47 protein-coding genes (2 of these 47 cut by a window edge) are annotated in these 57671 nt (G+C 47.9%); 12 read left to right on the plus strand and 35 right to left on the minus strand.

The genetic code is table 11. The features are described 5' to 3' along the window. The 3 genes in view from FIU95_RS11400 to FIU95_RS11410 are tightly spaced (at most 17 nt apart) and all read left to right on the plus strand, a layout consistent with a single transcriptional unit that may run on beyond the window. On the plus strand, window positions 1-415 hold the end of the coding sequence (locus FIU95_RS11400; protein ID WP_152453887.1) for a hypothetical protein. 1166 nt of this gene lie to the left of the window's left edge; the window shows 415 of its 1581 coding nt (coding positions 1167-1581); its start codon lies off the left edge, out of view; its stop codon occupies window positions 413-415. 10 nt (window positions 416-425) lie between these two features. Further along, window positions 426-788 (plus strand): hypothetical protein, encoded by a 363-nt coding sequence (locus tag FIU95_RS11405; protein ID WP_152453888.1) that lies wholly within the window; start codon window positions 426-428, stop codon window positions 786-788. A gap of 17 nt (window positions 789-805) precedes the next feature. Beyond that, window positions 806-2194: a hypothetical protein gene (locus tag FIU95_RS11410; RefSeq protein ID WP_253868581.1), complete on the plus strand. Its 1389-nt coding sequence runs from the start codon at window positions 806-808 to the stop codon at window positions 2192-2194. 27 nt (window positions 2195-2221) lie between these two features. On the opposite strand, the gene FIU95_RS11415 is transcribed toward FIU95_RS11410, so the two are convergent. Beyond that, complete coding sequence (locus tag FIU95_RS11415; protein ID WP_152453889.1) at window positions 2222-2614, minus strand: hypothetical protein; 393 nt, start codon at window positions 2612-2614, stop codon at window positions 2222-2224. Between the two features lie 429 nt (window positions 2615-3043). Between FIU95_RS11415 and FIU95_RS11420 the strand changes: the two genes are divergently transcribed. Next, window positions 3044-4774, plus strand: a complete 1731-nt coding sequence (locus tag FIU95_RS11420) for a hypothetical protein (protein ID WP_152453890.1) — start codon at window positions 3044-3046, stop codon at window positions 4772-4774. Between the two features lie 166 nt (window positions 4775-4940). Here the strand turns inward: FIU95_RS11420 and FIU95_RS11425 are convergent, their stop codons facing one another. Further along, window positions 4941-5474 (minus strand): hypothetical protein, encoded by a 534-nt coding sequence (locus tag FIU95_RS11425; RefSeq protein WP_152453892.1) that lies wholly within the window; start codon window positions 5472-5474, stop codon window positions 4941-4943. Between the two features lie 568 nt (window positions 5475-6042). On the opposite strand from FIU95_RS11425, the gene FIU95_RS11430 reads away from it, so the two are divergent. Beyond that, a complete protein-coding gene (locus FIU95_RS11430) occupies window positions 6043-7380 on the plus strand; it encodes a patatin-like phospholipase family protein (RefSeq protein ID WP_152453893.1) in 1338 nt (445 codons plus the stop codon). Between the two features lie 51 nt (window positions 7381-7431). Here the strand turns inward: FIU95_RS11430 and FIU95_RS11435 are convergent, their stop codons facing one another. From FIU95_RS11435 to FIU95_RS11455, 5 genes are all read right to left on the minus strand, one after another. Continuing rightward, window positions 7432-9111 carry an NAD-dependent malic enzyme gene (locus FIU95_RS11435; RefSeq protein ID WP_152453895.1) on the minus strand — a complete coding sequence of 560 codons (1680 nt, stop codon included), beginning with the start codon at window positions 9109-9111 and terminating at the stop codon, window positions 7432-7434. 767 nt (window positions 9112-9878) lie between these two features. Next, window positions 9879-10328, minus strand: coding sequence for a GyrI-like domain-containing protein (locus FIU95_RS11440; RefSeq protein WP_152453896.1), 450 nt, complete (start codon window positions 10326-10328; stop codon window positions 9879-9881). Between the two features lie 176 nt (window positions 10329-10504). Further along, window positions 10505-10723, minus strand: coding sequence for an STAS/SEC14 domain-containing protein (locus tag FIU95_RS21740; protein WP_152453898.1), 219 nt, complete (start codon window positions 10721-10723; stop codon window positions 10505-10507). Next, window positions 10698-11645, minus strand: a complete 948-nt coding sequence (locus tag FIU95_RS11450) for an IS30 family transposase (RefSeq protein WP_152450975.1) — start codon at window positions 11643-11645, stop codon at window positions 10698-10700. Before FIU95_RS11450 ends, FIU95_RS21740 begins: the two co-directional genes overlap by 26 nt. Window positions 11646-12486: 841 nt before the next feature. Continuing rightward, the gene (locus tag FIU95_RS11455) at window positions 12487-13620 is read right to left on the minus strand and encodes a serine hydrolase (protein WP_172975384.1); all 1134 of its coding nucleotides are present in this window, start codon (window positions 13618-13620) and stop codon (window positions 12487-12489) included. A gap of 417 nt (window positions 13621-14037) precedes the next feature. Here FIU95_RS11455 and FIU95_RS11460 point away from each other — a divergent pair, with 417 nt between their 5' ends. Further along, window positions 14038-14580, plus strand: a complete 543-nt coding sequence (locus tag FIU95_RS11460; RefSeq protein WP_152453902.1) for an alpha/beta fold hydrolase — start codon at window positions 14038-14040, stop codon at window positions 14578-14580. Here the strand turns inward: FIU95_RS11460 and FIU95_RS11465 are convergent. From FIU95_RS11465 to FIU95_RS11480, 3 genes are all read right to left on the minus strand, one after another. Next, a complete protein-coding gene (locus tag FIU95_RS11465; protein ID WP_152453903.1) occupies window positions 14577-14900 on the minus strand; it encodes a hypothetical protein in 324 nt (107 codons plus the stop codon). The genes FIU95_RS11460 and FIU95_RS11465 overlap by 4 nt on opposite strands. A gap of 30 nt (window positions 14901-14930) precedes the next feature. Further along, window positions 14931-16634, minus strand: a complete 1704-nt coding sequence (locus tag FIU95_RS11470) for an arylsulfatase (RefSeq protein ID WP_253868583.1) — start codon at window positions 16632-16634, stop codon at window positions 14931-14933. Between the two features lie 225 nt (window positions 16635-16859). Next, a complete protein-coding gene (locus FIU95_RS11480; RefSeq protein WP_253868585.1) occupies window positions 16860-17834 on the minus strand; it encodes an HAD family phosphatase in 975 nt (324 codons plus the stop codon). A 188-nt stretch (window positions 17835-18022) separates the two neighbouring features. Here FIU95_RS11480 and FIU95_RS11485 point away from each other — a divergent pair, with 188 nt between their 5' ends. After that, complete coding sequence (locus FIU95_RS11485; protein WP_152453907.1) at window positions 18023-20326, plus strand: tetratricopeptide repeat protein; 2304 nt, start codon at window positions 18023-18025, stop codon at window positions 20324-20326. Between the two features lie 29 nt (window positions 20327-20355). Here the strand turns inward: FIU95_RS11485 and FIU95_RS11490 are convergent, their stop codons facing one another. The 17 genes from FIU95_RS11490 to FIU95_RS11570 all read right to left on the minus strand — a co-directional run bounded on the left by FIU95_RS11490 (window position 20356) and on the right by FIU95_RS11570 (window position 38230). Continuing rightward, window positions 20356-21711 carry a hypothetical protein gene (locus tag FIU95_RS11490; protein ID WP_152453909.1) on the minus strand — a complete coding sequence of 452 codons (1356 nt, stop codon included), beginning with the start codon at window positions 21709-21711 and terminating at the stop codon, window positions 20356-20358. Window positions 21712-21725: 14 nt separating this feature from the next. Next, the gene (locus FIU95_RS11495; protein ID WP_152453910.1) at window positions 21726-22469 is read right to left on the minus strand and encodes an outer membrane lipoprotein-sorting protein; all 744 of its coding nucleotides are present in this window, start codon (window positions 22467-22469) and stop codon (window positions 21726-21728) included. 37 nt (window positions 22470-22506) lie between these two features. After that, the gene (locus tag FIU95_RS11500) at window positions 22507-23736 is read right to left on the minus strand and encodes an FtsX-like permease family protein (RefSeq protein WP_152453912.1); all 1230 of its coding nucleotides are present in this window, start codon (window positions 23734-23736) and stop codon (window positions 22507-22509) included. A 2-nt stretch (window positions 23737-23738) separates the two neighbouring features. Further along, complete coding sequence (locus FIU95_RS11505; RefSeq protein WP_152453914.1) at window positions 23739-24443, minus strand: hypothetical protein; 705 nt, start codon at window positions 24441-24443, stop codon at window positions 23739-23741. Next, the gene (locus FIU95_RS11510; protein WP_253868587.1) at window positions 24440-25174 is read right to left on the minus strand and encodes an ABC transporter ATP-binding protein; all 735 of its coding nucleotides are present in this window, start codon (window positions 25172-25174) and stop codon (window positions 24440-24442) included. The genes FIU95_RS11505 and FIU95_RS11510 overlap by 4 nt, the downstream gene beginning before the upstream one ends. Further along, entirely contained in the window at window positions 25174-25908 is a 735-nt protein-coding gene (locus tag FIU95_RS11515) for a hypothetical protein (protein WP_152453916.1), read from the minus strand. The genes FIU95_RS11510 and FIU95_RS11515 overlap by 1 nt, the downstream gene beginning before the upstream one ends. Window positions 25909-25929: 21 nt before the next feature. Beyond that, window positions 25930-26184, minus strand: a complete 255-nt coding sequence (locus FIU95_RS11520) for an acyl carrier protein (RefSeq protein WP_152453918.1) — start codon at window positions 26182-26184, stop codon at window positions 25930-25932. A gap of 2 nt (window positions 26185-26186) precedes the next feature. Beyond that, complete coding sequence (locus FIU95_RS11525; protein WP_152453919.1) at window positions 26187-27323, minus strand: hypothetical protein; 1137 nt, start codon at window positions 27321-27323, stop codon at window positions 26187-26189. Further along, window positions 27320-28234, minus strand: coding sequence for an alpha/beta hydrolase (locus FIU95_RS11530; RefSeq protein WP_152453920.1), 915 nt, complete (start codon window positions 28232-28234; stop codon window positions 27320-27322). Before FIU95_RS11530 ends, FIU95_RS11525 begins: the two co-directional genes overlap by 4 nt. Further along, window positions 28231-30198, minus strand: a complete 1968-nt coding sequence (locus FIU95_RS11535; protein WP_152453921.1) for an NAD(P)/FAD-dependent oxidoreductase — start codon at window positions 30196-30198, stop codon at window positions 28231-28233. Before FIU95_RS11535 ends, FIU95_RS11530 begins: the two co-directional genes overlap by 4 nt. Continuing rightward, window positions 30198-32051, minus strand: coding sequence for an acyl-CoA dehydrogenase (locus FIU95_RS11540; protein ID WP_152453922.1), 1854 nt, complete (start codon window positions 32049-32051; stop codon window positions 30198-30200). The genes FIU95_RS11535 and FIU95_RS11540 overlap by 1 nt, the downstream gene beginning before the upstream one ends. Next, a complete protein-coding gene (locus FIU95_RS11545; RefSeq protein WP_152453923.1) occupies window positions 32044-33063 on the minus strand; it encodes a hypothetical protein in 1020 nt (339 codons plus the stop codon). The genes FIU95_RS11540 and FIU95_RS11545 overlap by 8 nt, the downstream gene beginning before the upstream one ends. Before the next feature lies 1 nt (window position 33064). Beyond that, window positions 33065-33592: a hypothetical protein gene (locus FIU95_RS11550; RefSeq protein ID WP_152453924.1), complete on the minus strand. Its 528-nt coding sequence runs from the start codon at window positions 33590-33592 to the stop codon at window positions 33065-33067. Beyond that, the gene (locus FIU95_RS11555; RefSeq protein ID WP_152453925.1) at window positions 33589-34302 is read right to left on the minus strand and encodes a hypothetical protein; all 714 of its coding nucleotides are present in this window, start codon (window positions 34300-34302) and stop codon (window positions 33589-33591) included. Before FIU95_RS11555 ends, FIU95_RS11550 begins: the two co-directional genes overlap by 4 nt. A 119-nt stretch (window positions 34303-34421) precedes the next feature. Beyond that, window positions 34422-35462, minus strand: coding sequence for a hypothetical protein (locus FIU95_RS11560; protein WP_152453926.1), 1041 nt, complete (start codon window positions 35460-35462; stop codon window positions 34422-34424). A 3-nt stretch (window positions 35463-35465) separates the two neighbouring features. Next, on the minus strand, window positions 35466-36614 hold the full coding sequence (locus FIU95_RS11565) for a PLP-dependent decarboxylase (protein ID WP_152453927.1): 1149 nt from the start codon (window positions 36612-36614) through the stop codon (window positions 35466-35468). A 146-nt stretch (window positions 36615-36760) separates the two neighbouring features. Further along, entirely contained in the window at window positions 36761-38230 is a 1470-nt protein-coding gene (locus FIU95_RS11570) for a class I adenylate-forming enzyme family protein (RefSeq protein ID WP_152453928.1), read from the minus strand. Window positions 38231-39352: 1122 nt separating this feature from the next. Between FIU95_RS11570 and FIU95_RS11575 the strand changes: the two genes are divergently transcribed. Further along, complete coding sequence (locus tag FIU95_RS11575) at window positions 39353-40804, plus strand: DUF1254 domain-containing protein (protein ID WP_253868589.1); 1452 nt, start codon at window positions 39353-39355, stop codon at window positions 40802-40804. Here the strand turns inward: FIU95_RS11575 and FIU95_RS11580 are convergent. Further along, window positions 40798-41829, minus strand: a complete 1032-nt coding sequence (locus tag FIU95_RS11580; RefSeq protein ID WP_172975385.1) for an AraC family transcriptional regulator — start codon at window positions 41827-41829, stop codon at window positions 40798-40800. The genes FIU95_RS11575 and FIU95_RS11580 overlap by 7 nt on opposite strands. Window positions 41830-41925: 96 nt before the next feature. Here FIU95_RS11580 and FIU95_RS11585 point away from each other — a divergent pair, with 96 nt between their 5' ends. Next, on the plus strand, window positions 41926-43479 hold the full coding sequence (locus FIU95_RS11585; protein WP_256366389.1) for an NAD(P)/FAD-dependent oxidoreductase: 1554 nt from the start codon (window positions 41926-41928) through the stop codon (window positions 43477-43479). Window positions 43480-43615: 136 nt separating this feature from the next. On the opposite strand, the gene FIU95_RS11590 is transcribed toward FIU95_RS11585, so the two are convergent. From FIU95_RS11590 to FIU95_RS11610, 5 genes are all read right to left on the minus strand, one after another. Further along, entirely contained in the window at window positions 43616-44842 is a 1227-nt protein-coding gene (locus FIU95_RS11590; protein WP_152453931.1) for a phytanoyl-CoA dioxygenase family protein, read from the minus strand. 42 nt (window positions 44843-44884) lie between these two features. After that, complete coding sequence (locus tag FIU95_RS11595; RefSeq protein WP_152453932.1) at window positions 44885-46105, minus strand: phytanoyl-CoA dioxygenase family protein; 1221 nt, start codon at window positions 46103-46105, stop codon at window positions 44885-44887. A gap of 92 nt (window positions 46106-46197) precedes the next feature. Further along, window positions 46198-48201, minus strand: coding sequence for an alkyl/aryl-sulfatase (locus FIU95_RS11600; protein WP_152453933.1), 2004 nt, complete (start codon window positions 48199-48201; stop codon window positions 46198-46200). 290 nt (window positions 48202-48491) lie between these two features. Further along, entirely contained in the window at window positions 48492-49646 is a 1155-nt protein-coding gene (locus FIU95_RS11605; RefSeq protein ID WP_152453934.1) for an acyl-CoA dehydrogenase family protein, read from the minus strand. A 305-nt stretch (window positions 49647-49951) separates the two neighbouring features. Then, window positions 49952-50461, minus strand: coding sequence for an Lrp/AsnC ligand binding domain-containing protein (locus FIU95_RS11610; protein ID WP_152453935.1), 510 nt, complete (start codon window positions 50459-50461; stop codon window positions 49952-49954). Between the two features lie 141 nt (window positions 50462-50602). Between FIU95_RS11610 and putA the strand changes: the two genes are divergently transcribed. After that, window positions 50603-53749 carry a bifunctional proline dehydrogenase/L-glutamate gamma-semialdehyde dehydrogenase PutA gene (gene putA / locus FIU95_RS11615; RefSeq protein ID WP_152453936.1) on the plus strand — a complete coding sequence of 1049 codons (3147 nt, stop codon included), beginning with the start codon at window positions 50603-50605 and terminating at the stop codon, window positions 53747-53749. A gap of 396 nt (window positions 53750-54145) precedes the next feature. Further along, window positions 54146-54499: a hypothetical protein gene (locus tag FIU95_RS11620; RefSeq protein ID WP_152453937.1), complete on the plus strand. Its 354-nt coding sequence runs from the start codon at window positions 54146-54148 to the stop codon at window positions 54497-54499. A gap of 72 nt (window positions 54500-54571) precedes the next feature. Here FIU95_RS11620 and ltrA (FIU95_RS11625) read toward each other — a convergent pair whose 3' ends face one another. Then, a complete protein-coding gene (gene ltrA, locus FIU95_RS11625) occupies window positions 54572-55843 on the minus strand; it encodes a group II intron reverse transcriptase/maturase (RefSeq protein WP_152452240.1) in 1272 nt (423 codons plus the stop codon). A gap of 858 nt (window positions 55844-56701) precedes the next feature. On the opposite strand from ltrA (FIU95_RS11625), the gene FIU95_RS21325 reads away from it, so the two are divergent. Then, window positions 56702-57103: a hypothetical protein gene (locus FIU95_RS21325; RefSeq protein WP_216646237.1), complete on the plus strand. Its 402-nt coding sequence runs from the start codon at window positions 56702-56704 to the stop codon at window positions 57101-57103. A 90-nt stretch (window positions 57104-57193) separates the two neighbouring features. Here the strand turns inward: FIU95_RS21325 and ltrA (FIU95_RS11635) are convergent, their stop codons facing one another. Continuing rightward, on the minus strand, window positions 57194-57671 hold the final stretch of the coding sequence (gene ltrA, locus FIU95_RS11635) for a group II intron reverse transcriptase/maturase (protein WP_152452240.1). 794 nt of this gene lie beyond the right edge of the window; only the last 478 of its 1272 coding nucleotides appear in the window; its start codon lies beyond the right edge, outside the window; the stop codon is at window positions 57194-57196.

Genomic DNA, 57671 nt, shown 5'->3' on the forward strand with positions numbered 1-57671 from the left:
CAGAGGCTTTGTAGAAGAGGTCAGTTCACCTGCTCAGGAAGGCGGCATGCTGCTCAGCCATCTAGTATTGAGGGACCCATCTAGTAAGGCCTTAGCAAATGCCGTGGTGCGCTTTGCCCACCTACCCCATGCCGGCGTCTGTCAGGGAGCTTTTTGCAGGCTCAGTGGCACCTACCGGCAACACTCAAGCCTGTTTGATGGCAAAGCCGCCGTTGAAGTCGACACTCTGGCCCTGGCCGAGATCGCTGAATCCAGTTTTGAGGTCAGTTTCTTGAGGCTCGCCAGCCGCTGGTTCCACCCCTGGCGCAGTAATTCCAACCTCTACTGGTCTCTCGGTGCCCACAAAGCCGAAGAGGACACCGAAGCCACCCTGGGTGCCGGTGAATTGCTCTTTACGCCCCTTATTCGTCAGTAGGAGTGCGACTATGCCACCAGATGATGGATGCATGACAGAGCTGGACAGAGTCCACGACCAGATTGCAGAACTAGAGGTATTGCTGGCAATGGCACAGCTGGCAAAAGCGGAATGGCACGCCGCCAAAGAAGCCGTGCGCGCAGAGTGCCTGGAAACGGCGATACCCAATCTGCCCAACTTGCATCAAAAAGATGAATTCGACTTTCCCATAGAGCCTATGGACCACGCGGTAGCAGAATGTATAGAAACCCATCCAGATGTCCTTGAGGCCTGGAACCTGTTCGAACAGATAGCCCTGGAGCTCGAAATCGAACTGGAAGTGGCCCACGCACTACTCGATGAATACAAAGCCTGCTCTCACGCGCTTATTTAAGGGGCATCGGCTGGCAAATGACTAGCATGCGGTTTATCGCCAACCTGCGCCGACAAACTCTAGAGGCCTTTGCCGATCACAGGGTTAACGCCGCAGGCTACCTCCTATCTGCCCACCGAATTACCACCCCCAATCTACAAATGGCGACAGAGGTTCGCCGCAGAGAGCTACCTCTCTTTGCCGATAACGGAACCAAGCAACTGATCGACGCCGTTATTTCTCAATTCTCCCAAGAAGCCCGCCAAGTCACTCAGAGGGTAAAAGCCCTGCGCCGTCAGCTAGGACAGCTACCCCGCGGCCGTCAAGTCCCAAAAGATTTACGCAACCTGGCGGATACACTGGCAGAGAGAGTGCTAGCCATTTGTAGTGGGCACTCCAATACCATCGATACGGAAACATTGCTGCAACGCCAGCTGTTAATGCACCCCACTCACCTGATCGCTCAGGAAGATTTCGCCACAACTTGCCTGGTGGCTCTAGATCTGGAGCGTGAAATTACCGGCTGGCGGCCGGAGCGTATCGCCGCGCGCAATCGCCAGAGCCTGAGGCTATGGGAGAAGGTTGCTGAACACCCTCTCTGCCAGGAGTTAAATGTTTATGCGGTGCTAAGCGCCATGGACTACAACACCGCCCGAGATGCTGGCCGACTAGCGGCAGAGGCCGGGGCGGATTCTGCAGCCATTGGCTTGGCCGGCATTTGTGGAGATTTGAATGCAACCGATTTCTATGTACTCGGTCGAGCCTCATTCAAACTGGCCCGACCGGTTCCCCGACGCTATATGCGCTTGGCGCAAGTATTAAAAGGCATCGCAGATGGCTACCGGGATGGCAATCGACCTTTGGCGAGGTTCCACTGCCTGGGTCTCGGCGCTCCATCACTGCTGCCCATTGCCGCAGCTGCCCTGCCGGCAGATACCCAGATTACTGCCGATGCCACCAGCCCAATTCATGCCGCTGCCAAAGATCGCGTGCTCTACGATCCAGAGAATTTTGGTGACCGAGCAAGCACCAGAGAAATCGTTGAGCGAATAGTAAAAGGGGGTAACTGGCCCTTCCTCAGCCCATTTACCCAATCTTTCAAGCAACGTTTTGGACACGACCCCGAAGCCGCCCGAGACTGGTGGAAAGCCAATGGACAACCATCTATTAGCAGGGAAATCTTACAAAAGCCCAGCAATCTCACCGCGGCACTGCCGCTATTCTGCGAAGCAGATCCTCTCATTCGCCCTATCGCTCGGGATACCTGGATCGCACACAATCACTGGGTTCTGGGTGAATTAACCGAAGGTCGCAGCGGTCCGCAGAGACGAGAACTGGCCCACAGCATTATCAATCACTGGCTGGAAGGGCCTTCAACAACGACCAGCCGGGGCTTGAAAGCCGCCAAAAGAATCCTGTTAATGTAAAACGATCAATAAATGAACCAAGTGGAGTTACTCAGCCCACTTTATGGTGAGTGCAGTAACTACCCCCCAGATCCAATTAAAAAATACTACAAAAATTGGGGTCAACGCCCCCAGCTCAAACCCTGCCATACCTTTACCGGCCATCACAGGAAAAACAACAAAAAGCTGGAACGCCGTGGGGAGTAGGCTCAGGATGCTTCCTTTTAACAACAGCTTTGATGGTAAGAAAGGCAGAATAAAAAACAGACCCCAAATGCCACCCCATACCACTCTGGGATATAGCCATTCAGCAGATAAAGTAGGGGTGATAGAGACCCCCAGAGATGGGGTTATTCCAAAATCCCCAAACAGCCAGACCACAAGGCTATTTGCCACGGCACCCAAACAGCCAGCCGCAAAGAAAATTAGTAATTTTTTCATTTTTTGCTCCGTAATTTTTGGAAGCTAACACCTCTAAACCTTAAACGCTGATTTTAAAGTAGCAACCGTTCAACGCCCCTTTATTCGTGCCCTTCTGTACAGCCCTCAAAAGACTACAAAACCCACCAACCTGTAATAGGCCATCTACTCCCTAAGTAAATAGCGAACTTATTTTTAATACCATACCGTACCAATTAACAAACAATAAAATTCATTATTAAGACGTAAAAAATAAACAATCAGACTTAAAAGAAACCTGAGCAACAATATATTTTAAAAGTGAGAACCAAGGGAGCCAACTGATCGAATCGGCAACCTTCAGCGAGAGAAAATACCTATCGTTTAATCCAATCAATTCCTGTAATACACAAGTGGTACATTTATGGTGTTTAACACCAGAAATAAAAATTAATATAGGAATAAGTACTGATGAAAGTACCAGTAGTAGGAATGCTGTACCCGATTTTTTTAGGATTGGCGATACATTCAGCCAGTGTCAACGCGCAGTCTTTTGATGAGGGCGCCTATCAAGATAGGCAACTGCAATATATTGAAGAGGGCGTCTCTTCCACTAATGATACCGCTGTCGTCTTACAGGCATACACCGGCGATGAGCTCAATTGGGAGGCGCTGAATAAGAATTTGGATGTCCTGCGTAATGGCGGCAAGAAGAATTCAGACTTCACCCTTACCAGGCTCATCCGTATCCTGTTTTTCCGCCCAGAAATTAAAGATGAACTCTTTGCTGCCCTGGACGGATACCACTTCTGGTTTAAGGAAGGCGGCACTGGGGATCACGTCTTCGCCTCTGAAAACCATATGATCATGTACACTTCTGCCCAATATCTTCTACAGGAAAAGTACGGCGCTTTTGAAGACGACAGAACCTACAAGCGCTTAAAGCGCTACCTGGAAGTAAAAAACCAGTATGGTTTCTATGAGTTTTACTCCCCGGTCTATTACCCCTACACCCTATCTGCGCTACTTAACCTTGTCGATTTTTCTGAAGATGCAGAAATTCGCGAGCTGGCCACGGGCGCTGCGCAACGCTTGCTGCAGGACATACTGCTGGTCACCAACGACCAGGGCATCCTTTTCTCAGCCGCAGGCCGCAGTAATGATGGCTACCGCAGGAACGGTTCCGGTGGCAACATCAACCGCATCATCTACCTGCTAACGGGTATCGGTAAGGAATCAGTGAGAACACCGAGTCCCGCAGGTGTAATGCTGGCCACCTCTGGCTTGGAAATTACCGATGACATCTTCAAGTATTTCGGTAAAGACCTGAATATGAATTACTCGGTAGGCCACTCTCTCGGCGATGCCAAAAACGATATTTATGCAGACTTCCCCCGCGAAGAGCGCGTGCCCTTTTACTGGAGCCAAGGCGCCTACTTTCATCCCGATGTGGCTGCGGATACCGCCTGGTTCGCCAGTAAATACCAGCTAGAAGGCTATGAAGGCCTAAAAGCCTTCGATCAGTTCCTTGGGCTCTCGGAAGCTGCTGCCCCCGCCGCCGCCAAAGCAGGGGCTGTGTTTAGCCGCAGCTCAGTGCTCTCGAGTGCTAATTTTTCCCTGTACAAGGATGGCGGTGTGATGATGCACTCCATCCAAGACTACTGGCCCGGTCGCCAGGGCTATCAACAAACCCCCTGGATCGCCACCACCGGCACCCTATCTGTCTGGGCCAAAGTTGGTGATGCTGGTGGCAACAGCACCATGCAAAACGATCACTTTCCCAAGATCAAGCAAGTCAACAATGTTGCGGTAATCCAATACAACCCCTACCCGGAAATTGAACTGTTCCACTCCGGCAGCTCCAACATAGCCCTGCAATGGCCGGAAGGGTTTGAAGAGGAGAAACGCAGTGGCAACTGGAAATTCGGCAAGGAAGACGACGGCTATGTCGCCGTGCGCTATCCCTGCGGCAACGGCGATTCCAACACCGTCACCTGCGACTGGAACGAGCAAACCTGGGTAGTGATTATGGGTAGCGAGGAGCGCTATGGCAGCTTTGAAGCCTTTAGTCAAAAGGTGCTCAATGAGGTCAGCTACGATGCCGACTGGGAATGGCACGGCTCCTTCTGGAAAGGCACACTGAAATACGTGTACGACTCAGATGTGAAGTTTGATGGAACCGATATCAGCTTGACCTGGTAAGGGCGCCTTTCTTTAATTTAGGAGAGGGTTCATACCCTCTCCATATTCTAAACAGCCCCACTCTCTTGCCCTTAAAAGACATGAATACCGGTTACAGGCGTACAGAGATGCAATCACAGCGTATAACGAGCAAAGGTTTTCTTGGTGTCCACCCGTTAGATAAAATTTATTCAGCCCCATCCAGCCGATACCAATACTCGGCAAGATAACCCCGCGCATCCTCGTGCAAAATCTGTCGAACCACCTCAGGCTCCGTATTTTTACAGCGCCACTCAAACACTGTTGCCCGCCCGGTAACCGCAGCGGGAATAGCATCCGCTCTGGGGTTACTCTCACAATAAGTCGTCATCGCCTCACTGGGCTCTCGTGAAATATCCGCCTTCTCCGTACAGGGCAAGTTGGCCCCCACAAAACAGGCGTAAACCGCCCCATCCATACACCGCCAGAAGGTACCCCCGGCAACCCAGTCCTCTGGAGCATCCTCGGCGATACCCGCCGCCTTGCGAATACCCGATAAAACCATCTGCGGTTTTGCCGGGCCGATATAGGGCTCTTGCGGTCGGTCCGCATTTTTTACCGCACGGCAGTAGCGCACAGGATCATTAAATGCGCCCAGATATTGCCCCTTACCCTGCTCGGCGTTCACCAAACTCGTGCTGAAAAAAATTGAGAGGGCAAGACTATTAACAATATATGTCATTTTCTGGAACATTCTTCTGCCTACTTACAGATAAGGAGTCAAAATACAGAATCACAAATATATACGCGATTACAGACAATAAAGAGCCAAATAAAATAGGTTGCTTAAAGGACATGCGAAAAAAGGAGAACACAAAGCAGTCAATAATGCACTTACTACTGGGTCAGAAGGAAAGAATACGCTGCGCTCAAGACGCGCTGTGAATACATCCCTGTAAGCTCGTAATCGGCATCCATGCCTCATACGGTCCCGAGCGCAGTGTATCCTTTCCTTCCCCCTTTTTAGTATCTCGGTGAACTTGCCCACAAAGTAGCTAACTGATTACTCACTACAAAAACACTTGATTGCCCACAAAAGTGTTAAACGCACCCTTGACGTCAACCGACAGCTAAATCACCATCTCCTCAATCAATTAGGCCAGCTCAACTACAACGAGAAACTCATTCGCTTAATGCATTAAGTTTTACTCTAGTAGATAGCATTAAATGCAAACAGCATTCTATGGTAAATTTCATTCTGACAGATACCCTGCCTCAACCACATAACCGCACATAGTTTTTTCGAACACATGGAATTAATTAACACAGAAGGGAAAACCCAAATAGGGGAAGCAAACTGGGTCTCAGATGCCCTGCAAAAGGCAAACACTCTCTGGCATAAAGCCTGCCCTCAAGTTGAGGGAAAGGTATTTAGCGATGTACAGGATTCCAATGGGTTCCAGTATGTGGATCTGGTGATGGAGGGTGGCGGCATGCTGGGGATTGCCCTGGTAGGCTATACCTACATCCTGGAGTTAGCCGGCATTCGCTTTCGCAAGATTGCGGGCACATCGGCCGGTGCTATCAACGCCTTGTTTTTAGCCGCCGCTGGTACCCCGGGCTTGCGCAAGAGTGAGAAACTTCTCGAGATTATGGCCAAGGCGGACTTTGCCAGTTTCGAAGATGGGGAACTTTTTGCTCGTAGGACCGTTCAGCGCCTACTTAATGGCCGAGGATTCTTTAGTAATCTGGCCCTACACCCTTTCGACTCCCTGCGCACCCTGCGGCAGCTGCTGCGTGACAAGGGCCTGAATCCCGGAGATACCTTCACCTACTGGCTGCAAGACGAGTTGCGTCAGCTGGGTATCACTGATACCGCGCAGTTATACCAACGCATCAACCAGTTCCCCACGTTGTTTTACCAAGGCAATCCCGATCCCGAGGTTGGCATTGCAGAGGTGGCCCTGGTTGCCGCAGATATTACTACGGAGACCCGCGCGGTATTCCCAGCCAAAGCTCCGCTCTATTTCAGTGACCCAAATACGGTGAACCCGGCCGAATATGTGCGCGCATCCATGTCGGTGCCCGGCTTCTTCAAACCTTATACAGTAAAAAATATTCCCCAGTTGGAGCAGTGCCAATCTATTGAGGAGAACTGGCGCAACATAAAGGGTATCGGCAATCCCAGACGCTTCTTCAAGCACGGCTTTCCCCAGGAGGTGGAGTTTGTCGATGGCGGTCTGGTATCCAATTTTCCTTTCGATATTTTTCATGACCCCTATGGCACACCCAAACTGCCCACTTTGGGGGTCAAACTGGAGGTAGATCATTACCAACCCAAATCCAATACCATGGGGCGCTTTGCCATGGGCTTGGTCAATACTTGCCGCAATATGCTCGATAACCATGTACGCGCAAGCCTGAATGCTGAGTACCATGCCTTAGTCAAGGAAATCGCCATTGATCCAATGGCGAATGGCCGCCTCCCTCACTGGTTGGATTTCTCTATGCCAGGGGAGCATTGCGAACATCTATTTGTATCCGGAGCCAAATCTGCCATCGAGTTTTTAAGTAAAGGTTTTCTTTGGGAAGATTATCTGGTGCTGCGCCAGCCTGAGGCAATCTACGGCAACGAGCAGATTGCCTAAAAGAAGCCGGGCCGCAGAAGCGGCCCGGTTTGCGAAGGTTTGGAAATGATATTAGAAAGAGCGGCGGCGGTAACTGCGGTAGTTCGCATGCCAGAAATTGCGCTTTAGGGATTTCTCCAGCTGCTCATGGCTCACTTTGGGGGCAACCCCATCAAGCTGCGCCTGGGCAGCCACAGCCCTGGCAATATCTATACTCACCTCTCGAATATTATCCAAGTGCGGCAGAAGTGCACCCTTGCCTTCCTTCACTACAGGCGCTTGCTCTGCCAGAGCGTTGGAGGCGGCCATCAGCATACCATCCGTCACACGGGTGGCGTTGGCAGCAATCACTCCAAGGCCAATACCGGGGAAGATATAAACATTGTTGCACTGAGCCACCGGGTGAGTGCGCCCATCGATTTCCACCGCAGCAAAGGGACTGCCGGTGGCCACCAGTGCCTCCCCCTTGGTCCAGGTGTAGATCTCTGTAGGTGTCGCTTCCGCACGGGAAGTGGGATTTGATAGCGGCATGACCAGCGGGCGTTCGTGGCCCTTTTGCAAGGCCTCAATCACCTGTTGATTAAATAACCCACCCTGACCGGAAACCCCGATAAGGATGCTGGGTTTTATCTGGCCAATCAGGCTTTCCAAGTCTGATTCGGCAACGCCCTCGAAGATATTCGGGGGCTGTGCCAGGGCCGCCTGGAAATCGTGCAGGCCCTTCATATCCGAGGTTACCAAGCCATAGCGATCGAACATAAAAATACGTGAGCGAGCATCCGCATCGCTGAGCCCCGCCTGCGCCATGGCAGACACCACTTGCTCGGCAATACCACAACCGGCGGAACCCGCACCGACAATCACAACCCGCTGGGCTGTGAGAGGCTCCTGCCAGGTTTTACACGCGGCGAGAATAGTCCCCAACGTAACGGAGGCCGTGCCCTGAATATCGTCATTGAAACAGCAGAGCTGATCCCGGTAGCGCTGCAATAGAGGCATGGCATTGGTCTGGGCAAAATCCTCAAACTGCACCAACACCTTGGGCCAGCGACGCTTCACCGCTTCAATAAACTGCTCTAAAAACTCATCGTACTCCTGCTGGGAAACACGCTCATGTCGCCAGCCCATGTACATAGGATCACTGAGGAGAGTACGGTTGTTGGTGCCCACATCCAGGGTTACGGGAAGCGTATAAGCCGGGCTGATACCACCACAGGCGGTGTACAGAGACAGTTTGCCGATGGGAATTCCCATGCCACCTATGCCCTGGTCGCCTAGGCCGAGAATGCGCTCGCCATCGGTAACCACAATAACCTTGACGTTTTCTTTGGTGGCACTGCGCAACATATCATCCATGTACTCGCGGTCTGGATAGGGGATAAACAGTCCGCGGTGGGTGCGATAAATATTGGAAAATTCCTCACAGGCTGCGCCGACTGTGGGGGTATAGATGATCGGCAGCATTTCATCGATATGGTGCTCGATCAGGTAAAAGAACAGGGTTTCGTTATCATCTTGGATGCCCCGCAAAAAGATGTGCTTATCCAGGTCAGTCTTACAGTGCTGGTACTGGTAATAAGCTCGCCGGGCCTGCTCCTCAATGGTCTCAACATTGTTAGGCAAGAGACCCGCCAAGTTGAACTCCAGCCGCTCTTCCAAGGTGAATGCACTGCCTTTGTTCAATAGTGGCATTTCCAGCAAGGAAGGGCCGGCATGTGGAATATACAGGGGGCGCTTTTCGTTGTTGCTCATAAACCTGCTTTTAATCCGCGATGATGGACAAGATATATTGCGCAAATAGCTTTCAGTCTGACTAAAACAAGCAAAGAGAGTCAGAAATTTGCACAGACCTACCGGTCTCCTGCCAGTCTAAGGGGTTTAAAGACTACTTAGTGTCCCGAATTATAACAAGGCCTACCCTCTTCCCTTGAGAGCCTGAAAAATACCTTTCAATCATGCTAGTTGGATTTTCACAGTGGTTCTTAATGGAGAATTTTTAGGCAACTCTGCTTTCCCTCTCTTAGAGGGTTAGGAGAACAGATGGTGAAACAGAGTAGATAATAGCCAACTGAACCAACCTCTAAGCCCCGTAATTCCAGGGTGGTTTTATCAATTACTGTGGGAAAGCTAAAGAAATGTGAGCGGGAGTAAAAGCCAGCCCTACGTATTCTCGACGGGAATATCGCACCGTATTGGCGACAGGCGGGGCGTCATCATCCAGGGAATAATAAGCAAGTCAGTGGAATCCGTATTTATCGCCTTGTCTATTATGACGCCGGAAATTGTCCATTGTGACCATGCTGTCTATTAGGACATTTACCCACCCAGGAATCTGGAAGCGCCGCCCGATGTTGAATGTTTTTTAAGCGTTTTTGGTGGTCAGTGCTTTTAGCCGCTTATTATTGGGCATTTATCGTCTTTTAGCCGCCTCTCTGCCAACTGGACAATTGACCTTATGAAAAGCCAGAGAAGAGGCTAATGGCCCTTTAGCCAAAAGGCCATTAAAGGCCCCTTAAGAGTTATTTGATAGAGATGGCGACTCTTATCTCATTCGCGCCCACATAGTGTTCAAAGTCTGTGGTGTAAGCACGTTCGTGAGGGCATTCCGGTGAGGAGAAGTAATTCCATACTTCACCCCATAAATTGATAACCGCCTGTGGCATTTCCCCCTGAGCTGAAAACACCAGGTACTTACCAGACTCCACATGTATCGACTTAAAGTCCTCAGACATATCTGTTGAAAGCAGATCAGAGCAAGCATAGACATCGAACATCCCGCTATGGTCTGACTCGTAGTTGGTGTATACCCCATAAACCTGAGGGGTTCCCCTAAACTTGGGCGCCGCCTCAGCACTAAACTTCTCCCATAAAGGGGCTATTTGTGCTGTAGAAGCATCCGCCTCATTCTCATTCTTAGTCCTTGTGCAAAGCCCCACCAAATCAAAGCCTGAAATCTGTTCAACGACCATAGCAGCCCCGTTATTTCCTCATTATTGATTGACTTAAAATCTATCTACTATTAAGCAGTGTTTGATAGCAACTGACCATTGCTCAACCTGAAACCAAGAATAGTCCGTTCCTGCTCATGAGATCGTTGCTTTGAGCCTCAAAATGAGAAAAAATTCCTTAGGAACCCCGTTTTGCTCTAATCCATATTTTCTGGAGCATAATGCTTAAGAAACTGTATGGCTTCCTCACGTTGGTCTAAAGAAAGGCACCGGATATCCATATTTCTAAATATCTTATCTTCAACCCTTACAATTTTCTGCAACCATCGTTTATCCGTTAAAATAGCAGCTGCAGAAATATTGGAGATACCTACGTCAGCTAGGTACTTCCTAGATTGCCAACATAAGTGACACACGTTTACCCGCCAAAAATTCCAGCGGGCTCAAGTAATTTAGTACTTTCCTAGGTCGAGTATTGATTCGAAACACTGCGTCATCAATACGGCTTTTTGGTATCTTGCCAATTTCCACTCCTTTTGGGAAGAAGCGCCTCAAAAGGCCATTAGTGTTTTCGTTCAGCCCGCGTTCCCAAGAGTGGTAAGGTTTCGCAAAATATATTCTGCATCCTAGCTTCTGCGCAATCGATTGATGACCTGCAAATTCTCCTCCATTATCGAAGGTGATGGTTTTACAGATGGCCTGATATGGCTTCAACATCTGCTTGATCGCCCGGCTCACTGTTTTCTTGCTCTTATTTGGGACTCTGCGAGTGAGCAATAATTTGGAAACTCGTTCAACCAGTGTCACCAGATAGCCATCTTGACCATAAACTGTATCGCCTTCCCAGTGACCGATCTCAGTGTTTTCATCGACAATCGCAGGTCTTTGATCAATATCTATGCGCTCTGGAATAAGCTTTACGCCTGCCTCGGAACCTGCCCGTTTCTGATAAGGTTTGGCTTTCCTTGGCAGACGTGACCTCCAGTTAAGTCGACTGACCCAGCGGTAAATTGTTGAACAACTAACCGTTTTCGCACACCTCTCAAGCTGCATTCGCCCAGCGATTTGTTCAGGACTTGCATTTTTCAGCTGGTGGTCGATTTGTACCTGCATGGCAAAGTCGAGCTTGGTATGTTTAATAGCTCCGTGCCGTCGTTGCAGTGCCTGACGGTGGGCACTCTCGGCACAGTAAGGGCTGTAACGACCAAGCTCACGAGAGATGGTCTTATTGGATCTATTGAGGCGTAGTCCAATGGCTCGGGCTGAATAGTTCTGCCCATTAAGGACCTCAATCTGGTATCGTTCTTTCAAGGTCAGCTGGTTGGTACGGGTTCCCATGAGGTTCCTGGCTTGTTTGTGTGGAAGCTTACTAGCCTACAACCAGCTGGCCTCCTTCGCTATCGCCAAGTGTGTCGGTTATTGTGAGAATCTAGGCTTGAATTTCTCTATTATTGCCGAGAACTCAAACCCCCTTAAAGGATTCTATTACTTCATGTATAGTGATATTTTCGTATTGCTTGCCCAGCTACTTAGCCATCTCTAAAGCTTTCGACACATCGCTTTCCGTGATACTGCCGGAGACTCTAAAAGCAAGGGCATTGACTATATCTACATCCAAAATTTTTAACATCACAACCTCCCAGAAAAATACGGCCAGAATTAAAAAACTAATTTAAAAACTGTCGCACATGCATTCTTAGCTAGCACAGGCTACAAGATCCAGACACAAATTCAACATACTGTCCGGCTTAGGGGTAAACCTAGCCCATCTCAATGTCTTCTCTGTAAATATTCTGAGCACGTCAAATATCAGCTTTAAAGTACGATTACACGCTACACTTCAAGCACCTTGGCTATAATCACTCCAGACATAAATCTAATCAACCTAACCCAAAGGAAAGACCGCCAAACATCCGGTAAATTATTATTAGGCAAGCCTTACAAAACGATGAGAACTCAGCATCATTTAAAAACTGTGGCACTACTTAATTATTATTTTCATCCTAGCTTTCCCTCAACCACTTCCCTAGCCAACTTGGACAACAATATCCTGTATTATGAAATCAACAACAACCCGCTATATGCGGGGAGGGGGGGCTGATTTCATGATCCAAGCCTGATCGGATAGAAAGCTACAGCTACCAGATCAAGCCTGAACCACAACAGATTATTTCATCGACTAGTCTCGATGGAAAATTTCCAACGTTTTTAAAGAAAGAACAATTAAATCTGCACTAGACTCCAAATCGACGTTCTTAATAACAGTCACGGCACGCTGGTGATCCGGGCACAGCATAAGAACGCTAGTACTACCTATACTAAGACCTGTATGATAAAACAAATTGGGGTGCTTCCTGAGGATGCGCCTTATATCCTCAAATTCTTCCGTATCATATCCAGCCAAAAAATCCTGTGAACCAAGAAACCAACCAATGCCGATATTTGTTTCCGTTCCATCTGAAAGCTTAGACTGAGTAAATAACGCTTGGATGGATTCATCCTGCAGATAACCAGGCTTCAGATGAGAAAGCGCAAATTTCACTACATCTTTTGGCGTAGATAATATTCCACCTCCAGCATACTTATAGCTACTATTCACCTCTGGAGAATTTATAAGCTCACCTGTAAAAAATGAATAGGCGCCCTGCCTTCTTGGGATAATTGGCGCCGCATCATCAAAGGTAGTTCTCTTCAGCCCTAGAGGCTCAAAAACTTCAGAACTAACTATCTCCCTAAAGGTTTTCCCTTTTGCTGACTCCATTGCCGCACTTAGAAGAGTCCAACCGTAAGTAGAATAGCTCTGATCCGATCCAGGAATAAAAAGCAAAGGATCATCCTTAAAAATATTCAACGCTTCTAAAGTATTGTTGTATTGCACATTCGAGAGAAATTCATGCGGAATAATGTAGTCGCGAATTCCAGAGGTATGGTTGGTTAACTGACGCAAGCTTATCGGTAGATGGGTTTCAGGCCATTCTGGCACCAACAACCTAACATCTGTATCCAGATTAATAACTCCCTGCTCCACCAAGCGCATCAGTGCAGCAGCAGTCATGACCTTGGAGATGCTACCAATACGGAGTTTTGTTTTTTTGCTCATAGGGACTTTAGACTCAAGATCTGAGTAACCAAATCCTCTAGCCCATTGAATACCGTCAATATCTCCAACAGCCACACTGATGCCAGGAACCGTATCTGAAGAAACAGCCTGCTTAAACAAAACCTCCGCCTCCTGGGGAACTGTAGTTGCACTTAATGACTTCAAAGGCAACCATAGAGCCGAAAACCCTATTAATAGTATAGTTTTATACATACCAGCAAATTCCATTTATAAAATTTATATATCAACCCACCTGAAAAGGTGCTGCAACACTATACATGCTTAATAAGCTATTAAGCTAATTCGACAGCTAACAACTCGCAACAAGGTACGATAGAACCAGAAAAATGAGTCAAGAACCGTACAACCTACAAATACTAAAAGTGTAGATATATAGAGTCAAATTATGCCAATTAAATATGGCAAAATAAAAAAACTAATATCAAGTGTAGGCATTAGCAATAGGGGACAAATTTAAAAATTTTATTCTTACCAGGCTTTGATGGCACTAAAATATCATTTAAAAACCTAATCAAGGCACTACCAAAGCCATTAAAAATTCAGATAACTTCACATTCAAAGCTACCCAGTAAGACTTATTATGAACAAGCAGAGTTATTTAACAGGTTGATGAAAGATGAAAATCTACTTTTAGTAGCGGAGTCTTATTCAGGCAAACTTGCTTATGAACTATACAAACTGGCTAAAAATCGAGTTAAAGGTATCATTTTTATTGCCAGCTTCATCTCTTCACCATCATTTATATCCAGATTCGCAAAGTTATTCCCTATAAAATTAATCAAGTCCAACCGCATCAATTACTGGATAATCAATCATTATGGCTTCAACGGTCATGCCGCCAAAGAGAAAATTCAAAGAATTCTCCATTCAATAAAAACAACAGATAGAGAAAAGTTTAAATATCGATTTGAAAATATTGCAGAAATAAATAGCCCTATTGATAAGCTCAACCTGGCCGTAATCTATATTAGTCCGAACAAGGATCGTCTTGTAGGCAAGAAGGCATTAAAACAATTAGCTTCTAAATTCGAGAGGCTAGAAGTTATCCAGCTGCCGGGCGGGCATTTTATTGCACAAGCGAAGCCAATTGAATGCGCAAAAATCATTGCGATAACTGCTAGCCAGTTATCGAGAAAAACCAAACTTTCCTAATCAACTTGATAACTCGCATTACTCCAAGCATTATTAATTTCCTCTGCTTGTTGCTTTGCATTAAAACGCTCCCAGACAATGCCATTGACATCTTTATCCTGAGTAAAAGCGGTTGCGCTTGGGTCTTCCCAACCCAAATGCCTGAGAGTTCCGGGCTTGCACTTTGAGTCCTTACGAATAGACAGATTTAAACTGTCAGTTCTCCACAGAGCATATTCGCCAGAGACATGGGCGCAGGGCTTGCAGTTCAGGCGAGCGCTATAATCCTGAACCGTTTCTTCGATATTATCTGTTGATAGCGCAATATGTAGCCTTTTCATAGCTCTTCCCCTATTTAATATACCAATAAATCAGTTACTGCCCGATGCACCAGCTTCAAGCTGCTTCTGTACTTTTTCCAGATTGAAAGAACCTGGCACTTGGCTAGGAGGATACTCTTTCATGGTTTTTAGGAACTTTGTGGCAAGCTGCTGCATAGGAACCAGTACAAATGCACGATCAATAAACCAGTCATTATAGGTATTGGAATTATGCTGAGCTTTCTCGAAGGGGTCTTGGCGCAAGTTGAATAGAAGGGGAACTCGTAATTCCGTAAAAGGTTCACGCCAAACTTCAAAGCCCTTACCACGATTTTCCAGGAAAATAGCTTTCCAGGGCTCATAGCGCATAGCTACTATCTGACCATCATCATTGACATAAATAAATTCCTTCCTCGGCGATAGCTTGGCCTTACCAGAAAAGTAATCCATCATATTGTAGCCATCCACATAATTGCGGTATTGGCGACCGTTCAGTTCCACACCCTGCTTAAGCTGATTTTTGATATTGGGATTTCCAGCGGCAGCAGCCAGTGTTGGCAGCCAGTCCTCGTGTGAAACAATACCAGTTAATGTGGTTCCCGCGGGAAATTTACCGGGCCAGCGCACAAAGGCGGGCACTCGATAGGCCCCCTCCCAATTAGAGTTCTTCTCACTGCGAAAAGGGGTTGTAGCGGCATCAGGCCAAGTATTGAAGTGTGGACCGTTGTCTGTGGAATAAAACACAATGGTATTATCAGAAATTTTCAGGCGGTCCAGCAGGCTCAGTAACTTACCCACTAAAATATCATGCTCCACCATGCCATCCATATACTCATTGCTGTTAGGGCCCGCCAGGTTTTTGTGTTCTTCACGCACATGAGTACGAAAATGCATGCGAGTGGCATTCCACCAAACAAAAAAAGGTTTTCCCGCTTGATGAGCACGCTCTATAAAATCGATAGCAGCAGCAAGCGTTTCATCATCAATAGTCTCCATACGCTTTTTGGTTAGTGGGCCGGTATCCTCGATAGGGCCACCGGCATAAGATTTGATCACGCCACGTGGGCCAAATTTTTTCCGAAATTCAGGGTCTTTGGGGTAATCACGATTCTCTGGCTCCTCCTCTGCATTCAGGTGGTAGAGATTGCCAAAGAATTCATCAAAGCCATGGTTGGTTGGTAAATGCTCATCCCTGTCGCCCTGATGATTTTTACCAAACTGTCCGGTAACGTAACCGAGACTTTTCATCACCGTAGCGATTGTCGCATCGTTCTTCTGCCAGCCTTCCTTTGCCCCAGGAAGCCCAACTTTGGTCATTCCCGTCCGCACTGGGACATTACCTGCAAGGAAAGCTGCGCGGCCCGCCGTACAAGATTGTTGACCGTAATAGTCAGTGAATGACAGCCCCTCAACGGCCAACCGATCAATATTTGGCGTGGCATAGCCCATCATGCCTCGGTTGTTAAAACTGATATTCCATATACCGATATCATCCCCCCAAATCACCAGGATATTGGGCTTTGTAGAGGTGGGGGTCTGAACCGGCTGCTGTGTCTGGACTTGGAGTTGCCCCTGTTCTTGCTCCTGATATTGATCTGGCTGTGGCTGTGGCTGTGGCTGTGGCTGTGGCTGTGGCTGTGGCTGTGGCTGTGGCTGTGGCTGTGGCTGTGGCTGTGCAATAACCTGCCAATGAAGAAAGCATAACGCAACGGCACAAATGACTAAGCGGCTTAGAACCTGCATAAATGAGTGCATGATGGGTCTCATAAATCACTTAACGATCGATTAAAATGCAGATAACGATAAATAAAATATTTCTGACATTCAGAATATTAACCACTGGAATTAACGCCAAAATATCAAGCTAAGATTCCTCTCGAGAGGAATACAACAAGACTAGAGCATACTTATCAAAGTCGTCGATAATTGCTCACTACCAAACTCAAAAGTAAAAAAGAACGAGAAATCGGTCAGGAAGAATCAGCCATCATTGAGCGCGGGCTCTTTTTGAGTCTCCTTTCCCGGGCTAGGAGACTTTACCTTCGGAAAAATGATACTCCAGTCCTTCGCCATATCGACCACGGTCCAGCCATGAGTTTTGGCAGCTAAGAGAGCTTTATCCAGGTATCCGACACTGGAGTTACGATCATAAGCCCACTCCCTCTTACCATCAGTATGATGTATCAGCATACCAAAACGTGGCCCTTTGCCGGTGGTAGACCATTCCAGCATCTGCAGGTCTCCATCTGAGTTACCAGCCACAAAAATTGGGCGATGACCAATAACCTGTTTGATACCAATAGGTTTACCTTTTCTATCGTTCAAAAATTCAACTTTATCCGTTGTAAGAACGCGAGGATGACCATCAGTATTCTCATAACGTAACTTTAAACGACTACCTATCACCTGCTCTGGTGGAATACCATATAAATCATAAGAAAACACTCTGATAAAATCGGCACTACCACCAGAGGAAATAAAAGTTTTAAACCCCTTATCCCGCAGGTAATCCAAAAGCTCTCGCATTGGCTGATAAACCATATCGCGATACCGCTTATCAGTGAGTGGGTTCTTCGCAGTAGAAAGCCAGGAAGTGACAATCTTATTAAACTCTGAACCTTCTACTCCGACATGAGTGACACCCACCATTTTCTCTATTCCAACCTTCCCCTGAGCTAATAGGCTGGAAATATCTTCGTTAAGAATTGCGGCATAAGGCTGTTCCTTCTGCCATTCCGGGTGTTCTGGTGCTAGTCGTTTTATCTCATCTATAGCGAAGAGTAATTGAAAGTAGGCAGGTTTTTCCGCCCATAGAGTCCCATCGTTATCGAATACCGCGATACGTTGTTCAGGAGGGACAAAGTCTGGACTGCCACCCTGCGTAACTTTATTTACAAATTCCACAATGGCAGATTTTGTCGCAGTGTTATTCCATGACGGAAGCTCTGCACTCATAGCCTTAGCGGTAAGGCAGATATTTATCAGAGAAACTAGAAGTAAGGGGATTAAATACCGTATAAAACTAACCGTTGGCATATGTGTTTCTCAATAATGAAAATTGTAACTTTTGTCGCAGAATGAACTAATTTGGACTCAGTAGGCACAGACCAAAACTTTAAGAAATCCAAGGCAACTTAAAAGTCATGATAAATATAGCTGGCAGGAATTCCAGCCTGATAGCTCTCGTCAGTCTGCTGCTTTTAGCAGGTTGTTCTAGAGACAAGGATGCCACGCCGGTAGCAGATGAGCCTGATGACAGTAAAGTTTCTTCAGCGGTAAGCCTGCAGCAAAATCATCTGAGTATTGAAGTGCCGACGTATAGCGGATCTACTTCTTGTAGCGGCTGTCACCAGAAAGAAAGCACCGCGTGGGAGGGTTCTCACCACGCACATGCTATGCGGTCAGCGAGTGAGGAGAGCGTGCTTGGTAACTTCAACAATTCCACTTTCACCTACAGGGGTATAACTACAACCTTTTATAAAAGGGAGGGAACCTATTATGTTGAGACCGAAGGTATGGAGGGTAATCTGGAAGAGTTTCCGATTGCTTTTACCTTTGGTGTGGCCCCACTACAGCAATACCTGATTCAATTTCCGGGAGGGAGGCTGCAGGCTCTCAGTATCGCTTGGGACAGTCGCCCTAAAGCAGATGGTGGGCAACGCTGGTTTCATTTATATCCCGATGAGATTATCGACCATTCAGACTCCCTACATTGGAGTGGCAATAACCAAAACTGGAACTTTATGTGTGCTGATTGCCACTCCACCAATCTACAAAAAAATTATGATCTCAATACAGATACATTTCAAACCAGTTGGTCCGAAATGAATGTTGCTTGTGAGTCCTGTCATGGACCAGCCTCAAAGCATCTTGAGTGGGCTTATGGTCAACAGCCAAACCTCGAAAATTTTGGTTTTTCCATTGAGTTACAGAAGGTTAATATAAACAACTGGAAAATGAATCTTGACAGTGGAATCGCTTCTATCAAAGCAGCAAAAACTTCCACTGAAATGCAAATCTGTGCACAGTGTCATTCCAGGCGTGCGACTTTTTTACCTGGCGCAGTTCCAGGGAGTCAATTTTTGGACCACTACAATCCTGCCCTGTTACAGCCGCCTCTCTATCATGTCGATGGTCAGATTAACGAAGAAGTCTACGTTTATGGCTCATTCCTACAAAGTAAAATGTATGCTGCAGGTGTCACCTGTAGCAATTGCCACGAGCCACATGGTTTACAGTTGCGAAGTAATGGTGATGGGATTTGCGCTCAGTGCCATCTTCCAGGAAAATTTGCACAAACAGAGCACCATCTACACCCAGTAAACAGCCCCGGTGCCAGATGTGTCAGCTGTCATATGCCAGCAAAGAATTATATGCTGATAGACAGCCGTCGCGACCACAGTTTTCGAATCCCACGACCTGACCTCTCCGACCAAATAAAGACACCCAATGCCTGTACCAATTGCCACAAGGGTAAAAGCAATCAATGGGCTGCAGAGATACTGCGTGACCGGTTTGGTCCCCCAGAGAGAACTCACTTTGGCGAAGCCTTATATGCAGGTTTTTCAGGACAGGTTGATGCAGAAGGGAAGTTGAGCGAACTGATCATTGATTCTCAGCAGCCAACAATCGCCAGGGCTACGGCGATAACTCTGCTCCCCCAATATCTCTCTCGCCATTCTGTCCAACTATTGCAGTCTATAGCCCAGGGAGATCAGCCTCTTCTCAGTTTGGCCTTGGCCCAGTCACTGGATAGAATACCTGAACCATTGCGCCCTCCCCTTGGGATACCTCTACTCTACGAGCCAGAACGTGTTACCCGCTCACTGGCCGCCAATGCCCTGGCCGCATTCTCCATGGAAAATTATTCCGAGCCTGTTCGTCAGCAATTCTCTCTGGCACTTCGGGAATATGTTGCCTCGGAGCATTTTAACAGTGACCGCCCCGAATCTCTGGCTAACCTGGCAGGACTACACCGACAGAGAGGCAACATTCACCAGGCAGAGGCTTTCTATCGTCGAGCAATAAAAAAAGCACCCGACTACACACCGGCCTATATCAATCTTGCAGACCTCTATCGAGCAGAGGGAAGAGAAAAAGAGAGTGAAAACACATTGCGTAAGGCTTTGGGCAGGGCTCAGGGAAATGCAGCAATACATCATTCCCTGGGACTATCTTTAATACGACAAGGCCTTCACTCAGAGGCCATTAGCTATCTCAAGAAAGCTGCTGAAGCTAAAGAAACCGATAGCCGCTATATCTATGTCTATGCGATTGCACTACATTCCGCAGACAACCCGACTCAAGCTTTGGCAATACTTGAAAAGGGATTCGAGCAGTTTCCTACTTCAGTAGACATACTTCAGGCTTTAATCTCAATTAATCGAGAATCCGGTGATCTGGAGAAAGCGAAAAAATATGAGGCTTTCCTTGCGGGAAATAACTAACCGCGCTTTAGAACAATCCATTTCCCCAGCTAAAAATCGTAGTAGAAACTCAAACGAAGTAGATGCTCACTAGGGATCAAACCAAATTCACAGCTATCACAGCCACTGAATACTTGAGCCTGAAGCCTAGTGCTAAAGTGCTCGGTCCAGTTTTGGATAAACTCCAAGTTGTGGTACTGACTCTGATCGTCGATATTATATTGAATGCTCTGTCGATACTGGAACTTACGTTCAACCCGGGTATTGCCCCACATAAAGAACAAGTATTCCCGTCGCAGCTGCCCCACCTTTAATAAGCCGTAACTGTCAATTAGAAAATTAAAAGCAGCAAATGCCTCAGAGGATTGTAATCCCTGTTTAGCCAGATCTACTTGATCTATTACCTGATCCCACTCTTCGGCCTCATAGCCGTGTTCGTTGTAAAGATATTCCGCCGTAATATCCCAACCACCATCTAGGCTCACCTGGGCCCCTAAAACGGCTTTCAGGTAACCACGATTCTGTAACTCTACATAGGAGATATCACTGGCCAACGGCAGTTCTCGCTGTTGCTCCCAGGCCCCCTCAAATCGCAGGGTAATATTATCTCGTGCCAGCGCGCTAAAACCCAGGGCTGCATTGAGATCTCCCCCCTCCAGTTGGTGTAATACTAAGCTGGTATCTAAATCTCCCTCCCGATTGAGAACCAATGCATACTGGTAATCATTTTCAGCAAAAGGATGGTCCAGACTTCGGTCCAGGTTATCTTCTACCTCGGCAAAATAAATACCCGCGTTCCAGTCACCGTAACGGAAATCTAGGTGCGCCATATCCCAGCCCTGTTGTTGGGTCAGGTCGTCCGTATCCAGATTTGGGCGATCATAAACAGGCTTGAGTAAATTGGCAGGCGACCAATTGTAACCATTGCTCCATTGGGGTTTTATACGGCCAACATTGATACCGAAACGTCGACTAGGAGTATACGAGGATAAATACCCTTCCAATAAATACGCATTAAACTCATCTGCAGAGTCACCAGTCTCATCCACCTGGTAATCCTGCACAAGAGCTAGGCGGGTATAAGCCGAAAGATAGGACCCCGTCGAAAACCCGCTACTTAAGTCCAATGCCAATATGGATTCCCTTTCGCTAAACACTAGGCTTCCAGGGTTGAAATATTGGTCTTTTCGCACACTATTCTGCTGTTGGTAGGCAATAGCAGAGGCATCAAAATTCCAGGAAATGGTATTTTCTGGGCTATTGCTGACAATCTCTTCCGACTGAGAAGCTTCAGAAGAATCATTAGAAAATGGATCTTCATACTCCTGTGCGATAGCCAGGGGAGCCACTGAGGCGAGACCTAAAAAAATAACCAATTTATGCCGAGCCAGACTAAGAGTCGCCATGATATCTCTATCTATTAATTCAATTTACCCAGGGATGCCTTTTGGAAAATGGCCTGGTCTAGCTCTTCAAGACGGTAATCATCAAATTTCATCCAGGTATAGTTATCCTGCATTAAGGCATCAACCAGAAGAAGCTTATGTAACTTAAGCGCTCCGTCATAGTTCTTGAATTCTTTGTAGAAAGCAGTTTTTAGAAGGCGGTCTGACCTGGAGTAAAATTCGCTCTTGAAGGGCTGGTTACCTTCCGATTTTGCCATCCACACTTTTACTTTGGCATAAGCTACACCGGAAGCGGTAGAGATTAACTCCAACAACCAGTAGTCCTGCCCCTCAAGTGTCTCCTCTCCGATAATTTCCGCACGGTAATCCCTGGAGAAATTAGTACCTACAACGTCCCCATTGCTGGTTTCTCCAATCAGACGCTGGGAGGGTGCTATGCGGATAACTCGGCGGGTGCCGGGAATATAAAGCCACATATTGGCATCTTCTTTCAGCATAGCCCGGCCTTTCTCACGGGCGGGAGACTCAAAGCGAATCAAAGACTTATCATTGAATACTTTGACATTGAGAGTATTGGTTCGAGGTTCTTTATCTTTTTTATAGCTGATATTAGTGATATCAAAGACGAAGCCCTGATCCCTGTAGCCCCTCACTTCATCCAATCGATTGACCAAGGATTCCGCCGTTACTTCGGCTCTTGCAGATACGCTGAGAGTCAACAACAGCCCAACGATAAAACTAAAGCGGCCTTTTTTCATCACTACACCCAATGCCTATAAACTATTTGCATCGCTATCAAGTAAATCGCAGCGCATTAACCACCGGTATTCTGGAAGCCTTTACCGCTGGATAAACACTGGAAATCAGAGAGATTAAAAACCCCAGAAAAAAGGTCTTTATCAGAATCTCAGTAACCACAAATATCCTTATGGGGTAATCCTGAGTACTACCCGGTGGACGAGGCATCATCCACTCGGCATAGGTGATACCTTTTGCTGCTAGAATCCCGAAAAGCAGACCTAAAAGGCTGCCAATAATACCTAAAAATACCGACTCCAAAAGAATCAATCCAACCACCTGAGTCGGCGTGCCGCCCATGGCCCGAATTGTCCCAATCTCTCGGGTACGCTCCATCACTGCCATCAGCATGGTATTGGAAATGCTTAATGCTACAATCACCAGGACAATAACGGTGATAAAACCGAACACACCATTAAATAGACCCACAACTTGGTGATAATAAGAAGCTAGATCCCACCAGCTTCTCAACTCCAGTCCCAGATCCTGCTCCCGAAACACCTTGCGCAAGGTACCAACAGCCGCATCAGTCATTTCTGTTTCTTCAAGCAAGACCACCAATCGGGTTAAATCCGAGGTGTAAAGCAATTCCTGAGCAAGAGGCAAATTAATCCTAAGTAAGCGATCATCCAGCTCCTTCACACCGGTGGTCACAACTCCGGCTATCTGAATATCTACGGCATTTATCGCTCCGTCCTGAGTGCTCGCTAGCAGGGTTAGATAATCCCCTACCTGAGCGTCCAGGGAGTTGAACAACCCCTCACCCAGATGTGCAGCAGCTACATCCTCAGGAAACAGGTCTTCGCCTTCAACGATATGGATTGCGGAGGAAAGCAGTACTTCTTTTTCCGCATCGACACCAATGCCCGTTATCGCAATAGATTGCTTTCCATCACTAAGGAGGCCATTGAAATTCAATCGCGGGGCAACAACCAATGCCTGGGTCTGCTCTTCGATCACCTGGGTAATCTGCTCAAGCTTGTCGGAGGGAATCAGGTACTTCTCTGGTTCAGCTTTGCCATACTGGTTGTAGCCCTCTGCATAGATCTGAATATGACCCAGTTGCGAGCGGATCATACTTTCTCGCATGCCGTCATACATCGATTGCACGAAACCGCCGAACACAATCAGGCTGGTACAGCCGAAAATAACCGCAGCCAGGGTAATCAAGCTGCGTCGACCATTTCTTAAAATATTTAACAGCGCTACCTTCCAACCCAAGATCATAACTACAGTTTCTCCAGGGCTTGGCGAGACTTCTGCGCCCAATCCGTTTCAGAACCTGTCAGTTTTCCCCAGAGTTCTTTGGCTTGATCTGTCTGTTCATTGCGCTCATAAGCCTGTGCAAGATAGAACTCGACGAATGCTTGAAACTCTTCACCGTATTTACCACCAATTTGCTGTTGTACCAGCTCCAGATCTTCCACCGCATAACGCGCGCGCTTTAGGAAGGCCGGCATATTCGCGCAACTGATGCCCCGCTGCAGTCTTGCACCTAAGTTAAAGGGCGCTTGTTTTACAGCTCTATCCATCATGCGATTTCCCCGCCTTGAAAATAAGGAAAGCTTTGCCAGTTGATCGATATAGAAACTGGACCGAAAGGAAATCGTCGAACCCAGGGCGGCACTCAATTCCGGATCATTATCTAAAGAGCGCTTTAATTGGGCCATTTTTTCTTCCAGGGATTCAACTTGCTCAACCCGCGTATCGCTGGAGGAGGTCAGTAACGCCAGTTCAGCCAAATAGGCAACTTTCATTTGCTCGGGCGTGGAGTCTTCATTTAACGCCTCAACCAAACGAGCCCTTTCGATATTGGAAGATGGGAGCTCGGAAGGAGGCGTAAACTCATTAGCAAGTGCCTCCGAAAGGCTGCCAAGCAGTATAAGAATCGCAGTAAATATTCTCAGAGCAACCTGTGGGGCAAGAAATTTCATACCTCAGTCTCCAATCTTGCACTATTGACCTTTTCATACCGATTAGCCAGTAACTGATCAGTGAAACTATCGCTTACCAACTCGCCATCTAAAATAGTAATAACTCGAGACGCCAAGCTGGTGACATAATCATCGTGAGTGGAAATAACGAAAGTAATTCCCTGCTCTTTATTTAACTTCTGTATCAACGCCATAATCGTTTCAGAGGTTTTCGAATCAAGATTTGCGGTGGGCTCATCGGCCAATACGATATCAGGTCTTGTAACAATCGCCCTGGCTATAGCTACCCGCTGCATCTGACCACCGGATAATTGTGTTGGCCTCTGGCCAATCTGTTTTTCAAGGCCAACATCTTTCAGTGCCTGTAGAGCCCTTGGCTTTGCATCTTTCATGCCTCTGAGAGTCAATGGATACATTACATTTTCCAGGGCTGTTAAAACCGGTATCAGGTTAAAGGACTGAAACACAATGCCGATGTGCCGGTTACGGAATTTTGAGCGCTTGTGCTCACCCAAATTACCGATATTGACGCCTCCAACCTGAACAGTGCCGGAATCACACTGATCGAGAGCCGACAAAATATTAAGTAGTGTACTCTTGCCACTACCACTCGGCCCCTTCACAGCAAGAAACTCGCCTTTCTGAAGGGAGAGAGTGATATCTTTAAGAGCATCTACCCAGATATCACCCATTGCATAACGTTTAGATACGTTGACTAGTTCAACCAGCATCAAGCTTCGCCTAAAGTAACAACCATTTGACTCAACTGCTTACAGGCATCCTGCATGGTATTCGGACATTCAGCCAGGCTTTCTGCCTTCTGGAAATAGTCCAAGGCGATATTGAGTTCTTCACGATTATCCTGACCTTTCACTCTATAGGCATTCGCCAAGGCAAGATACACGAGCTGCCTGACCTCAGTGGGAAAAGCATCGGTATCTTTTTCAATTAAAGGTATAAACCAGTCCTCATCTTCAAAAACACGATCAAAGTGGCCGCTAACTTCACCGACAAAAGAAAAAGTCAGCAACCGAACCAGGCGAACATTAAAGTCAGAACTGGCTTGTAGCGCCGCTTCATCCACCTGACTCATCGCCTGACGTAGGCGATAAAGTTTGTAGAGCCCCATGGCCGGGTCAAACATAGCACCGGCCAACTTACCCTCATTGGAGAAGTAAGTCGCTTTGATCAGCATATTATTGGGATCCTGTTGGTAGGCTGCACCCAATAACTCATCCGCTCTATTTATCTCATTGTGATAGCTATACATCTGCCCTAACTGCAGCATCAATTCAGAATCAGATTGATCCTGACTCAGCTCAGCAGTCAAAAACTCCAATTGCTCGACTTCTTCTTTGCTATATTCGATCTTTTTAAAATCAATGGGAGCAGCCCCTGAAAACCAGGCAACAATGTTACCAATCAGAAGACTGCTTATTAATATTGTTAGCATTTTCTTAAACATGGACTACTCCCTAAAATAGGCTTACATCTCAGCTGAATTTTCGAGCAACTGTGTATCCATTTCCCTTAGGGTGGTGTGCTCATCAAAAACCAGATTCTCTGGACTCATTACCCCAGGATAAAGTTGCTCACAAATCAATATCACTTCTACGATATTGAGAGAATCCACACCCAACTCAGCAATAGGGGTATCCGCATCAACGGAATCAACATTCAGCATAAGAGCGATCTGCTCACAGAGTTCCTGTACTTTGCTCTCTACGACTGCTGTAGACATACCTAATCTCCAGTAACATTACCAACTTTCAAAGGATAGAATCGCAACAAATAATCCAGAGTCACAGCATATATACATACATGCTGTTCTCCCTCAGAATATTTCTGTTGCCGTTTAATAATCTTGGCGCTAATCATAGGGGGTATAAAAAACCAGATCCGGGCAATCCACTGGTTTCCATAAAAAAACACCCTCTGAAAAGACTCATAAATATTAACTATGGGATTGTCATCCATAGTAAAAACCGGATCTGCCGTTTCTTCTTCTCTCCCATTTTCGGCATCGATAACCCTAATTTCTTTACCTGCCTCAGCAGCTAAAATACTCAACTGAAATAGGACATACGGATGATAAAACCGCTCGGCCAAGTAGGCATTCCTATTCAGTACTTTATCCGAGGCCTCCCAGCTCGATTCAAGCTGATCTCCAATCTTTCGGATATAACCTTTTAGATCGATACCTTCTACTTTTCTGGATTTATGGGCTGCATTAAAAATGTCAGCCCTATGCCGATCAAAACCAAAGTTTTTGGGTAGGCTTTCCCGAAGGATTTCGCATACAGACTCTTGACAAGTTTCAACCTTCTCAAATACCTGAGCAAAGAATACATGATCGAAAGGGGAGAATAGGCTTGTAGCGACTTTGGGTAGCAAATTGAATAGGGTTTCACCTTCACTTAGAGGTTTTACCAAAGAAGATGTCAAGCCAGGTTGTTCAGGCAGTGTATCGTCCAGCCAAATTAATGCTTCTGCAGTAACAGAGACCTCATCGCCAGGAAAAATCATCCTGACATCTTCCAACAGACACTTTCTATCAGAGGGAAAACCGAAATATTCCAGCTCAATCAAATAGTGAGGATCGACTCTATCGGCTCCAACTGCCAAAAAGGAGGGCAATTTTGCACCAATAAACCATTGCTCATTAAAGAGGAATTGATACAGAGGTAAATTAAATGATTCCCCCAGGCGAATATGAAAACAATTGCGATCACTTCTCTGGATAATTCCTTTGTACTCATTCTTTGAAGTGCTTTGTAAATTTTTATACTCAGCCGGGTAAAAATCCAATAAAGAAAGCTCAGCACCAACTGCAAGAGACACTGGCTTTATACCGGGAATATCATAAGCCATTTGTTTCACAGGGCCACCTCCAGTTGGCGCTCTACCACCTTGCCCAGCCAGCTGGAAAGAGGTTTTGCCGAGGCAGAGATAGCCGACATATGAGTAGCATTGGGAATCTCAGTTAGGCAGGAGTCTACCTGTGGCGAGATATACCAGTTCATCACCGTATAGAGGATATTCGCATCGACTACCTCATCGTGCTCCCCCACAGTAATATGACAGGGAATATCAATACTCGCGAACAGATCAGTATATCTCTTGATGGTGTAAGCACTGAGCAGGTTGTAACTACATTCAAGTACCCTACCCTGATTCCCAGCAGCCGACCCAACTGGAGGGAAACTCAGCACGGGCATTCGCCTGAAAACGGGAAAGAGCATCGCCAGCCAGTATTTCCAAAGGTTTATAGTCGGCAAGTTTTGCTGTTCAGGCCCAGCCATAGGCCTTGAGTGCCGCCTTTTACGAAAATAACGGATAAAATACTCAAGCCCTGAAGTGGCAATATCATACTTTCTTGTCTCTTCAGCTTGAGTCAATGGCGGGGCTATAGCGAAAAAACCCGCTATGTCCTTGGTGCCATAAATTCCAAGGTATCGCAAAGAGGCGAGAGAGCCAGCACTGTGTCCACCGAGTACAAAACGGCGAACGCCCCTCTCTTTGAGGTGTGCTATTAAATCGTGCAGATCGTCTTGCAATTGATCCGGGTAATCCAGGTCCCCCGGGCGACCTTCACTTTTTCCGTGCCCACGCCAGTCTGGCAAACAAATGGTCATCCCCTGCTTGTGCAACATACGCCCAAACATTAAATACCACTGACTGCTAAAGGTACTACCATGCATACAAATAAGCGCTGTCTCTGTATCTTCTGCAGGCAACCAGCGGAAAGCCAGATTTTTCCCATCCCGCGCTTTAAAAAACTCTTGAATCACACCGCCTCCACTACACGACTTTCAGAGGCTTGTTGACCCATTTCCAGCACTTTTCTCTGGTCAATTACAGAATCCATTATGCTATCGGGTTGGCTACGCGCAAACGCCAGGAAAACCGGAACCATACTTGGCATAGCAATATACTCTTGGGTCTGCCCCCAGAGTGATTTTGCCTTCTTAGTGAGCTTCTCAAGCTCATCTACCGTTAATTCTCCCGATAAATCTATAATTTCCAGCATGCCAGTATGGAAAGAGTCTTCAGATACTTTAACCTGAATGGGACATTCAGCCTCCTCAGATAGCATTTCTGAAAATTTGTCCGAAATCTTCTCCAGAAGCCAACCCTTGTCGGCGAAATTTAAATTGGATTTTTCAAGTAAATCCGGCAGCAAAATGCTCTGCTGAACTATCATTTTGTTAGCGAGCATGGGTAAATCCAATTTTGCCTCAATCACCTTGAGAAATATTTCTACCCAAAGCTTGACCCTTAAATCGATACGCCATCCGTCCCGACCAGCAGTACCCATAAGGTATACAAAATACTTGTAGTGATCCGCTCCAGACTCAAAAAAGCCTTCATCATTTCTTCGGTAATAACGGCCTTCAGATTTGAGTACTTTTGCGGTATCTATCAACTGCTTCTGCAGTATGAGCTCCAGTGCCAGATAACCCCTGCGCAGGTAACTCTTGCGCTGCCAGTATTCCTGATCCAGATAATTGCCGGACATATAATCCCAGACAATCTCCAAGAAATAAGCTGAGGTGTTATAGGCCAGCAGGGGCGAACAGAGTTCAGCAGAATCAATAACCGGATAAACATTCGCCACATGGGCATAGAGACCTTGATAAAACTCTTTTACGGTCTGATTTGCGATGGGTAATTGCTGATCCAGTACTTGTTGAGCCTTGTCTCTATCAGACTCTGCGAGATCCATCAGGATATATTTGCAGATATGATCGTTAAACAGTGCAATCATATCGCCACCACCACTGAACAGTGGGTCAAGAAACATAGAGGCAAAACCAGAAGTTGCCCAACGGTCGGGGAAAATGAACTCCTCCGCACGATAGGCAAGCTGCCCCCAAGCTTCAAAATCCACCAGCTCAGCGCCATCCAACAACTCTGAAATTGCCTGATAATTCTTCAGGAAATCCAGGAAACTTTCACGCTTAGTCGGCGGTTTTGCAAACTTATCTTTCTCACCAACGATGCCGACACTGGTGTAGCCACCACTGAGGGGAATAAACCACACCCAATATCCATCACCAGAAAAGTGATTGGTGGATAAGAAACGACCAAAGGCACGCTTTCTCCAGGCTTCGTCTCCCATGGAGTCAATATCCTGGATGTTCTTGAAGCGCCCCCAGGCAGAGAAGTTCTCCGGCACGTTTTCCTGGCGGGTTAATTTCTTGTGTTTTTTGGTAAAACGGTTTCGTCCGCTGCAATCCACCAGCCAACGGGCAGTGACCTCAGCGTCGCACTCTTCTGCAGACAACTGCACAGAATGCCGCTCATCCGCGGACTCTATACTGAGGGCCTTGGCCTTCACACCCATCAGTACTTCAATGTCATCTTCCCGGTTCATCTCAACCAGATCCGCCTCCAGGCGAGCCCGATCCAGCTGGAAGGCTGGGTGAGGCGGTATACTGGTAGTTCCGTGCTCACTCATCTCTGTCAGAGACAAGCTGTGATCCGGCTTATCAAAGAAAAAACGCAAACCATTTTTCGGAAGGTGATTTCTATAGAGGTAATTAACCAGGCCCAACTGGTTCATAAAGTAATGGCCGGTCATTTCAACGGTCGCTTCACCGACTTTTGCCCGAAAGCCATCATTCGCCTCTACGACCAAGATTGAAGTGTCTTGGCTGCCCCGCCTTATTTGTCTAGCCAGCGTTAACCCGGCCCAGCCGCCGCCGATAATGACAACGTCATATTCTTTTTGTATTTGTCCGATAGTACTCATCACACAGATTCCACCTCAGCGAGAAGAGAATCCCATATCGGAGCGTCCACCTGACAAAATGAGTCGTGATCCTGAATAATCTCCATCACCATCTTGGTTCTGGGCAACTCATTTCTGATGAAGAACTTAGCGCTAATAATTTTCGATTCAAAGAAGGCTTTATCATCCTCCTCATTGCTCAAGCGACTAGAGGCACTGCAAGCGGCCTCTAATAACAACCAGGCAAGGGTTATATCCCCCATCATATGCAGGATACGAGTGCTATAGGCTGGGATCTTGAACATCTCTTTAGTCCTGACCCAGACATGCACTGCTTTCAAGACAGTCTCAAAATGTGTAAAGGACTCTTGCAGGCGACTGAATTCCGCTTTGAATTTTGGGAAATCCGCTGCTCTATCCATAAATGTTTCAAATTCATTTTTATAAATTTGGAACAGCTTGCTGGAGTTGCCCAATCCCAGCTTATCGCGAATAAGGTCCTGACTCTGGATATAGTTGGTTCCCTCCCAAATCGCGAGCACCTTGATATCCCGAGCATACTGCTCAATACCCAATTCTTTTAGGTAGCCTTGTCCACCACAAGTTTGGATAGCCAGCTCACATATCCGCCAGGCTTGATCACTGATATAGGCTTTGACCACTGGGGTCAGCAGGTTTACCAGGCCCTGGTGATGGGCGACTTCCGACTTCTTAGCCTCATCCCCTTCAAATGTCTTCAGTAGGCTTTCAGAGAGAGTTAGCTTGGCTATTAATGCCCTACAACCCTCAACTTTTGACTTCATCTCCAGCAGCATACGTTGAACATCCACATGCTCAACAATATTGACCCTGCTCGCCGTAGCACTGAAGCTCTCGTGAAAACGTTTACCCTGTAGACGCTTACTGGCATAGGCAAGTGCATTGTAGTAAGCCGATGAAGCCATACCCAGGGCATAAACTCCGGTGCTAATCCGTGCTTGGTTCATCAAAGTAAGGAACTGCAACAAGCCAACATTTTCCCGATTACCCAGCAAATAGGCACGACATTGACCATTCTTGCCGAAAGTCAAGTGGGTATTGGCACAGCCTTTAAAGCCCATTTTGTCAGCCAGAGAGATACATTCGACATGGTTGAACGCTCCAAGGCTTCCATCTTCTTCAACCCAGAATTTGGGTACGATAAAGCAAGACAAACCATAGGTGCCCGATCCACTCTTCTCCCCCCTGCCCATCACAAAATACAGGGTATTACCTGTAAGGTCGTGCATACCGGCACTAATCAGATACTTTTCACCGGTCAGCAGATAAGTGCCATCTTCTTGTTGGGAGGCCTTGGTTTCCACCAGGGAGACATCACTGCCAGCCTGTGGTTCGGTTAAACAAAGACAGGAAGTCCACTCGGATGTGGCCAATTTATCTTTAAAAAGAGCCTTTTGAAGTTCAGTACCATATTTCTCCACCAGAGTGGAAGAAGGCAGGCAGAAACCGCCATAGGTCATAAAGCTGGGGTTGGCCCCCATAAACATTTCCAGGAGCATCTGCATAATAAAAGGCGGCAGATCGGTACGCTGTGCACCGCTGGCAGAGGATAAATCACCCCACTCCTCTTTGAAACGGCTCCACATCTCAGAAAAAGAGGAAGGTAACTGCACCTTGCCATCAACTAAGTGGCAACTTTGCTCATCAGCTTCCTGATAGCCCGGACCCAACACCTCAGTGGCAAATTTTTTAGCGCGCTGAAGGACATCCTCCAGAACCTCTACAGAGCAATCTTTGTAGAGTGGATGCTCAAAAAGCGCCTTGGTCTGATAGAACTGGTCTTCAATAAGAAACTTAAATTCCCGCAAGTCGGACTTATAGATATTTCTACCCATGTTTGGCTCCTTGATTTTCCAAGAGTGACCGCCAGCTGCCGGAACCCAGCACCCAGTGAAATATTTGATTGTGCCTTCCCCGATATTTTTTCTGGGGATAAATCATGGCTCCGCGCACATGAGGCAGATAGTCCTGACCATGCGCATCATCGATATTTTGTGCCGCCGTAAAGTTTGCGTAAGCCTCTTCCAGTGAAAGAGTCTCAGTATGGACCAACCGGGAAAGTAACTGCCCATCGGTTCGCGGTGTTTTATGCACTCGGAGGCAGCCAGCTCGGCCGCCACCACCCAAAGTGATAATCCAGAGATTTTCCACCTCACTTTCCAGGCAATATTTATGAATCTCAACAATGGGTTTTATACTGAGATAATGCTGCCCATCAAGCTCACTACTGGGCAGCCATTGAGATTTTTCTTCCCGGGAGAAGCCTTTTAATAAACCTTTGGCCCAGCGGGATTGAATATCAAAAGACACTATGCGGCAGGAATGACTGAAATCGGTAGTCAATATTTTCTTGAGACTTTGTACCAGCTCATGAGCCCCACTCAGCGTTGGCGCTTGAGATAAAATATCACAACTGGAAATCTGGCATACACTCTCTGCATGATAATGCTTGCTCAAGCAGCAAGCCGCCACACCAGTGATTACATCCAGACCATCTTGCCCGGCCTTTACACCTATACCCAAGGCGTCCAAGCACTCCTGTTGTCGCTCTTTGCCCAGTTCTAAATTAATGATTAGGGCATCTTCTTCTTGCCGTTTAGAATAGCTTAATAGCGCCGCATGAAAGCTGGTGCAGGCACTACCGACAAATTGAATATTGTGCCCAGCCTCTTCTAGCCGAGCCAGAAATTCTATAACCGGACGCTCTAGCAACACATTGGCTTCGCCTGCAGAAACGATGTATACAAGCCCTGGAAGATGAGTTAATCCTGAAAGATATTCATTCAGGGAGTGCAATAGTTGCTCTGTTTCCCCCTGATGATCTACCCATAGGCTTCTGATATACATTTTATACGGTCCTTTCCCTGACTATTTGCTCAACGTTATCAAAGCCCAGGTTCAGCAATTTTTCTGAAATCATGGCGACCAAATTGTCGCTATCTTCGGCAGTACAAATCCGGATGCAAATATTATTTCTGCCAGACTCCAGTGGATGGCGCACTAAGGTATCTTCTATCACCAGATAAGGTTTACCCGCTTTATGCAGAATTAATTCTTCTGTTTGAACATCCTGCAACATCAAAACCCGCTCCTGCAGAAACAGTTTCGGCATCCTGCCACCCGCCGGCATCTGCATTCGCAACAAGATCGTCTCTATCTCAACACCAGAGTGATCCACACATTCCAATAGCTCCACCAACAGCTGGTAATGTTCCGAAAAACTTAATAGCACAGGAATATTACCTACCGGTAACAGGGAAATTGCCAAAAAGTCGGATTCCCCCTGCAAAGGCAATGTCTGGGCAGCGCAAAGTTTAGGGTTTTGTGGATAGGGATTACGAATCAACCTGCTGGAAAGTTCTATCACTTTACTCATACCGACTCCGCCAGGTAAAAGGTGCTGTCCTGATCAACACTAACTTCGGCCGTACAGTAGTAACCATTCAAAGCAATAGAACATGCCAATAATTTCTCACGCTCTTGAAACCTACCAGCTACACCATGGCTAATAATATTTAACCAGGGGTCACTGCCAAAACAATGACCCCACCTGTCATGAAGATCGGGCAGCTGTTGGAAGCCATTCAGTAGTCGGGTAAAAATCTGTCGTATATTTTCCGGGAAGAATGGCAAAGACAAGGTCAGATCCTTTCTATTGCTGGCCATTTTCCTAACAATTGTTGCAAACTCTGGCGTGGTGTTATAAGTAACAGCACAGCCTGCCGTGATATCTTCTCTGTTAAAGGATTTAACTTCCAAAAGCAGAGTACATAGACCAAAGCCACTCTTGCCCCAGTTTTCATTGCTCTGCCAAAAGCTCAGATCCAGCACATTGGCATCCAGAATACTGACTATTACATAGCGTGCGGTGGGATTTTGCCGTAAGTAATAACGCAGGCTGTAGCCCCAGGAGGCACACTCATAAGTATTCACAAAGCTGGTGACAGGTATACCCCGTTGGTGTTCAGGGGGATTTATGTCATCCGTGCTAACGGCCCCAGTAGTGAAGGGAAGTTCGATCATCGTTGAACAGAGAAAGTGCCGATCAACCTCAGCCCTAGCTTCTGAAGAAATAACTTCTAGCACTCGCCTACTCTGATCCGAAATTATCTCTCCGATTCGAGCGAAGGCTTCTTGCAAGCCTCCACTCGTTGCGAATGTAATATTTTCAATGGGAGTAAAGGCTGCCGACTTCAGGTACAAACTCATAGCCGATGCCCTTTCGATTTACTGTAAATCTCAAAGAAACAGCGGTAAGAACTGCCTTCCATCTTGGTAAATGCCAACAGATCCCGCTGGCGGGACTTACTTTTTACTTTACCTGACGATACAAGATGTAAAAGTAATTCGTTACTGGCAAATTTTGTTGCCAAAACCCTATTCACACTGTGCATAGAAAAGATCGTGGCCGAGGTTTGCTCGTTGCACAGATAAATTAGGTACTCGATACTCTCTTGGTCTGCAACTGACAGCTCGACTTCACCCTGATCTTTCAACCAGAGTACAAAGTGCATCAGGGATTTTACAAAACGAGGACGTACCAATGTAAGGAAGCGATTGACACTACCCAGGCCGCCCTTACTGAGTAGCATCTCTTTAGTCACTGGGACACTGCCACGACAATTACCCAGTTGTAGCTTGCCATCCAGAAAAGCCTCACCTATAGATGACTGCTTCAACTCAGAGCAGAGTTCAGGGGGCAACATCAATGTAATTGGAAATGGGCGTGCGGCTTGCTTGGCAACAACCATGGCAAACCCCAGCTTTTGCGCTTCTATGCCATGAATTTTATTGACATTGAGTCGCAGGGCACCATCGGTATCCTGCAGTTCAGTCTTCCAGCTTTGCAGGCTTGGGCCACCGGGATCAGTCATCAGGAAATGGCCAAAAATACCCTGCTCCACCCAGCTATTTACCTGAGCCAGCTGCTCTTCTGTAGCGGTCAGGCTCATCATAATGGAGCCAAACAGGCCGATCATTTCATGGAAATGATCGGCAAGCCCCTCGTCTCGTACCCTGTCAATAATTTGATCAATGACAAAGGTTTGTTCAAATTGCTCCAAAGGCTGTTTGACAGATGGCTCCCGTAGGGGAGCAAGCGCTGTCAATGGGTCTTCAATAATCATCGAAGCATCGAACAAGCGTATGCAAGCCTTCTCAAGAAGGTCTTGCAGTGAAGCAGGCACTGGAGAAACAGATGAAAGTTGGGTGACAACGAAGCCGCCGGCAATAGATTGAATTTCCATAAGTTACTCCATGAGATAAGACTTGGCAGAAGGTAAGCTCAGGAAGGGAGCAACGGTATAGCTCGCATTGTAAGCACCGCAATTACTGAAAATGGCCAGGTCACCAGGCTGTATGGCTGCACCTTTTACCTCACCGATCACGTCTTCCTTATTACAGGAAGTACCTACCAATAAGCAGCCTTCAGCATTACTCACAGGTTCCAGTACTTTACCTTCACGTAATATCAGTGGCTGACTGAAACGCTTAAAAGTGCTTTCCGTTTTTGCCAAAAGAAAATTCTGGGCCATGCCGCCATCGCAAATGCCGTACTGCTGCCCTTCTATTGATTTTACATAGCGAACCTGAGTGACGAAGTACCCTGCGCTGGCAACGATGGCACGACCACTTTCGTGGGTAATTTTAATGTGAGAGGGAAACTCACCAAGCAGCTCTCTGTACTGTTCAAAGTTAAAATCGACACTTTCCCAGTTCAGGTCAAAACCACCCCCAAGATTCACTAATGTAATCGCATAGCCGAGTTCACGCTCGAACTTCTCAACTATTTGCAATGCAGCTTGCGCGGTGCTGTAGGCGAGCTTGGCAAAATTGTAAGACCCCCGGAAAACATGGAACCCACCAATTTTTAAGTCATGTTCCTTACAAAAAGCCAAAGCGATCTCAACATCACTCCATCCAAAACCAAAATGGTCTTTCTTCGTCACCGTTTGTGCTTTATCAAACTGATCCAAAGTGCTGGGATTCAAGCGAAGAATCAACGGATTGATCGGGCGCTTGCCTTGAAACTCTCGAATAATTTCCAGCTGGGATAGGTTATCTACGACCAGGGTACACTTGCTGGCAATTGCCGCTCTAATAAAGCTTTTATCTGCGGATGGATTATTGATATAGCGGGGACTTTCTCCCCTTGGCAGAAGGTTTAGCTCGCCGACAGAGGCAATCTCGATACCATCTTCGAAAACATGACCACTGCGTACAATGAGATCGAGGCAACTATTCGCCTTCAGAGAATAAATAAGAGAGGTTCCCAGGCGATCTTTTAGTTTTCGATAGTTATCGGCAATATCTTCTAGAGAGTAGACATAGCACGGTGTTGAAAAGTGTTGCTTTTGTTGACTGAACTGGGCAACGAGCTTTTCCAAGGAAGCTTTCATGATATCACCTGGAGAAATTTTAAATCATTCTTATAGGGCACAAATATTTCAGCCGTATTTACGACTTATCGGTCTAATCGTTATTTTCTAACGTCTTATAAAATGCCTACCGACCGAGAAATCTCAGCGTTTCCAGCTGAGAGAATTCAGGATTGAAGCTCTTGCTCCAGTTTCTTTTTGTCAATTTTGCCATTTGCCGTCAATTCAATTGACTCGACAAATCTTACTTCCCTGGGTGTGTAATCAGCATCCAGATTCTCTTTTAACCACACTTTAAACTGCTGCTGATTCTCAGGTGTGTTTTCTTGTAGCTCGAGCACACAGACTGCTATTTCATTTTGAAATTTGTCTGTAGAACCAATAACCACACTGAGGTGCACCAATGGACAAGCGTCTATTACATTCTCCAGATCTTTGGGGAACAGACAAAAACCTGCTTGTTTGATCAGGTCTTTGGAGCGACCCTTAAAGTAATAAAAGCCCTCATCATCCCGACTGAACAAATCACCGGTAGCGAGCCAGTTATCATCCCGGTAAAGACCGCTAACAATTTGCGCTCCCCCCTGAGCACTGGGATCATAGTACGCTTGCATAACCCCTGAGCCACGCACGAAGAGCTCACCAACTTTATTGGCTTGAGCTTCCCTGTAGGTATTCGCCTGGGTGTCGAGCAGAAAGATGCGAGCGTCCAACCCAGGAATAGGCTTCCCTACAGAACCCATTTTTTGCTCCCATAGCTCCGGCTCCAGGTACAGGGCTCTTTTACACTCGGTCAAACCATACATTGAGAAAACATCAAGCGAAGGACGATACTCTTTCCAAGTACGAATTACATACTCCGGTAAGTGACCACCGGTATTGGTAATAGCGCGTAGTGCAGAAAGATCGGGTTTTACCAGTGCCAAAAGTTTCGCCAGTGCGGCGCCCATTGCCGGAACAATGGGTAACACTGAAATTTTCAGTTCAGATATTACTTTCAAAGCCTGCAGAGGATTGAATGTTTTATCGTAAAGAATTGTTGAGCAACCCTTATAGAGGGCAAACAACACTTGATACAGGCCGTAATCAAACGACAGAGGTGATAGACATAAAATACGATCTTCGCCAGACAGGCGAAGGTACTGAGAGAGAGATTCCAAAGAGGTAAGCACATTCTGGTGAGTGAGCATGATGCCCTTTGGCTTACCAGTACTACCCGAGGTGTAGATAATCAGGGCCAGGTCGACACCTGTAACCCTGGCGGGAGTACAAAGCTCAAATAACTGTTGCTGCGGCCGGTAAGTTTCCAATGGAACGATTTCTTCACCATCCACTATTCCCTTGGCATTGCAGTCAGAGGCAATAGAATTTATCGCGGATTGTGTTGCATCGCCCTTGACCGGAACTACCACCAAGCCTAGATGCCAGGCGGCCAACATTGTCGCCACAGTAAAAATATCGTTCTGTGCCCTAATAACAACTCTGTCCCCATGGGCCAACTGAATATCGGCCTGCTGCAAAAGAGACAATGCACTTTCACAACATTGAGCCGTTAATTTTTCCCCAGTCAGATTTTCAAGGCTTCCACACCAGAAACCAGTAACAACCCTGTCGAACAGGTCGGCAAGCGAGAACATTATTAGTCCAAATTTTTTTTCTAAAACTTTTTCTGTGACTTCAACCCTCCCCCATTAAAAGAAACTGAAGTCACCTACATGGCACGATCATTTTATAAAGTGAGCTCTCCATAATGACAAGCATTATCTTAAATTCCTGTGATGGAGTTTTCATTCCGGCACTCGCAGTTCAGGAAAGTCATTATTTCCTAAATTTTTTTCATGTTGACTTTTGATTACTATTGAACAAGACATTCAACGGGAAAATAATTTTATTGAGAGATATTTGGTGAGAACCAATTTTCAGCACAGATGCCGCTACAGCAAATCGAGTATTGATGCGCGAATTATTTTCACTATTCATGTAATTTATTTCAAAACCACCTAGCAGTTCTCAACCGCTACACACTCCAATCACAGCCCTCCCAGAGTGACATAATAAACCTTTCCGATTGATCTTTTATTACACCTAAAGCCGTAAAAAAAATCTTTCCTTCGAGCGCCCTTTAACATCAACTTCCTCACTTCACCCCTGTTTTTTTATTCGAATAGGAGGCGATTCTCCTCTCATAGGATTTACGGGCATTGAATTCTCGCTTTTAAAATGTCCTAGCTTGCGTCAAAAGTTGGTGAAAATATCGGCCATCCAGGGGTTTCAAAAGAAGCGGCTTATATAATTAGACCAGCATCTATTTTTGGCCTGAGAGGCAAGTGGCGGGCTTATTTGGCACTTTAAATAGACTGGCGCAAAAAGTTTCAAATGAAACAACTACGACCAACTACAGTGTCAATAGCTATCAACCTGCTTAGGCCTTAATTGGTAACTCGATATAGCGGTTAAAAACGATGATGTTTTTGCAGCTTATTTACAAATGTGAAATTAGCATCAGCAGAAAAAGCGAATAAGAGTGATATAGGCGCTCCACAAGTGACGGATCTAATAAACGATACCTGGGACAGCGACAAAAGTATTTTACGACCCCCGCTGTGTCTCCAGCCGAAGCCATTAAAGAGGAATTGAGATTGAACAGTTGGCCATTGCCGCTTACGCAACAGCCGCATAAATCCAATACAACCTCGCGGATGATTTTTCTCACGCTATCAATCTTCTTTACGCTATTTCATCCTAGCCTGAGAGCGGATGTGAGTAAGGAAGCTGTGGAATCCATCAATACACCGGATGAAATAGAGAGCAGTATCGGTGTGCTTAAATTTCGCGACGGCGCTCCCTACCCAGAGACGGCAGAAAAACTCTACGACTACCTGGATCACATGCGTGCGGTCGATAGCTTTTTGAAGGGAATCCAGGGCGCCTCGGTACACGGGCTGATGAAAGGCGGCCGCGAACTGGGTGCCAAAGCGGCAAATGAAGTTTTGATCTTTGATCAGCTGATGAATTCTGAATCTTTATTTCTGACCGGAAACACCTCGACCATTTATACCCTCGCCTTTCTGGATCTGAAGCGCGATGGCCCTACAGTGCTGCACTCCCCACCCGGGATAACAGGTGCCTTTAACGATGCCTGGTTTCGCTACGTGGAGGATATCGGGCGCTCTGGGCCGGATAAGGGGCGAGGCGGCAAGTACCTGGTTCTCCCACCGGATTACAAAGGCAACCTACCCTTTGGCTACTTCCCGGTCTACCCACGCTCCTATCGTGTCTGGGTGTTTATGCGCTCACCGGGCGACCAGCCCCTTGAAGCCGCGGCCCAAAATGTGAAAGACCACCTCAGGATCTACCCTCTCTCCAAGAAAGGAAACCCTCCCCGGATGGTGTTTATCAGCGCCTCGGGTAAGGCCTTCAACACCATCCACCCCAACAACTACAAATTCTATAAACACCTGAACGAAGTCATTCAATACGAATGGATCGGCATGCTGAACCCGGAAACCCGCGGTCTGTTTGCCTCTATCGGCATTGAAAAGGGCAAGGCTTTCAGTCCGGATGAACGCATGACCAAAATCCTTACCGATGCCGTGGCTATTGGGAATGGCATCGCGCGCTCCATTGTTTGGTATCCCCGCACCGATAAGTCCCTAGCAGACGTCAAGATCTATCCGGGAACCGACAGTGCCTGGGTTATGGCATTCCCCGGCAAGAATATTTTCTTCAACGGCCCCGATGGCGAGACAATCAATAGTGATGCCCGGGTCAGCTACTTCTACCCCTATACCGGGGTGAGCCCGGCGATGACCGCCATTGAGCCCGGTAAGGGCTCCGACTATGCCATCGCCTTCGTGGATGAAAACAAGGAACCTTTCGATGGCGGCAAGAAGTACAAGCTGCACTTACCGCCGGATGTCCCGGTCAACGCTTTTTGGGCCGTGAATATCTACGACAGCCAGACCCGCTCACAACTGAAAACAAGCCAGAAATTCCCCTCTGTGAGCAGCCAGAGTAAGGGGATCATGCAAAACTCCGACGGTTCTTACGATATCTACTTTGGCCCCCAGCCGCCCAAAGATTTCGAACATAACTGGCTTGAGACGGTGCCGGGCAAGGGCTTCTTTGTCATTTTGCGCCTCTATGGACCACTGGGCCCCTGGCTGGAGAAAACCTGGCGTCCCGGAGAAGTCGAACCCGCAGACTATTGATTGGCGAGAGCCAGCCTACGCCGGTAGTTGCGGGGAGTATCCGAAAACCAACGCCGACAAGCCCGCTGAAAAGTGCTCTGCTCAGCATATCCCAGCAACCCAGTGATCTGCCCCAGAGCGAGGCCGGTATTGGACAGATACTCCGCAGCCAGCTCTCTGCGCACCAAGTCCAATAGGGAGTCAAAACGCAACCCCTCCATCGCCAGGCGTCTTTGCAGGGTGCGCGGGTGCAAGCTCAATTGGGATGCTACAACCCCCACCTGATACTGGCCAGTGGGCAGTAATTGCCGCACCAGCTCTCGAACTTGTGTGCCCAGTGAGGCCGCTGCGGAAACACGCTGCTGCTCCAGGTAACTGGTGGCCAAGCGCTTGGTGATCGGATCAGCGGAAGCGAGCGGAGTATCCAACTGCTCGGCAGGGAACTCCAGGGCGCAATAGCCAGATAGGAATTCGACCGGACAGGAGAAATATTCCTGGTAATCAGCAGGCGCACTCTGAGCCCCATGAGGCAGTAAGACCCTCAGTGGTGCCGTATTAGCCCCCATCAGCATTCGCAACATCACCAAGGCATTGCCCAGGGTTTGCTCGTGGATTTGCCGGAAACGGCAGAGGGCCGGATCGAGCTGATCAAACACCAGGCGATCAAAGGTTCCATCAATGGTCCTAGCAATGGTCCCAGCGCCTACGGATTCAATACGCAAGTGAGTAGCCGGGCTGTGCAGCGACATAAACCGGCCGACCGCCTCAATGGCTTCTCTGGCAGAGGTGGAGTTGCAGGCTATCACCGCAATGCCCCCCAGCCGGTCAACACCCTGTCGCGCAGCGAGGCGAAGTGCAAAATTGCCACACTCTAACCGCTCGGCGGTAATTTCCAGCAAGCGAGCCACATCCACATGAGGGAACAGGCGACTATCAGAAGCGACTATATCTGCAGGAATATTAAACTCAGCGAGAAGTGCACCGGCATCTCCCCCCAGTTCCCTTGTCAGCTCAGAATACCCCGTAAGCACACTGGCTCGTATCACACTACCCACTGCTCCCCCAGAGCGTCTGCTGACGCCTCAAGATAATTTTTTGTCGCAATGTAACAATAAAAAGGCCCCGCATCTACGCAGTCTATTGTGTCTAAAGATTCGAAAAGGATGATGACTTTGCAACCGCTTCATTTTGATGTGTTGATCATCGGTGCTGGCCTTTCTGGTATCGGGGCCGCCTGCCACCTTCGCCGCGAATGTCCCTCCAAGAAAATAGCCATCCTTGAGCGCCGCTCTCAAATAGGCGGCACCTGGGATTTATTCCGCTACCCAGGCATCCGCTCGGATTCTGACATGTTCAGTTTCGGCTTTGACTTCCGCCCATGGCCAGGGCTTAAAGTGCTAGCGGATGGCCCCGCCATTCGCCAATACCTGAATGACACCGCAGAAGAATATGCAATCAGCAAAGATATTCACTTCAATGTCGAGCTCTTCAGAGCCAACTGGGATAACCAGAAAGGTCTTTGGATTCTGGAGGGCAGTGACACAGTCAGCGGGGAGCCCCGCCGCTACAGTTGCAAATTCTTAATCTCATGCACCGGGTATTACGATCACCACCGCGGATACCTTCCTAAGATTCCTGGAGCAGAGCAATTCCAAGGAAACTACATACACCCTCAGCACTGGCCGGAGCTTCTGGATTACCAGGATAAGAAAATTGTTGTTATTGGCAGCGGTGCCACGGCGGTGACCCTGGTGCCTGCCCTGGCTGACCGGGCCGAACATGTGACCATGTTGCAGCGCTCCCCCAGCTACGTTATTTCTGTACCCGCATTCGACAAACTCTCCGCAAGGCTTCTCAAGTTTCTGCCAAAATCCTGGGTCTTTAAGTTCGCCCGTTGGCGCAATGTAAAAATACAGCGCTGGCTTTTTAAAGCCTCTAAACGCTGGCCCCGATTTATGCGCAACTTATTCTTAAAGGGCGTGCGCAAGAGCCTGCCCAAGAACTATGACATGCGCCATTTCACACCGGACTACAACCCCTGGGATCAGCGGGTTTGTGCGGTACCCGATGATGATTTTTTTAAGGCAATACACGCGGGCAAAGCGTCTGTAGAGACTGGAGAAATTAAAACAATTGGGAAGACCTATATTGAGCTGCAATCCGGTCAGAGAATCGATGCCGATATTATCATCACAGCAACCGGGCTGAATTTACAAGTACTTGGAGGCATGCAACTCTGCTTAGACGGAGAGAGAGTTCCTATCAATGAAAAACTCACTTACAAAGCCGTACTATTAGAGGGTGTCCCCAATATGTCGTGGGTTTTTGGCTATACCAACGCCCCTTGGACTCTCAAGGCAGATATCTCCGCTCGTTACATCTGCCGCCTGCTTCGTTACATGGACAAACATGAATATGATATCTGTTTGGCTGAGGATACCGAAGGCTGTAGTGAAAACAATTCTGTTATGAGTAGCCTGAATTCTGGTTATGTGAAAAGGGGCAATCATGTATTGCCACGTCAAGGTAAAAAGTACCCTTGGCGCCTGCTGAATAACTATGAACAGGACTCCAAAATACTTCTTCATGCACCAATCGAGGATGGAATTCTCACCTTTCACACAAAACAAATTCCTGAAGAACAAACAGTACAAGTATCAACAGTCAATAAAACAGAAGATATGGCTGCTCATTAGAGGGGCAATCTGGATGTTTATTACCCCAGCTTGCGCAGAAACAACAAAGAAGCAGCTGGGGCTTATAACATTTCAGGAGTATCAGAAATATTAGTGCGGTCTATATTGAGTTAGAGCTAGAAAACAGCCTACTACCTTAATCATCGATTATCTTATTGTAGCCGTAAGTATCTTTACCATACACTTGAAAATTGGGAACATCAGGGAGCTTGTACTCGACCAAACCCTCCGCGGTTGAGTATATATCGACACCGGAAGGCGCAACCTTCACATGATTTGGTGTACAGCGTGCTACTGCAGAAAAACGTGAATCCTCTTTAGTGGTATTTGGATAAGAGGCATGCATATTTAAGGAGGAGAATATTAAGCATTCACCAGCTTTCATATGGACATCAACAACGTCAAACTTATCAAAATAGTCCTCACCCAGCAGTTCAACGGCTGTGCGAAATAATAATACACTCTTGATAAAAATAGTTCCGTAGAGTGCAATTTTGATTAACGTATACATATATGAAAAAGAAAAGGGCTGCAGAGACAAATAAAACAGCTTATTATCTTGAGAATAGCTATAAAGATAATCCATTCGGGCATCTGTCATTGATCCCGGCAGTAAGCGCAAACACCCATTTTCTTCTGTACAGTCTGTAAGTGCCACCCAGGCATTCAGCTGGATGATAGCGGGGTCCATTTTCTGGGTGGGTTGTAATTTGGCATACTTACCACTCTCACGGAAAGTAGCATTTTGGTGCCATATTGTCCCCCCTGCACCGGGGAACTTATGAAACATCTGGCTTCGCCAACACATAACCTCATCACCCAGTATACTTGCAAGACGCTCAGCTATTTGTGGCCTGCGAAATAAGTCTCTGAGTGATTTTATTCGTAACGCCTGGTAAAGCCCGGCACCCTCTATCTGCCACTGATCATGTCTTTTCTCAATATCCTCAATCTTTTCACTTAAATAAATCTCTCCATGAAAATCACAGGAAAATTCCTTTTGAAGTTCCTCCTTTAGTTGCTCCGCCTCATGCTCAGAGAGAACCTGAAATGGTGGCAGATATCCTTTTTCTTCAAAAAAGTCCAAATCTTCATTGCTGAGAAAGTAGCCCTCTCTCTTTGACTTCGACTGTACATTGCGCGGAATAGTCAAAGTTAGATTTTTCAGTGACCCCAAATCATCAAACAACTGTTTCTTCTTATTCTTTTGACATGGCAGAATGAACACCTTATAAAGTATAACCAACCCCATCATCCCCCATATTCGGAGAGATTGAACCGCAGTAATTTGGAACCCATCAGCAACTTCCTTTAGAGAGCCAAATCCTTTTAGCATTTCCTGTAAGGTACTTTTTTCCATCATTACCAACACCTAAATTTACAAGAACGAAAGGGTTAGACCATCTTATTCTGCTAACACCTTATTGAATCCATGTGAATCACTCCCATAAACCATAAACGTATGGACTTCTGGCAACTCAAATTCGACAGGACCCTCAGCACTAGCGAAAGTATCCCACCCTGAAGGCACCACACGCACATCACTAGAGGTACAGCGGCCTAGGAAAGAGAATCTAAAACGATCTTTTGAGGTATTTGGGTAAGAAGCATGCATATTCAAAGCGGAGAATATCAAACACTCTCCCGCTTTCATCTCTAGATCAAGAACCTCAAACTTCTCTAAAAATTCCTCACCCAACAACTTGATTGCTGTTAGGAATATTAGAGCACTCTTTCCGACTATAGAGCCATAGAGACCAATCTTCGTATATTTGTAAAGGTCTGATAGAGAGAAAGGAAGCATGGAAAAGTATAGGCCGCGGTGATTTTGTGCAAAATCGTACAAGAAATGAATTCTTGCATCCGTAAATGAACCCGGTAAAAGGCGTAAGCATCCATTTTCCTTGGTGGAATCAGTTAATGCCACCCACGCATTGAGCTGTATGAGTGCTGGTGGAGTATCTTTAGTGGACTCCAGTTTGGCATCTTTCCCTGTTTCCCTAAAGGTGGCATTCTGGTGCCACACAGTGGCTTCTGTTCCCGGTTTCTTATAAAAAAACTGCGACCGCCAGCAGATAACCTCATCCCCCAACAAACTCGCCAGCCGATGCGCAATTTGCGGCTTACGCAATAAATCCCTAAAGGGTTTTAAACGGAGGGCCTGATAAGTTCCTGCATCTTCAATCGGCCACTTGCCATGCCTTATTTCTATCTCTCTGATTTTATCTCCATAAAAGCTAACCCCGTGAAAGCCATCATCATATTCCTTGAGCACCATTTCTTCGAGGTTTTCAGCCTCTTCTGCAGTCAAGACTTTGAAAGGCGGTAGATATCCATTCTTTTTAAAGAACGCCAGAGAATCCTTCTTTAGGAAATAATCCTTATCCTCTACTGATATCGTTTTTTCAGAGGGGACCCGCATTGGTAACTGCTTAAGTTTTTCCATTTCCGCATAGAATTTTGCACGAGTCTTGATTTTCCAAGGAGCAATCAGAAAACGGTAACCTATGGCCAAAGCCATCATGCATAGAATCTTTATATTCTGACCCAAAGACACCTCAAAGCTCGCACTCTCCTCAAGAGTGCCAATCCCCACAAGCATTTCCTCCAAGGTACTTCCTTTCATAAATACTCCGGATTGAATCCATTAAATTGCAAATGCAATGACACCCCAAGCCCTCCCCACCCTGACATATAACAAGAGGAGGAACCTCAGAGTTAATCCTCAGAAGCCTTATTCATCGGCTCTGGAGTAACCAGATTCCACCAAAAATCGAACTTATCCATCAGGGAAAGCAGCACTCTCAACTGGTCTCTATCGCCATCAATTTTCAATGCGTTACTATCCTTTTTTTTCTGAATTGTCGATGTCCCAAGGATAATATCGTTGAGGTCACTGCGATTAATTGTGACGGTACTCTGAGGCTTCTCTACCGGAGCTCCATAGTTAAGCACTGCATTTTCCAGTACTAGAGAGTATTCTTCCTTGACATCCGGCAAAGTGATATTGATGGCAATCTGTTTACCTGTTGCCTTGGGACCATTCAATCGAATTCCCAAGTAATCAAAAATCAGCACAGTGGGCATACTGCGAATAGTGTCGGCACTGGCTGTCAATGGAACTGGGAACCGCTCTATCCCGTGGCGTAATTCCTTGGCACCACTTAAAAAAAAGTTTCTCCAAGTGCCATTTTCCTGCTGGTAACCCATCTGCTCCAATGCGTTAGCCAATAAATCACGCGCTGCACGATTATTGGGCTCGGCAGAAACCAGCTTGTCGAGCACTTCAGCCACCCAACGGTACTCACCAGCTTCATAGTCCCTCTTGGCTTGCTTTATAACATTGGCCGCACCACCCATATATTGGACATATTTTTTCCCGACAGCAGTGGGAGGCATCGGGTAGAGGCGGGCAGGATTTCCATCAAAGAACCCAAGGTAATAATTCCATACCGCGCGGGTATCGTGATTGACACTGCCGTAATAGCCGCGATTGGCCCAGTATTGGGAAAGCTCTGGGGGCAGCTTCATCAACTCGGCGGTCTGAACCATGTTGTAGCCGTGATTGGCCAAACGCAGAGTCTGGTCATTGAGGTACTTATATAAATCGCGCTGCTTTTTTAAATGGTTGATTACATTCTCCTGCCCCCAGGTGGGCCAGTGATGTGGAGCAAACAGCACCTCCACCTGCCCTCCCCAGCGCTGTAATGTCTCATTGAGATAGCGGGACCATGCCCGCGCATTGCGCACCTTGGCGCCACGCAATGTGTAAAGGTTATGAAGTGTATGGGTGGCGTTCTCGGCGGCGGTAAGCGCCTTTAGCTCGGGAATATAGAAGTGCATTTCCGCAGGCGCCTCGGAACCAGGCGCCATCAAAAATTCAAAGGTAAGGCCATCGATTTTTCTGGTCTCACCGGTTTTACTGATCGTATCCGTGGGCTCAATCAGAGTGACGGTACCCGTGGATGTCTCCAATCCCAAACCCGCTCCCAGAGTGCCCTTCGGGTCTTTGGGCAGCAGGTTGCCATACATAAAACTGGCGCGGCGGGCCATATGATTACCGGCAAACACATTTTCACTCACCGCCTCAATTAAAAAATCTTTGGGCGCGATCACTTTCACCCTACCAGCTTTAATCTCCTCTTCATTCACTACTCCGCGCACACCGCCGTAATGATCGACATGGCTATGGGTATAGATCACCGCCACTATCGGTTTATTCCCCCGATGCTCGCGATATAAATCCAATGCGGCTTTTGCGGTCTCCGCAGAGATTAAGGGGTCCATCACAATGACCCCACTATCCCCTTCGATAAAAGTGATATTTGAAAGGTCCGCGCTGCGCACTTGATAAATTCTCGGTATCACCTCATAGAGCCCCCCCTGGGAAATTAATTGAAGCTGTCGCCAGAGACTGGGGTTGGCGGTATCGGGGGCTTGCTGGTCATTGGCGAACTGGAAGGCCTCCAGGTTCCACACCGGATTCCCTTTTTTATTGTTGATAATGCCGTTATTGGGCAAAGGCGCAATAAAACCTCGCTTTACATCGGCGAAATCCTGGCGATTGGCAAATGGCAGTTCTTTCAGTACGGCGTGATTTTCCTTTTTGGTAATCACACTGGCAGGCTTTGGTTCTTGTGCTGGCAATGAATAGGGTATGGATGAAATCAAAAATACAGTGAGAGCGACGAATCCGAAAAAAATGTCCTGGTATTTTTTCATTTTTCTCACCCAACCTTGAGCCTCTCCAGCCCCTGCAGTGAACCTGCCGACAGATAGAAAATGACTGAACCTGAAGCGGAGGAAAAACTTTCCTTTAAAGCGTAGGAGGGATTATAGGCAGGTAGAGAATATGTGCTTGCGGCCAGCCCCGCTAAGAAAAGCGGAGCTGGCTAGCGCAGCCTGATTAGGACAATGATCGGACAATAGCGGATGAGATTTTTAGTAACCCGGGATGAATCGGCGACTATCAACAAGACCTTGTGCTACAAGCCACCGATAGCCAAATGCCATCAACGCACATCCAGCAGGTGACGGGCGATAATCAGGCGCTGTATTTCGCTAGTGCCCTCGTAAATAGTGGTGATACGCACATCACGGCTCATTCGCTCCAGCGGGTACTCGCGGGTGTAGCCTACCCCGCCGTGAATCTGCAGCGCCAGGTAGCAGGCTTCATTGGCTTTTTCGCTGGCAAACAGTTTGCCCATTGAGGCCGCCGGGCCAAAAGCCTGGCCGGCATCTTTCTGCCAAGCAGCTTGTAACAGCAGCAAACGCGCGCCTTCCAACTCAGTGTATTTATCGGCCAACTGCCACTGCAAACCTTGGAACTGGGCCAGCTTCTTGCCAAATTGCTCACGCTCGTGCATATAACTGCGAGCGCAATCCAGAGCCTCCAGACCGATGCCCAACGCCAGTGAGCCGATACCAATGCGCCCGCCCGCCAGCTCGCCGGCGGCAATGCGGAAGCCACGATTCTCTTCACCCAACAGATTGGCGGCCGGGATTCGGCAGTTATCGAAGGAGACTTCGTTGGTTACGGAGGCTTTTTGCCCCATCTTCTCCTCAGCCTTGCCAACAATCAGGCCCGGTGTACCGGCCTCCACCAGGAAGCAGCTAATACCCTTTCCTTTGGCTGCCTCGGAATCCGTCACCGCCCAAACGACAAAAATGCCGGCAAATTCAGCACTGCTGATAAACAGTTTGCTGCCGTTAAGCACGTAGTCGTCACCGTCCTTAACAGCGCGGGTGCGCATGGCCGCGGCATCAGAACCAGAACCCGGCTCTGTCAGGCAGAAAGAACCCGCGGCATATTCACCGCTGCAAATCTTGGGCAGATACTTTTGTCGCTGCTCTTCATTGCCAACCGCCTGGATGACTTCGGCCACCATGTTGGTGACTGAAGTGGTCGTGGCCGTGGAGCCGCAGCCGCGCGCAAGTTCGGTAATGGCCAGGCTGAAAGCTACGGTGCCGGCACCGGTACCGCCGTAGTTGGGGTCGATATTGATCCCCATAAAGCCCAGTTCAGCCAAAGCTTTTAATTGGCTCAGTAGTAACTCGCGGTTGCCGGTTTTATCGAGCTCTGCGGCGATAGGCTTCAATTCACTCTCGGCAAACTGTCGCGCAGCATCCTGAATCATCTGCTGCTCTTCGCTCAATGAGAAATCCATACAGTACCTACTTTATAGTTATCGCGGTTGGATCGGGCGGCATAGGCGCCGCGCATACATTATGACGAGGATAATAAAATCCCGGCCGACAATGATTGCCAATTCGCCATTTTCCCCAGGGAAATCTGCAATCAATAGGAAGGTTTACGGTGTTGGGAAGTAATTAGGTGTGTAGTCCAGATCGGAATTGTACCGCTAAGGCACATAATAAGTGGTCATTCTTCCACCGGCTCGGCAACCTTGTCTGTTTTTTATCTGCCAAGTGGCGAGCGTTTCGGCCATCCCTGACCGCTCAAACGCCAGGCCTAGCGCCTGGTTGTTTTACTTTTGGGCTCTGGATCGGGCACCGCAACGGCGGTATCGGTTTTTACTTCCTCCATCACCACATAGGTATGGGTCTCACGCACACCCGGTACCGAGGCCAGCTTCTCACCGAGAAAACGGCGGTAACCCAGCATATCCTTAATGCGAATCTTCACAAGATAGTCAAAGCCGCCGGCCACCATATGACATTCCTGCACTTCCTCAAGGCCTGCCACATGCTGGTTAAAGGCCTCCAGGGCCTCGGTAGCGGTGTTATTCAGGGTCACCTGAATATAAACCACCAAACCGGCATGGACTTTGAGGGGGTCCAGCAGCGCCACATAATCGCGGATAAAACCTTCCCGTTCGAGACGCTTCACACGCTCCAGGCAAGGAGTGGGACTGAGGTTCACACGGCGCGCCAACTCCACGTTTGGCAGGCGGCCATGCCGTTGAAGAATCCGCAGTATTTGACGATCGATACGATCCAGATCTTCCAACTGTCGAGACATTACAAAATACCCTACTGGCAATCACGCATTTAGGCGTGATATTTAACCACAACCATCGCCAAAATGGCGATTAATTCTAAGCACTTTCGCACATAATCCGGTCTTTTATTCTGACCCTAGATATAGAGCTTGGGAGACGATATGTCGACAAACTTCGCCGGAGATCTCCAGAATGCCCGAGAGCGGGCTCACGAGTATTTGCACGCCGACGAAAACCAATGTGTTAGCGAGCTCCTGGCCGCCCCCCGCCCCAGTGACGCCCTGCGCAAGAAAATTCTGAACACCTCGCGCGAGCTGGTGCGCCACTCGCGCCAGCAGCGCAGCAAGCGCGGTACGCTCGATGCCTTCCTGCAGCAGTTCGGCCTTTCCAATAAAGAAGGCGTGGCACTGATGTGCTTGGCGGAATCCCTCCTCAGGGTTCCCGATGCTGATACTGCCGACAAACTGATTGCCGAGAAAGTGCATTCCGGCAACTGGTCCAGCCATCGTGGCCAGTCGGATTCCCTCTTTGTGAACGCCTCCACCTGGGGGCTGATGCTCACCGGCAGCGTGGTCGAGCTGGACCCGGATATCACCGAGCGTCCCTCTCACTGGATGAAGCGCCTGATCAGCCGCATCGGCGAGCCCATGGTGCGCACCTCCATGATGCAGGCCATGAAAATTATGGGCGGCCAATATGTATTGGGCCGCACTATTGAAGAAGCCTTGAAGCGCGGCCCCAAGGAAAACCTGCCCGGCACCCGATTCTCCTTCGATATGCTCGGCGAAGGTGCGCGCACCATGGCCGACGCCCAGCGCTATTACGACGCTTATATGATGGCTATCGAAGCTATCGGCAAAGACAACAGCAAGCGCGATGTTGTCGAGGCCAACGGTATCTCCATCAAACTCTCCGCCCTGCACCCCCGCTACAGCGTATTGCAGCGCGAGCGCGTCATGGACGAACTGCTGCCCCAGGTAAAACGCCTGTGTGTGGCCGCCGCCAAATACGATATGGGCCTGAATATCGACGCAGAAGAAGCCGAGCGCCTGGATATTTCCCTGGATATTTTTGAGGCCCTGGCCCGCGACCCGGAACTGAAAGACTGGCAGGGCCTCGGCTTTGTTTTACAGGCCTACCAGAAGCGCGCACCCCATGTGGCCGACTGGCTGATTGCGCTGGGGCGCGACACCGGCCGCAAACTCATGGTGCGCCTGGTGAAAGGCGCCTACTGGGATAGCGAAATCAAGCACGCCCAGCAGATGGGCCTGAGCGATTACCCGGTGTACACCCGCAAATGCCACACCGACCTTTCCTACCAGGTGTGTGCCAAAAAACTGCTGGACGCGGAAGAAGCGATTTACCCGCAGTTCGCCACCCACAACGCCTATACCGTGGGCCTGATTTTGGAAATGGCCGGCGAGCGCACCAATTTTGAATTCCAGCGCCTGCACGGCATGGGTCACCTGCTCTATGCACAGATCGAAGCCGTGCACGGCAAGCGCGTGCCCGTGCGGGTTTACGCCCCCGTGGGTGCCCACCGCGACCTGCTGCCCTATCTGGTGCGTCGCCTGTTGGAAAACGGCGCCAACAGCTCTTTCGTCAACCGCTTTATGGATGAGAACACACCCATCGAAGCACTGGTGCAGGATACCCTCGATTTAAGTGAAGCCTGCAACCCCCTCCGCCACCCGCAAATTCCTGTACCGGAGAATATTTATATGGGCGCAGAGGCCCTGCCACGGAAAAATTCACACGGCATCGAACTGACCGACCCACTGGCTGTAGAACCCTTATTGGAAGAGCTGCAAAAACAACAGGGCAAACACTTCCTCGGCGGCCCTATTGTCGACGGTGTCATGGGCAAGGCGGAAGAGCCGGTCTATAACCCGGCCAGCGGTGAAGTGATCGGCCACACTGCCAATACCGACAAACATTTGATTGAGCAAGCCTATGCCTCCGCTACCGAGGCGCAGATCGACTGGGACCGCCAGGGTGGCAACAGCCGCGCGGCGATTCTCGATCGCATCGCCGACTTCTATGAAAAGAAAATCAACGAACTGGCAGCCATTATCTGCCTGGAAGCGGGCCGCACTTTAAACGACGGCATCAGTGAAGTGCGCGAAGCCGTAGACTTCTGCCGCTACTACGCCAATGCCGCGCGCCAGCACTTCAGTGAGCCCACCGAGCTGCCCGGCCCCACCGGCGAAAAAAACCAACTGTTCCTCGGCGGCCGCGGTGTATTTGTAGCCATCAGCCCCTGGAACTTCCCCCTGGCCATCTTTACCGGCCAAGTGGTTGCCGCCCTCGCCGCCGGAAATGCGGTGCTGGCCAAGCCCGCCGAGCAAACCCCGATCATCGCCGCGCACGCCGTGCGTATCATGCTCGACGCCGGTGTCCCCCCCAAGGTATTGCACCTGATTACCGGTACCGGCGCCGCCGTGGGTAAACTACTGATTGAAGATCCGCGCCTGGGCGGCGTAGCCTTTACCGGCTCCACCGAAACCGCACGCCTGATCAACCAACAGCTGGCGGCCAAAGAGGGTCCGATCGTACCGCTGATCGCCGAAACCGGCGGCCAGAACGTGATGGTCGTGGACTCCACTGCCCTGCCCGAGCAAGTAGTGGACGATGTAATTCAATCCGCCTTCCTGAGTGCCGGCCAACGCTGCTCCGCCCTGCGTATTCTGTGTGTGCAGGACGTGATTGCAGATAACCTGCTCAATATGCTCAAAGGCGCTTGCGAGGAACTCACCCTCGGCGACCCCAGTAAACTGGAAACCGATATCGGCCCCGTGATCGACGAAAAAGCCCTGGGCACGCTGGAAACTCATCGTGAGCGTATGGCCAAAGAAGCCAAACCGCTGTTCGCCTTCGATGAAAACAAGAAGCCCAGCACAGGCACCTTCTTCGGCCCACAAGTGGTAGAAATTGAAGATTTCTCCCTTCTCAAGCGCGAAGTCTTCGGTCCCTTCCTGCACGTAGTGCGCTTTAAAGCCGAAGAACTGGAAGACGTGATCCGCCGCATCAACGCCACCGGCTACGGCCTCACCTTCGGCCTGCACTCCCGCATCGAAGGCCGCGCCGACGCAGTATTCAAGCGTGTCAACGTAGGCAACTGCTACGTAAACCGCGATATGGTCGGCGCAGTAGTAGGTGTAAACCCCTTCGGTGGCCAAGGCCTCTCCGGCACCGGCTTTAAAGCCGGCGGCCCCCACTACCTGTTCCGCTTTGCCACCGAGAAAACCAAAACCATCAATACCGTTGCCACTGGTGGCAATACGCAACTGTTTAGCTTGGTGCAGTAGACCTTAAGACCTAAAAGAGCGGGCAAAGCCCGCTCTTTTTTACTGTGAAACTTACATTCACCCAACAACCCCCTTCCCTGCTTTCAAGCCCTGCCCACTTAACTAAACATACGAATGCAAATCTTTAAAGGACAGTCGCGGGTAAAAATAGAGCAGCCACGACGTTGTTCACTAAATTTTTCCAAGATCAAAAGCAGCTGCACATATCCACCGGAGCAATCTGCTAACTCATTGACTTTTAAGGTATTACCAACAAGATCAAAAGCCACGAAATAACAAGATATATAAGCAGCTTCTCATATCCACATTCTGACGTTTGTACCAATTATATCTAAAATACTGAATTTCCTGGTTTTTTTTCGCCAGGCCAGTAGCTTAAGGTGTTGGGATATATGAATGGGATATAATGCAGCTGCTTTTGAATACACTGTTAACTTTCCAGGAGAGAAAATGGACTTCGGTAAAATAATCAAAAACGATGGTGATATACAGCTTGATCAATGGAGTAGCGTAATCTCCGGTCATCAAGCCCTCGCACAAGCTCCTGACAAGAAAGGAACTAACCCATTTACCAATGAGGAGGTTCTTTTCTCTGGTGAAGGCATAGCTTTCTATCTAGAAGGCGGGAATAAAGTTGGCAATATAAGTCTGGAGAATGGTGTTCTACTGACCAGCGGAGTTCCTATGTCAATATGCTCTGAACTTGCATATACCCTCAACGCGGAAGCTTTCGAAGATGACCGCAGTTAAATCGGGTAGCCGGTAGTTTCTAGCTACCGGCCCCCACACCACCCATCGTGCGGGTCCGCAATGGGCGGTTCCCTATCCGTAATGAATCTCTACCCAACGATCTCGCAATGAAATCAACCCCATCTCTTCGAAGAACTCATTATTGAGCGCAATATGAATACCCTCAGTTTTTGCGCTTCGCCAGTAACTTTTACCGGTCGAGCCGCAGGTAACTGCCAGCGATTCACTCACACCCATACGCAGTAAATTTCGAACTTTCGTTCTCACTCTGCGCCAATTCTTCCAATAGCTCATTCTTAATCGCCGCCGTATCCAGCAGTCTAGATCAATACATTTTTGATAGCCTTGCGCTATTCCAAAATAGTTGATCCAGCCACGGAGGTATACGGTAAGTTCCTTCAGTTTCTTTTCCATCGAAATGCCACGGGACCGTCCTGTAATCTGACGGACGTGGTATTTAAATTGGCGCAGTGACTTATCATGCCAGACAAGCTTTGCTCCACGAAAAGAAAAACCCAGAAACTTACAACGACTAACGGGGGCTACTTGGCTTTTAGCATCGTTAACTTTGAGTTTAAGCTTGCGCTCAACAAAGCGTTTAATGCTCGCCATAAGCCGTTCGCCGGCACGTTTAGAGGAAACGACAATCACAAAATCATCCGCATAGCGGACAAAATCGTGCTGGCGTTTTTCCAGCTCTTTGTCGAGCAGGTCGAGTACAATATTGGAGAGCAGCGGCGATAAAGGGCCCCCTTGTGGCACCCCCTCATGACAGGCTTTCCAGCATCCATCTTCTACACTTCCTACACGCAAGTAACTTGCGATCAACTTGAGTAAACGCTTATCGCTGATTCTTTGGCCAAGTAAACTCATGAGGAAGTCATGGTTGACCCGGTCGAAGAACTTAGATAAATCGACATCTACGGCTATCCGCTTCCCGCCTTCGATATACTTCTGTAGCTTTTTCACCGCATGATGCTGTGATCGCTTTGGGCGGAACCCATAGCTGAACTCCGAAAAGGTTTTATCGAAACTGGGACCGATGATTTGGGCGATAGCCTGCTGTATAACACGATCAAAGATCGTAGGTATCCCGAGACCACGCTGGCCGCCATCTGGCTTGCGAATGTAGACGCGCCTGACGGGAAGCGGCTGGTAATGACCCTGTCGAATAGTCTCGATGAGGTCGTCGCCAACTGCCTTGAAGTGCTGCATAAAATTATCGACAGTAATCTCGTCAATGCCTGCGGCACCTTTGTTGCTTCGCACGTGTTTCCATGCAGCATTAAGATTTTCTTTGCTGAGGATGGTTTCAAGCAGATTTTCATTTGAGTTGAGTGTCATGGCAGTGCGCTACGTCAATTTTATATCCGGCTGGCAACATATCGGCAGGCTAGCCCTGTCTTTTAACTCGTGGATTTTGGGTTCAGGCCTTCACCGTATCCAAGGTATTAATCTTGGTATTAGGCTACTATGCCGTCGGCTGACTTCTGTTCAATCACCTTGGCCATTACTGGCCGAGGCGCCGCTGTGTTCCACCAATTTTGTTTACCCCCGCGATGGTGGCTAACGGGCTGGGCCTACTTATGAGTCAGCGGCCACGCTGACAGCTTTACAGCAGCAGGTTGAACAGATCTCCCCAGATAAGAACGTGAACTTTCACTACACAACTGCATCATTTACTCTACCCGTTAGACCACATGGCTTTGGTATCCTTGGCTACCTCGCCTCCAGGCTAAGCCTTATATGATGTTTCTGTCCGTCAGCTCGTAGTTTTGCTAGCGGCTTCCTCCCCACAAGACCTCGCGGTATTGCAGTTGCCATTCGCTAGTAGTTAGCATTTAATGGGAACCATTAAATGGTGATCCTCCTACAGGGGACTTTCACCCCATTAGTTCACGCCCATGCTGGGCGTACCAAAACGCTCAACTACACTCCGGCCGCAAGCGGCCTCCGTCGGACAGCCAAAAGCGTGCTTCGCACTGGCTGCCGGTTAGCTCAGCGTTATTGTGGCGGTCAATTTTTAGATGGTTTGTAGTTGCTGCAAGTAACAATCTCTACCTGAACACGTTTCGCCAGAGAGTTCTCCTGCAAACTGGCACCGCAGTTTCGATCAAGTGCCTTCGCTTTAAGCCAACAAGCCTCGCAAGTCAGTTGCACCATTGTGGAGTGCCAATCAGCTAGTTAATCGGTGGGGAAAGTATGGTATTTTCCCCTGTAAATTTATCGGGCAGTAGCCAGCCAAAGTTGGCTGGCAGAGAGCAAGCAGGTCGTTCAGTGCGCGCCAGCTATAACCAGGCCAGGCAAGATCGCCCAGCCGATGGCTGGGCTGGACAGCCTACGCTCTGCTTCGGCTGCCCTTGCTGGCAACGTTATATTTTTATTCAGTATTCAACTTTCATCAATACAGGGAAATGGTGTATGAAAGAAGGACTTGAAAAAGTTAAAAGTGAGATCAACTCAAAGATTTCATTCTGGAACAATGTAAAAAGCCGTAAGGTTAAAGCTGGGTTAATCGTTCTGTTTATAGGGATAGTTTGTTTGAAAATTTATACAACCGTTTTTACATTCGATTGGTTCACAAACTTAATTCAATCGTTGTAAGTTTGTTTACAAATATAAATCGGGTAGCCGGTAGTTTCTAGCTACCGGCCCCCACACCACCCATCGTGCGGGTCCGCAATGGGCGGTTCCCTATCCGTAATGAATCTCTACCCAACGATCTCGCAATGAAATCAACCCCATCTCTTCGAAGAACTCATTATTGAGCGCAATATGAATACCCTCAGTTTTTGCGCTTCGCCAGTAACTTTTACCGGTCGAGCCGCAGGTAACTGCCAGCGATTCACTCACACCCATACGCAGTAAATTTCGAACTTTCGTTCTCACTCTGCGCCAATTCTTCCAATAGCTCATTCTTAATCGCCGCCGTATCCAGCAGTCTAGATCAATACATTTTTGATAGCCTTGCGCTATTCCAAAATAGTTGATCCAGCCACGGAGGTATACGGTAAGTTCCTTCAGTTTCTTTTCCATCGAAATGCCACGGGACCGTCCTGTAATCTGACGGACGTGGTATTTAAATTGGCGCAGTGACTTATCATGCCAGACAAGCTTTGCTCCACGAAAAGAAAAACCCAGAAACTTACAACGACTAACGGGGGCTACTTGG

Origin of the sequence: Microbulbifer sp. THAF38 (assembly GCF_009363535.1) — a bacterium.
Taxonomy (GTDB): domain Bacteria; phylum Pseudomonadota; class Gammaproteobacteria; order Pseudomonadales; family Cellvibrionaceae; genus Microbulbifer.

Coding starts and splice junctions, on each gene's coding strand:
- FIU95_RS11405 (WP_152453888.1), top strand. CDS start 426: ATGCCACCAGATGATGGATGCATGACAGAGCTGGACAGAGTCCACGAC.
- FIU95_RS11410 (WP_253868581.1), top strand. CDS start 806: ATGACTAGCATGCGGTTTATCGCCAACCTGCGCCGACAAACTCTAGAG.
- FIU95_RS11415 (WP_152453889.1), bottom strand. CDS start 2,614: ATGAAAAAATTACTAATTTTCTTTGCGGCTGGCTGTTTGGGTGCCGTG.
- FIU95_RS11420 (WP_152453890.1), top strand. CDS start 3,044: ATGAAAGTACCAGTAGTAGGAATGCTGTACCCGATTTTTTTAGGATTG.
- FIU95_RS11425 (WP_152453892.1), bottom strand. CDS start 5,474: ATGACATATATTGTTAATAGTCTTGCCCTCTCAATTTTTTTCAGCACG.
- FIU95_RS11430 (WP_152453893.1), top strand. CDS start 6,043: ATGGAATTAATTAACACAGAAGGGAAAACCCAAATAGGGGAAGCAAAC.
- FIU95_RS11435 (WP_152453895.1), bottom strand. CDS start 9,111: ATGAGCAACAACGAAAAGCGCCCCCTGTATATTCCACATGCCGGCCCT.
- FIU95_RS11440 (WP_152453896.1), bottom strand. CDS start 10,328: ATGGTCGTTGAACAGATTTCAGGCTTTGATTTGGTGGGGCTTTGCACA.
- FIU95_RS11450 (WP_152450975.1), bottom strand. CDS start 11,645: ATGGGAACCCGTACCAACCAGCTGACCTTGAAAGAACGATACCAGATT.
- FIU95_RS11455 (WP_172975384.1), bottom strand. CDS start 13,620: ATGTATAAAACTATACTATTAATAGGGTTTTCGGCTCTATGGTTGCCT.
- FIU95_RS11460 (WP_152453902.1), top strand. CDS start 14,038: ATGAAAGATGAAAATCTACTTTTAGTAGCGGAGTCTTATTCAGGCAAA.
- FIU95_RS11465 (WP_152453903.1), bottom strand. CDS start 14,900: ATGAAAAGGCTACATATTGCGCTATCAACAGATAATATCGAAGAAACG.
- FIU95_RS11470 (WP_253868583.1), bottom strand. CDS start 16,634: ATGCACTCATTTATGCAGGTTCTAAGCCGCTTAGTCATTTGTGCCGTT.
- FIU95_RS11480 (WP_253868585.1), bottom strand. CDS start 17,834: ATGAGTGCAGAGCTTCCGTCATGGAATAACACTGCGACAAAATCTGCC.
- FIU95_RS11485 (WP_152453907.1), top strand. CDS start 18,023: ATGATAAATATAGCTGGCAGGAATTCCAGCCTGATAGCTCTCGTCAGT.
- FIU95_RS11490 (WP_152453909.1), bottom strand. CDS start 21,711: ATGGCGACTCTTAGTCTGGCTCGGCATAAATTGGTTATTTTTTTAGGT.
- FIU95_RS11495 (WP_152453910.1), bottom strand. CDS start 22,469: ATGAAAAAAGGCCGCTTTAGTTTTATCGTTGGGCTGTTGTTGACTCTC.
- FIU95_RS11500 (WP_152453912.1), bottom strand. CDS start 23,736: ATGATCTTGGGTTGGAAGGTAGCGCTGTTAAATATTTTAAGAAATGGT.
- FIU95_RS11505 (WP_152453914.1), bottom strand. CDS start 24,443: ATGAAATTTCTTGCCCCACAGGTTGCTCTGAGAATATTTACTGCGATT.
- FIU95_RS11510 (WP_253868587.1), bottom strand. CDS start 25,174: ATGCTGGTTGAACTAGTCAACGTATCTAAACGTTATGCAATGGGTGAT.
- FIU95_RS11515 (WP_152453916.1), bottom strand. CDS start 25,908: ATGTTTAAGAAAATGCTAACAATATTAATAAGCAGTCTTCTGATTGGT.
- FIU95_RS11520 (WP_152453918.1), bottom strand. CDS start 26,184: ATGTCTACAGCAGTCGTAGAGAGCAAAGTACAGGAACTCTGTGAGCAG.
- FIU95_RS11535 (WP_152453921.1), bottom strand. CDS start 30,198: ATGAGTACTATCGGACAAATACAAAAAGAATATGACGTTGTCATTATC.
- FIU95_RS11540 (WP_152453922.1), bottom strand. CDS start 32,051: ATGGGTAGAAATATCTATAAGTCCGACTTGCGGGAATTTAAGTTTCTT.
- FIU95_RS11545 (WP_152453923.1), bottom strand. CDS start 33,063: ATGTATATCAGAAGCCTATGGGTAGATCATCAGGGGGAAACAGAGCAA.
- FIU95_RS11550 (WP_152453924.1), bottom strand. CDS start 33,592: ATGAGTAAAGTGATAGAACTTTCCAGCAGGTTGATTCGTAATCCCTAT.
- FIU95_RS11560 (WP_152453926.1), bottom strand. CDS start 35,462: ATGGAAATTCAATCTATTGCCGGCGGCTTCGTTGTCACCCAACTTTCA.
- FIU95_RS11565 (WP_152453927.1), bottom strand. CDS start 36,614: ATGAAAGCTTCCTTGGAAAAGCTCGTTGCCCAGTTCAGTCAACAAAAG.
- FIU95_RS11570 (WP_152453928.1), bottom strand. CDS start 38,230: ATGTTCTCGCTTGCCGACCTGTTCGACAGGGTTGTTACTGGTTTCTGG.
- FIU95_RS11590 (WP_152453931.1), bottom strand. CDS start 44,842: ATGATGGAAAAAAGTACCTTACAGGAAATGCTAAAAGGATTTGGCTCT.
- FIU95_RS11595 (WP_152453932.1), bottom strand. CDS start 46,105: ATGAAAGGAAGTACCTTGGAGGAAATGCTTGTGGGGATTGGCACTCTT.
- FIU95_RS11600 (WP_152453933.1), bottom strand. CDS start 48,201: ATGAAAAAATACCAGGACATTTTTTTCGGATTCGTCGCTCTCACTGTA.
- FIU95_RS11605 (WP_152453934.1), bottom strand. CDS start 49,646: ATGGATTTCTCATTGAGCGAAGAGCAGCAGATGATTCAGGATGCTGCG.
- FIU95_RS11610 (WP_152453935.1), bottom strand. CDS start 50,461: ATGTCTCGACAGTTGGAAGATCTGGATCGTATCGATCGTCAAATACTG.
- putA (WP_152453936.1), top strand. CDS start 50,603: ATGTCGACAAACTTCGCCGGAGATCTCCAGAATGCCCGAGAGCGGGCT.
- FIU95_RS11620 (WP_152453937.1), top strand. CDS start 54,146: ATGGGATATAATGCAGCTGCTTTTGAATACACTGTTAACTTTCCAGGA.
- ltrA (WP_152452240.1), bottom strand. CDS start 55,843: ATGACACTCAACTCAAATGAAAATCTGCTTGAAACCATCCTCAGCAAA.
- FIU95_RS21325 (WP_216646237.1), top strand. CDS start 56,702: ATGGTATTTTCCCCTGTAAATTTATCGGGCAGTAGCCAGCCAAAGTTG.